This window comes from Gordonia sp. L191 (genome assembly GCF_030077625.1).
In the GTDB taxonomy this organism is placed as follows: Bacteria; Actinomycetota; Actinomycetes; order Mycobacteriales; family Mycobacteriaceae; genus Gordonia; species Gordonia polyisoprenivorans_A.
Genome location: NZ_CP125996.1, coordinates 1,608,957 through 1,666,627 on the forward strand (window position 1 = coordinate 1,608,957; position 57,671 = coordinate 1,666,627).

A 57,671-nucleotide genomic window follows, 5' to 3' on the forward strand; every position below is an offset into this window, starting at 1 on the left:
TGCGTAAGCTGGGGCTGCGCTCGATGCGGATTCCCGTCGCCGATCGGGCCAGCATCGAATCGTTTCGCGTCGACGAACCGTTCGTGCTCATCTGCCCGACCTACGGCGGCGGCAAGTCGTCGTCGACCGCGGTCGGCGGGGGATTCGTTCCCAAGCAGGTCATCAAGTTCCTCAACAACCCCGACAACCGATCGTGGATTCGCGCGGTGATCGCCGCGGGTAACACGAACTTCGGTGAGGAGTTCTGCCTCGCCGGGGACATCATCTCGCGTAAGTGTCGCGTGCCCTACCTGTATCGGTTCGAGCTGATGGGCACCGACCACGACGTCTCGCGGGTGCGGGAGGGTCTCGTCGAGTTCGCGGCGAGTCCCGCCTTCGACCGCCCGGACATGTCAGACCCTCTCACTACAGTGTCGCGGTAGTCGTTTCACTGTCGAATCCGCACCAGGCCGACCCATCCGGTTCAGTCCATTTCGCCAAGTCCACACACCCGAAAGCACAGGAGTTCTCGTGTCGCCCACCGCATCCGTCTCCGACGTGACCACCGACACCACCACCTCGGCCAGCAAGTCGGGTGTGCACGCCTCTCCGGCGGGTCATGATCCGGGCGAGCTCGACTATCACGCCCTCAACGCGATGCTCAACCTGTACGACCGCGACGGCAAGATCCAGTTCGAGAAGGACCGCGAGGCTGCGCACCAGTACTTCCTGCAGCACGTCAACCAGAACACCGTCTTCTTCCACGACCTCGACGAGAAGCTCGATTATCTCGTCGAGGAGAACTACTACGAGCCCGAGGTCCTCGCCCGGTACGACCGGGAGTTCGTCAAACTCCTCTTCGGGCACGCCTACGGCAAGAAGTTCCGCTTCCCGACCTTCCTCGGAGCGTTCAAGTACTACACGAGCTACACCCTCAAGACCTTCGACGGCAAGCGTTATCTCGAGCGGTTCGAGGATCGCGTCTGCATGGTCGCGCTGACGCTGGCCGACGGTGACACCGCACTGGCCCGCAATCTCGTCGACGAGATCATGGAGGGCCGCTTCCAGCCGGCCACGCCGACCTTCCTCAACTCCGGCAAGAAGCAGCGCGGCGAGCCGGTCAGTTGCTTCCTCCTTCGTATCGAAGACAACATGGAATCCATTGGGCGGTCCATCAATTCGGCTCTGCAGCTGTCCAAGCGCGGTGGTGGGGTGGCGTTGTTGCTGTCCAACATCCGTGAGCACGGTGCGCCGATCAAGAAGATCGAGAACCAGTCCTCGGGTGTCATCCCGATCATGAAGCTGCTCGAGGATTCGTTCTCCTACGCCAACCAGCTCGGTGCCCGTCAGGGGGCCGGCGCGGTGTACCTGCACGCCCACCACCCCGACATCTATCGCTTCCTCGACACCAAGCGGGAGAACGCGGATGAGAAGATCCGCATCAAGACGCTCAGCCTCGGCGTGGTGATCCCCGACATCACCTTCCAGCTCGCCAAGAACAACGACGACATGTACCTGTTCAGTCCGTATGACGTCGAGCGTGTCTACGGCGTGCCGTTCGCCGACGTCAACGTGACCGACAAGTACCACGAAATGGTCGAGGACAAGCGGATTCGCAAGACCAAGATCAAGGCGCGCGAGTTCTTCCAGACCCTCGCCGAGCTGCAGTTCGAGTCGGGTTACCCCTACATCATGTTCGAGGACACGGTGAACCGGGCCAATCCGATCGACGGCAAGATCACCCACTCCAACCTGTGCTCGGAGATCCTGCAGGTCTCGACGCCGTCGGCGTTCAACGATGATCTGTCCTATGCGCAGGTGGGCAAGGACATCTCGTGCAACCTCGGCTCGCTCAACATCGCCAAGACCATGGACTCGCCCGACATCGGGCAGACCATAGACACCGCGATCCGTGGGTTGACCGCCGTCAGCGATCAGACCTCGATCACCTCGGTGCCGTCGATCGAGCACGGCAACAACGAGTCCCACGCGATCGGTCTCGGGCAGATGAACCTGCACGGCTACCTTGCTCGTGAGCGCATCTTCTACGGCAGCGACGAGGGTATCGACTTCACCAACATCTACTTCTACACCGTGCTCTATCACGCGTTGCGTGCATCGAATGCCATTGCGCGCGAACGGGGTAAGGCGTTCGCCGGGTTCGAGCGCTCGAAGTACGCCAGCGGTGAGTTCTTCGACAAGTACACCGATCAGGAGTGGCTGCCGAAGACCGATCGGGTGGCGGAGTTGTTCGCGCAGGCCGAGATCACCATCCCGACCCGCGACGACTGGCGTGAGCTCAAGGTGGCGGTGCAGCGTGATGGCATCTACAACCAGAACCTGCAGGCGGTCCCGCCGACCGGCTCGATCAGCTACATCAATCACTCGACGAGTTCGATCCACCCGGTGGCGGCCAAGATCGAGATCCGCAAGGAAGGCAAGATCGGTCGCGTCTACTACCCGGCGCCCTACATGACCAACGACAATCTCGAGTACTACCAGGACGCCTATGAAATCGGCTACGAGAAGGTCATCGACACCTACGCCGCGGCGACCCAGCACGTCGACCAGGGCTTGAGCCTGACGCTGTTCTTCAAGGACACCGCGACCACTCGCGACGTCAACAAGGCGCAGATCTACGCGTGGCGCAAGGGAATCAAGACCCTGTACTACATCCGGTTGCGCCAGATGGCCCTCGAAGGGACTGAGGTGGAGGGTTGCGTCAGCTGCATGTTGTGAGCCTCGGGCGACGATGAGTCCGACTCCTGCGATGGGCTTCGAGCAATGGATGGCGGCGATCACCACCCACGGTGCGATGATCGCCGCCACCAGCACCGCCGATCTCGGTGTGCCGGTACCGAGTTGTCCCGAGTGGACGGCCGCCGACCTGATCTGCCATGTCGGCGCCGTGCACCGGTGGGCGACCGCTCGGATCGTCGGCGACGATTCGGTGCGGTCCTACGCCGACTTCCCGGCTCCTCCGGCCGACGAGCTGACCGACTGGTATCGAGCCGGGCTCCGCGGGCTCGTCGAGGCTCTCGGTACCCGGGATCCCGACACGGCGGCACCGACCTTCGTCGGCGAGCGCACCGTCGGGTGGTGGGCGCGTAGGCAGGCGCACGAACTCGCCGTTCACCGATGGGATCTGGAGTCCGCGATTCGACCCGGCATGCAGCAGGTGGTCGACGCCGAGTTCTCCGCCGACGGGATCGAGGAGTGGCTCGATGTCTTCGCTCCCCGATTCCTGTCCCGGTCCGGCGGCGTCCCGCAGCACCTGCATGGAGCGACACTGCATCTCCACACCCATGACGAGCCGGTCGGCGAATGGCTGGTCAAGCTGTCCGCGGACGGGCTGACGTGGTCGCGAGAGCATATGAAAGCCGATGTGGCGCTGCGTGGTTCGGCTTTCGACTTGTTGCTCACGCTCTGGCATCGCCGACCACTGTCGGCCGTCGACACGGTTGGGGACGCCGGCGTCGCCGCCGAACTGCTCGACCTCATCCACGTCACCTGACCGCCACCGCTACCGTAGAACCCGCATCCGCATCCATGAGGAGATGATCATCATGACCGCAGGCACCCACAGCCCGGCCGACGGCGCACCCATCAAGCTGGTGAGCCGCGTCTCTGCGATCAACTGGAACCGCGTCCCCGACGAGAAGGACGCCGAGGTGTGGGATCGCCTCACCGGCAACTTCTGGTTGCCGGAGAAGGTGCCGGTGTCCAACGACATCCCGTCGTGGAACACGCTCACCGAGTACGAGAAGCAGCTGACGATGCGGGTGTTCACCGGTCTGACGCTGCTCGACACCATTCAGGGCACTGTCGGCGCGGTCTCGCTCATCCCGGATGCGTCCACCCCGCACGAAGAGGCGGTGCTCACCAACATCGCGTTCATGGAGTCGGTGCACGCCAAGAGCTACAGCTCGATCTTCTCCACGCTGTGCTCGACCAAGGAGATCGATGAGGCGTTCCGCTGGTCGGAGGAGAACGAGCACCTGCAGCGCAAGGCCCAGATCGTCATGGATTACTACCGTGGCGAGGACCCGCTCAAGCGCAAGGTGGCCTCGACCCTGCTCGAGTCATTCCTCTTCTACTCCGGCTTCTACCTGCCGATGTACTGGTCCTCGCGCGCCAAGCTCACCAACACCGCCGACCTCATCCGCCTGATCATCCGCGACGAGGCGGTGCACGGCTACTACATCGGCTACAAGTACCAGCGGGGTCTGGAGGTGCAGACCGCCGAGCGTCGTCAGGAACTGAAGGACTACACGTTCGAGTTGCTCTTCGAGCTCTATGACAACGAGTCCGATTACACCGAGGCGCTCTACGACGAGGTCGGCCTGACCGAGGACGTCAAGAAGTTCTTGCGCTACAACGCGAACAAGGCGTTGATGAACCTCGGCTACGAGGCGATGTTCCCGAAGGACGAGACCGACGTGAACCCGGCGATCCTGTCGGCGCTCTCACCCAACGCCGACGAGAACCACGACTTCTTCTCCGGCTCCGGTAGCTCGTACGTCATCGGCAAGGCGGTCAACACCGAGGACGAGGACTGGGACTTCTAGCCCGGTTCGGCTCTCGGTCGCAGACCACGACAGTGGCCGCCTCACCAGGTGAGGCGGCCACTGTCATGCCCGGGAGTTCGCGAGTCGTCAGCGTGTTGCGGTCGCCGTGAGTTCCAGTTTCTGGTCGGGGTGAATCATCGACGAGACACCTATCCACGTGCTGGTCGGGGGATGCACGCCGACCCACTCGCGCAGAATCGGTGCGGAGTGCGCCAACTCGCCGACGTCGGTGGCGTAGATGGTCCACGCCACCAGATCGCAGCGATTCGCCCCCACCGATTGCAGCGAACGGTCGAGAATGTCCAGCACATATCGGAGTTGGGTCTCGAAGTCGCCCGCCACCACCTCGAGGGTTCCGGTGGCGTCGGTCAGCGGCGCGATTCCGGAGATGTAGATCGCGTCACCGGCGCATACGGTCTGAACGAACCCCATGTCGGTGAAGATGGACCGGTCGAGGTAGCCGATGTCGGGCACATCCCGCTTGATGAGGGTGGTGGTTTCTCGGGTCATGCTCGTGCCTCCGTTTTCCCGGTGACGTCGCTGTACTCTGCGACATCGATTTCATTTGTTGCACTTGCTACTTCGCGGACCGAACGGTGACCGGGAATCATCTCGGCCGGATCGAGCCGCCGGGGGTGACGCATCTGCAGATAGATCACCGCCGCGACGCCGGCGATCCACCACGCTCCGACGATGTAACCGGCGAGATTCATCGGGTAACTCAGTTCGCCGACGAAGGAGAACAACGGAATGCCGGCGCCCGCACAGAACGTCGGCAGCAGGAACGCCAATCCCAGCAGCGGGAGTAGGCCGTGCCGAATCACCCGGAACTCGGCCCGATGGAACCTCAGGTAGTACACCGGACACGCTATGCACACAGCCATGTAGATCGGCAACACCGCAACCGTGAGGACGGTTCCCATCATGGTGAACGCGTCTACCGGTCCGAAGGCGAGCCCCGCCACGATGGCTACGGCGAGCGCCACACTGAACACCACCGCGATGGCGATCACCGGCGACGCGAATCGCTGGTGCAACCGGGCGAGTCCGGCAGGCAGCGTGCGTGCACGGCCGAGAGCCCACGCGGTGCGAGTGGCGGCCATCCCCGCGCCGTTGGCCGACGCGAGACCGGAACTGAGCAGGGTGACCAGAAGGATGACCCAACCGGCACCCCAGAGATTGCGCGTCATCTCCATCCACGGGTCTCCATTGCCGTATTGCAGGAAACCAGAGTACTTTTCGGGCCCGAAGTAGACGGTGGACGCGTAGGTGGTGATCACGAAGAACGCTCCGACACCGATCACCGAGCCGACGACCGCACGGGCGATGGTCTTCTGCGGATCACGTGCCTCCTCGGCGAGGGGGACCGCGGCGTCGAATCCGATGAAAGCAAGGAAGGCGTAGATGGCACCGGCGATGATGCCGCTGAAGCCCTGAAAGCCATCGACGTTGGCGAATGCGGTGCCGAACACCGCCAGGCCGTTGCGGTCGCCCGCCTTGACGATCATCCAGACGGAGATCACCAGCAGCACGATGATCTCCAGTGCGCCGAGGGTCAGGCCGACCCGCGTACCGAACTGTGCGCCAAGAAAATTCAGGAGAGCGGCCACGCCAACGCAGAGGAGGCAACCGACGATCCACCAACCGGTGTACCCCAGGCCGAGTGCGCCGTCGAGTGCACCTCCGAGCATGCTGCCCACGAGTAGACCCAGGTAGGGGATGGCCGCGGCATAGACCAGCAGGGTCCCCCAACCGGCGAGAAAGCCTGCGGCGCCGTGGAATGCGACGGCAAGGTAGGAGGCCATGCCGCCGGCGGAAGCGATCTTCTTGGCCAATTGGCCGATCGCCAGGCCCACGAACAGACAACCCATCAACGCGAACACCACCGACGCCGAGAGCGCGCCGCCGGCGAACCCGGCGCCGGCGGCCACTGCGAATGCGGCGCCGACACCCGGGGCCATGGTGGCGATGGAGACGAAAGTCGCCTCGCTCAACGTCACACTGTCCTTGGCGAGCTCGCGCGTCACGGGGCGGCCTGCCCGGCTACGGTGGTGGCCTCGTCGCCGATCAGATTCATGAGCGTGTTCGACGAGTCGCCCCGAGCTATTGATGCGGCCATGTCGTCAATACTCCGGATGTCGGTGAGATCGTCCCTGATCACCGACAACGGATCCATGAGGTCGCCGACGTAACCCATGGCGAAACAACCCATTTGGTAGCCCATCAGCTTGAGCAGATCATCGTCGAGTGTGCGTGCGACCTCGAGTGGCGTCGACAGATACTGGTTCTCCTCCTGGCGGACCCAACCGACCGCGTAGGTGATGTTGAGCGCCTGACGTACCCTGTCGACCGTGGTGTTGGCACCGCCGGCGTGATAGATCTTGCCGCTGTAGATGAGCACCGATCCCCGTTCCATCTCTGCGGGAATGGCTTCCTCGTGGGTGAACTTCTCGTTGTCGCCCAGACGATGGCTTCCGGGAATGACTCGGGTCGCGCCCATGTCGGCGGTGTAGTCCGACATCGCCCACAGGGTGTTGCACTGGACTTCGTAATCGTCGGGGAACGGGAAGAAGTCCCAGGCGAGTTGGTCGCGGTGGATCGCCTGGCCGGTCGATCCCGGATCGATGGAGATCACCTGGGTCAGATGCAACTGGAATGTCGATGCGTGACTGAGGAATTCGCCGGCGACGTCGAGGATCGTGGGATTCCGGACGAGTTCGCGGGCGGCTTCTGATCGCGCGATCAGCGAACCCGTTCGCCGGGTTTTCTTGCCGACGAAGTTGTCGGATCCGTACGGCGTCGCTTCGATGTGGGGCCGTAGTTCCTGTTCGATCCGGTCCATGTGATCGGTTCCCGCGAGGTTGTCGACGATCACGTAGCCGTCCTCGCGTAGGTGCTGGACAACGGTGTCGACCGACGCAGTCGGTGGTAGGTGGGTCAGTTCGGTCATCGGAGCTCCTTCTGATGGGTGAAGCCGAAGGGAGGGGGTCCGTCCGGCCGGTGGGATCGGTCGCGGTACTGCGAACCAAAACGTGACTACAGTCTGGACTTCAGTTTGTTTCTGAGATGTGCCCATCGGTAACGCGTCGGTAAATTCGACTAGAGTCTGATTCATGGCGGAAACCATGCGTCGACTGCCGACGCAGCGGCGTAGTCGAGAGAAGGTCCAGCGCATCCTTGACGCCGCAGAGGAGCTCTTGGCATCGGTGGGTTATGAGAAGGCTGTCGAGTCCCCTCAACCGCTGCTGGCTGCTTCCGGAGTCAGTCGCGGCGCCTTCTACTCCTACTTCACGAGCCCCGAAATGGCGATGGAGACCGTTGCGCTCGGCTACATCGAGCGATCCACGGAAATGGCAGACGAGTTCGCCGCGGGCGACTATGCGGATTGGCGTGAACTCGTAGAACACACGATCGATGTCTACTCCGAGTACTACCGGACGCCGTCGGTTCGAGAGCTCTGGCTCAACGGCCATCTCTCGCCGGTGGCCGTCGCTGCGGATGAGCGCGGAAACCTCTACATCGGGACCATGCTGGTGGAATCCATGCGCCGAGTGGATCCCGCTGCGGGACGAAAACTGGAGGTCATGCACGGCGCGGTCGCGATCGAGATCTTGGATTACCTGCTGCGCTTTGCTTTTCGGCACCGGAGTGATGGCGATCCCGACCTCATCGTGGAGGCAAAGCGTGCGATGGTTGCCTACCTGGAGTCGGTCATCGCGAAATGAGGACGAGGACTGGAGCTCGAGTACATCTCAATCTCTCGACAGCTGGCAGGTCGTCAACGGACGCGCCACACGTGTCGCCGCGTGGGCGGATCCGAGTGGCCGGGCGAACGGTCACCTTTAGCGTGAGATCTGGGACACAACTGTCCCGATCTGGGCCGGTGCCACTGATCGCGCAGTCGCGGTCGTCGCGGTATCGGCTAGCATGGTCGCCATGTCGATCACCGAAAGGGGCGCTGCGCCTCACCTGAGTTGATGGCCGGCGTTCGCGTCCGCAGGGCGGACGAACTCCGACGTTCCCGACGATCCCGCTCCCATTCCTGTTGGGGCCACCTCATTTTGGCGCCTCTGTGGGCCCAGCACGGAGCCAACCTGGGCACCCTGCTGCGCACCTGTGATGCGGTGGGCGCCTGTATGGCGGTGCCACCGCACGACTGGGTGGGTCCGGCCCTGCGACGGGGCAACACCGTTCCGGGCCGCTCATGTATCCATCGCACCGGCAACCCGGTCCGGTGGCTCGAGCGTGAGCGCGATGCCGGCGCTCACCTCATCGGCGTCGAATTGGCCGAGGGCGCAACGCGTCTGGCCGACCTACCGATCGCAGGGCGACGTACCGTGGTGGTGCTCGGGCACGAACGCACGGGTATCCCCGAGTCCGTCCTCGATGTGCTCGACGACGTCGTCGAGATACCGATGGTGGGACGCGGAGCGAGCCTGAACGTCGCGGTGTCCGGGTCGCTCGTCGCCTACAAGCTCGCGGGATTGGTGTGAGACCGCCCTCAGGGTTCGACGATCCGGTCGTAGAGATCGCCCAACTCGTCGACGGCTTCGGCGATGTCGCCGGGGGCGACCCCAGAGGCCCGCAATGCCGTGCGCAGCGCGGTGCCGTCGAGGTCGGTCAGGGGATTCATCCGCGGCGGCGACGGGAGTGGGGGAGCGGTCGCGCCGGTGCCGTAGAAATCGATTCGCGGTGGCGCGGAGGCGTTCTCGTCGTCGATCCGCGATCCCTCACGCTGCGGGGTGGAGTCTCGGGCGGGTGCGAGTTCCTCGATCGCGTCGAGCAATTCCGGCAGCGATGTCCCCATCACGATCAACAGGGTGGTGGGGGTTCGGTCGATTTCTACGGCCACCTCGTACATCGTCGACAGGACGTGGATGCAGCGCCCGGAGTCGTCGGGGCACGTGCAGTCGCCGACGATATCGGCGCTCTCGGTGGGCAACACCAGTTCACCGACGGTTCGCGGTTGCTCGCCACGCGCGAGCGACATCACCTCGGTCACGCCGTCGGCGGCACGCAGCAACGTCGCCACCGTCGCGGTGTCGACGGTGCGGATCTCGATCGTCACCTCGAACGGTTCGAGCTGACTGCCGTCCACCGACGAGGTGACCCGCCCCGCGCCGATCGTCAACCGATGCACGTGTCGATCGCGAAAGTACCTGCGGGCCTTGGTGATCTTTCGGCTGTCGACTGCCGCGTCGGTGCCGTCGCCGGCGAATCGGCCTTCGGTCACGTCGACCAACGCCCGCGACCACGGAGTCAGCGCATATCCGCGCACCGGAACCGTGCCACGCCGTGCACTCATCGGCGTGCACTCATCTGGGCGCCGCTCATTCGCTCACCGCGTCCTCGCGCAACCGGAACAGTTCGAAGAGTTCGTCGTTGCCGAGGTCGCCCATCCAGTTCTCGCCCGCCGACACTGTCAACCGCGACAGTTCGCGCTTCTTCGCGATGAGGTCGTCGACGCGTTCCTCGAGCGTGCCGACGCACACGAAGCGTCGCACGTGCACGCGTTGCCGCTGCCCGATCCGGTATGCACGATCGGTCGCCTGGTCCTCGACGGCCGGATTCCACCAACGGTCCACGTGCACCACGTGATTGGCGGCGGTCAGGTTCAGGCCGGTGCCGCCGGCCTTGAGGGTGGCGATCAAGATCGGCGGTCGGGTCCCGGTGTCGCCGTGCTGGAACCGGTCGACGAGCCGGTCACGGTCGCCGCGTGCCAGACCTCCGTGCAGCAGCGGGATCTCGGTTCCCAACAACTCGGTGAGCCACGCCGACAGTAACTCGCCGAAGGCCGCGAACTGGGTGAACAGCAGGGCCTGATCGCCCTCGGCGACCAGTGTCGTCGCGATGTCGTCGAGCAGTTCGAGCTTCCCCGACCGGTGGACGCCCCGCCGGACCAGTGGTGTGCCGTCGGCCAGATAGTGCGCCGGGTGATTGCAGATCTGCTTGAGGCGCGTCAACGCCGCCAACACCGTTCGCCGGCGCAACGCGCGCTGCTGTTTGTCCTGCAGTGCCTCCATCAGGTCGTCGATGACCGCGCGATACAGCGCAGCCTGCTCGACGGTGAGGTTGGCGCGCACGGTGAACTCGGTCTTCTCCGGCAGGTCGGTGATGATCGACGGGTCGGTCTTCTCGCGCCGGAGGATGAATGGGCGGGTCAGTGCGGCCAGGCGGGCGAGCGCGTCGGGATCGCGGTCGCGTTCGATCGGCTCGGCGAAGCGATTGCGGAAGGTCGATGCTGACCCCAGCAGACCGGGATTGACCAGGTCGATCACCGCGCGTAAGTCCTCCAGCCGATTCTCGACGGGGGTTCCGGTCAGTGCGATCCGGTGATCGGCCGGAATCGCCCGGAGTGCTTTGGCCGCTGCGGTTCTCACGTTCTTGACGTGCTGGGCCTCGTCGACGACGAGATGCCGCCAGGGGTGCGCCGCCAGCAACTCGCGGTCCCGGGTGGCGATCGCGAATGTCGTCAGCACCACCTCGGCGCTGCCGTGGATCGCCGCGAACGCGGCGCCTCTCGCGCGATCGGGGCCGTGGTGGACCGCGACCGGCATGCTCGGCGCGAACCGGGCCAGTTCGGCAGACCAGTTGCCCACCAACGACATTGGGCACACGATCAGTGTGGGGGTGTGGGCGGCCGCGGTGTGTGCTTCGTGGGCGAGCAACGCGATCACCTGCACCGTCTTGCCCAGCCCCATGTCGTCGGCGAGGACGCCACCGATCCCGCGGTGCGCCAGATGCGCCAACCACTCCAGGCCGCGCTGCTGATACGGGCGCAGCGAGGCCGCCAACAGTTCGGGCGGTGGGATCGGTTGTGGGCGCAGGGCTCCGGTCTCGGCGATCTCGTCGAGCCAGTCCAATCCGCGTACCGCGCTCACCGGAACCGGCAGGGTCTCGGAGTCACCGGCGAGAAGCCCGAGCAACTCGCCCATGTCGGGTGCGGCGCCCGATCCGGCCAGCGCGCGCTGGGATTTCACATAGGCGGCCGCCCGGCTCAACCGGGCGCCCTCCGCGCGCACCCACACGCCGCGGATGCGGACGAGATCGCCTTTCTGCCTGGACAACTCGTCGAGATCGGCTTCGCCCAGCGTGATCGCATCCGGGCCGTCGCCGAGTGCCAGACGCCACTCGAACTCCCGGATCTCCCGCAGTCCGACCATGCGCGCCGGTGCGCCGCCACCCACCACCGGGCGGGCGCGCATGGTCAGACTCGGCCGAACCTCGGCGATGGTGCGCGGCAACAACACCGGGAACCCGGCATCGGCCAGCGCGGCGGCGCCGGTGATGAACAGCCGTTCGGCGAGCTCGGTGGAAAGGAGGTAGTCCAGACTCGTCCGGTCCGGATCCGCTTGGTGGAGTTCGGGAAACGCCCGGACCGCGGCGGCCAGCTCGGTGGTCACCTCGTCGAGGGCGGTGGCGTCGAGCCGACCCGGCAACACCGGCGCCACATGACCGTCGATCGAGCGTCGGCACACCGCGAGACGCCACCGCAACCGGTCGGGATCGGTGAGCACACGGTCGATGTCGTCGTCGGGGCCGACGTCGTCGATCGGCGAGTCCGGGTCGTCGGGTTCGTGCAGCCGGAAGACCAGGGTGGCCTCTTCCGCTGCGGCGCTCGTGCCCCAGCCCGCCCACGCCGACGTCGCCGCCGGGCGGGCGGCGGCCGTCGGCACCGCCCCGTCACCCACGAGCGCGGCGATCAGCGGCGTGGCAGGATCGGCCGCACCCAGTCGTGACGCGGAAGCATCTATCCGGCAACGGCATTCGTGATCGATGACCTCGGCTGCGAAGTCCATCAGAGCGGCGGCGCCGCCGTTGTCGGCGAGCGCGCCCGGCGCGCCACCGGTGATCACCGCACTCCACGCACGCCACGCCGAGGTCGGTAGCGGTGCCCAGCGGAACACCGTCTCTCCGGCGATGTCGACCAGGGTGGGGGCGACCGAGCCGGCCCCGACGAAGCGCCGGACCCCATCGACGAGATGCCGATACCAGGCGATGTCGCCGGTGACGGGCAGCGACCGGGTGGCATCGAGGAACGAGACGGCAGAAGCCGTGCCCAGGGTCATCGTGGCGACGAAGTCGCGGCGGCCGGCCTCGTCGATGATGTCGATCTGGCGGCGAAAACGCTTGCCCGCCAACAGTGATCGCAGAGGATCGGGGAGCTCACCGGTGTGCGTGGCGTCCTCCCAGACCGCCAGTCCCACACCCGGGCGCCACAGCGCATGCAATCCGGCCGCCGACCCACCCGGAGCCGACGGCTCGCCGGAACGCGTCGCGAGGGTCGATGCCATGGCCTTCAGGGTAGTTCGCGGCCCCGACACGATCGCGAAACGGCTGCCGGTGGTGCCGACCTGCGAGAGACTTCAGGGATGACCACCCACGATGCCCCGAAGACCCACGGTGAGGCGCTCGCCTCCGGCCCCACCGTCTATTCCGGCAAGGAACACTCGGTGGGCAAGGCCGCGCGCAAGATCGTGTCACGACGAGCCCTCGGTGATTGGGACCCGTCCCGGCGCGGCCACGATGCCCTGCAGACGATCCTCGCGCAGAACGAGACGCGCGATCAGCGGCTCGTGCCCATCCGCCATGGGCGGATGGCGGCGTCGCCGTGGACCTACTATCGGGGCGCCGCCGCGGTGATGGCGGCCGACCTCGGTTCCCGGCCGAACACCGGGATCACCGTCCAGCTCTGCGGCGACGCGCACGTCCTGAACTTCGGTTTGTGGAACACCCCGGAGCGGACGCTGGCCTTCGATCTGCGCGACTTCGACGAGACCCTGCCCGGCCCGTTCGAATGGGATGTGCTGCGCTTCCTGGCGAGCCTGGTGGTGCTGGCGCGGGACAACAAGGTCGCCGACGCGGCCGCCACCGAGGCGGTGCGCGCCGGATTCCGCGGCTACCGGACCTGGATGCGTACCTACTCGGGGTGGCCGATCCTCGATGTGTGGGCCGAGAAGTTCTCGGTCGACGAGCTCACCGGCTACATCGCCACCCCGGCGAACGGGGCGCGACTGGACAGCGTGATCGAGAAGCGGGCGCAGAAGCGGACCAGCCGGGGAGCCTCGAAGAAACTCACCCACCTCGTCGACGGGCGCCGGATGATCAAGGAGGCGCCGCCCTATCGCGTGCACGCGTTGGCCGACTACACCGACGTCCTCAACGACGTGATCGTCGCGTATTACGCGTCGGTGCCGGAGAACGTCGCGGCGCTACTGCGCCGCTTCGACCTCGTCGACGCCGTGCAGCAGGTCGTCGGGGTCGGCAGTGTCGGGATGCGGGTGTTCCTGAATCTCGCCGAGGAGCACGAGACCGGCGACCCGTTGTTCTTCCAGATCAAACAGGCCGCGCCGTCGGTGTACGAGAAGGTGGTCGCGCCCAGCGCCTACGACCATCACGGCCAGCGGGTCGTCAACGGTCAGCGCCTGATCCAGAGTGCCTCGGACATGTTCCTGGGTTGGACGACGATCGGCGACTGGGAGTTCTACGTCCGGCAGTTCCGCGACGGCAAGGTCATTCCGGACGGCCCGACCGTGTCGCGCGCGCTCACACAGTTCGCCGCCGCGTGCGGGCACGTACTCGCGCGGGCGCATGCGCGCAGCGGAGACGCCCGCGCGATCGCCGATTACCTGGGCACCTCCGACAAGGTCGAGGAATCGGTGGTGCGGTTCGCGCACGCCTACGCCGACCAGACCGCGCGTGATCACGCGCAACTGGCCGCCGCGGTCGCCGACGGGTCGATCCCGTCGGCGCCGGGCTGGCCCTGAGTACTCGGCGACGAGGCCGGGGTCGTCAGTCGGTGACCTCGTTGAGCGTGCCGGTGGCCACGTCGAAGACGAATCCGCGCAGCGAACTGGTCTTGGTGACGAACGGGCTGTTGCGGATGCGCGCCAACGACTGCCGCACGTCCTCCTCGACGTCGGGGAAGGACTCGGCGGCCCACGCCGGCTTCTGACCGATCTCGTTCTGGATGTCGCGCTTGAAGTCGTCGTCGGTGAATGTGAGCATGCCGCAATCGGTGTGGTGGATCAGGATGATCTCGGTGGTACCCAGCAGCCGCTGGCTGATGGCCAACGACCGGATCTCGTCGTCGGTGACCACGCCTCCGGCATTGCGGATGACATGCGCCTCACCCTCGTTGATGCCCAGCGCCCGATACACGTCGAGGCGGGCGTCCATGCAGGCGACGACCGCGACGTGACGGCTCGGCGGCAGGGGCAGGGGACCGGAGAAGGTCTTGGCGTACTCGGCGTTGTTGGCGAGGTACTCGTCGGTGACAGTCATGTGTCCACGGTGCGCGCCATCACGCCCGGGGCGCGAGGGTTGCGATCACGACGGGCCGAACACATCGGCGTCGGCGCATGTATTTCGCGCCCGGTCCGCTCCGTGCGCTCATTGCCAGCGGGCCAGCAGATCCTTCGAACGTGCGGCCAGATCGGCCTGCCAGAACGGCCCGAAGCTGATCCGTCCGACGCCGAGCTCGGCCAGGTGCGTGAGCGAATCCTCGGCAGGCACGGCTATCGCGTTGACCGGCAACGGCAACGACGAGGTCAGCTCGCGCTGCACCGCGTCGGTGTGACGGCCGACGGGGTAGAGGCTGCTCGCCCCGGCCTGCGCGCAGAGGACCAGTCGTTCGATCGCGCGAGCCACGCGGTCGGTCTCGGCGCCGTCGGCACGCAGGAACAGGTCGGTGCGTGCGTTGATGACCACCCCGACACCGGCGGCGTCGGCGGCCGCGCGCAACGCGCCCACCAGATCGGCATGCTCGTGCGCCGCGCGGAGGCGTCCGCCTTCGTCGTGCACGGTGTCCTCGATGTTCAGACCCACCGCTCCGGCGTCGAGCAGCCCGTCGATCAGTTCGGCCGGAGACCGGCCGTACCCCGACTCCACGTCCACCGACACCGGAAGGTCCACCGCTGCGGTGATCTGGCGGACGCGGGTCAGCAGTTCGTCGAAGGTCATGCCCTCGTGGTCGGCGCGACCGATCGAGTCGGCAACCGGATGGGAGCCGACGGTCAGCGCCGCGAACCCGGCGTCGGCGGCCAGGGTCGCCGACCACGCATCCCAGACGGTGGGCAGCACGACCGGGCTGCCGGGCACGTGCAGATCGAGCAGTGTCCGGGCGAGGGCCGCCGGGTCCGGGGTCGTGCCCGCCGAACCGGTCCCGTCAGGAATTGCCATTCAAGGAATCCTTCACGTCGTTGAGTACGAGCCACGCCGCAGCCAGACCTGTTCCGCTGTACCAGATCTCGTCGTTGACCGAGAGGACGCGCTTCCAGGTGGGCGCGCCCATGTCCAGCCAGCGATCGCTGAGCAGGACCTGTTTGCCGTGATCGAGGCCGCCGTCGCCGTCGAACGACACGTAGATGAGGTCGGCGTCGGCGTCGGTGAAGTTCTTGTCGGTGACGGTGAAGCTGTCGGTGCCGCGCTGCGGGGCGGGGCGCTGCACGCCGATCATCGTCAGGATCTGACCGGCGAAAGTGCCGGTGCCGGCGATGATCTCGGAGTCCTTGGTGAACCGGACGAGCGACACCTGGTTGTGGGCGGCGTCCATGCGTCGGCCGGTCCTGGTGGCCTCGTCGGTGAACTCCTGCAGCAGGCGGGTGCCGTCGGCGGTGCGGCCGAGGGCATCGGCCACCGCCTGGAAGCGCTCCTGCCAGGTGCCGTCGGTGATCGTCGCGGACTTGGTACCGGCGAAGGCCTGCGCCGATCCAGCGGTCGCCGGCGTGGTGAGCACGATGTCGGGAGCGGCGGTGCGCACCGCCGATGGATCGGGGGTGGTCCCGATCGCCGGAACGGAGGTCAGTTGTGGTCCGAGGTAGGCGGGGATCGTGCCGGGGGCAGCGGTCACGGCGGTCACCTTGGCACCGATGCCGAGGGCGCAGAGATCATCGAGCAGCGCCGGGTCGGTGACGACGATGCGCGCCGGGTCGGTGCGCGGGTCGGACGCGGTGGTCGGCGCCAGGCAGGTGCGCGAGTAGTCGCGGTCGGCGGAGACGACGTTGACCTCGGCGATACGCGTGGTCGAGGTGGAGATGGTCTTGCCGTCGGGGGTGGTCAGCAGCGGCTGATCGTCGGAGCAGGCACCGAGCACCACGGTTGCGACGCACACCAGCAATGCCGAGGCGACCACGCCACGCCTGCTCGACCGACTCCGAACACCGTCGCCGGATCCGCGTTCGACCCGGTCCTCACCGCCACCCTGCACCCGCCCAACCTAGCAGGGCCCGATCGGCACCCACCCGACCTTGCCGCCGGGGGACCGCGGGGCGTCGCGGGGTGGCCCCTCGAGCCCGGCGCGTCGGCTCCGGCGTCGCAGCTGACCTGCGCCGATGATGCTCCCGAAAAATCAAGTACGACGGATCGTAGGACCCACTCGGCCGGGGTGGGTGCAAGGGTTTAGGATCGGTAACCAGCGCTCGGTTTGTTCATGTGCCGACCGGCGGAAATCGCATCCCGACCGGTCGGGCAAGAGGAGGATCTGTGACCGCGGTAGACCAGCCCACCACGCAAGTGGCACCAGTACGTCCGTACCCGGAGCGCCATCAGCCCAAGGGTTCGTTCATCTACAAGCTGATCACCACGACCGATCACAAGTTGATCGGCATGATGTACATCGTCGCCTGTTTCGCGTTCTTCCTCATCGGCGGTCTGATGGCCCTGCTGATGCGTGCGGAGTTGGCGCATCCGGGTATGCAGTTCCTGTCGACCGAGCAGTTCAACCAACTGTTCACGATGCACGGCACGGTGATGCTGCTGATGTATGCGACCCCGATCGTCATCGGGTTCGCCAACTTCGTGCTGCCGCTGCAGATCGGTGCCCCCGACGTCGCCTTCCCGCGGCTCAACGCCTTCGGCTTCTGGCTGTTCGTGTTCGGTTCGACGGTCGCCATCGGTGGCTTCATCACCCCGGGCGGTGCGGCCGACTTCGGCTGGACCGCCTACACACCGCTCACCGACGCGATCCACTCGCCCGGCGTCGGCGCCGACCTGTGGATCATGGGCCTCGGCGTCTCCGGTCTGGGCACCATCCTCGGTGGCGTCAACATGGTGACCACCGTCGTGTGTCTGCGCGCCCCCGGTATGACGATGTTCCGGATGCCGATCTTCACCTGGAACATCCTGGTCACCACCATCCTGATCCTGCTGATCTTCCCGCTGCTGACCGCGGCCTTGCTCGGCCTCGAGGTCGACCGTCAGTTCGGCGCCCATCTCTACGACCCGGCCAACGGTGGTGTGATCCTCTGGCAGCACCTGTTCTGGTTCTTCGGTCACCCCGAGGTGTACGTCATCGCGCTGCCGTTCTTCGGCATCGTGTCGGAGATCTTCCCGGTCTTCTCCCGCAAGCCGCTGTTCGGCTACTCGGGCCTGGTGTACGCGACGCTGGCCATCGCCGCGCTGTCGGTGGCGGTGTGGGCACACCACATGTACGTCACCGGCGCGGTCCTGCTGCCGTTCTTCTCCTTCATGACCTTCCTGATCGCGGTACCGACCGGTGTGAAGTTCTTCAACTGGATAGGCACCATGTGGAAGGGCCACATGACGTTCGAGACGCCGATGCTCTTCTCCGTCGGCTTCATCGTGACCTTCCTCTTCGGTGGTCTGACCGGTGTGCTGCTCGCCAGCCCGCCGCTGGACTTCCACCTCTCCGACAGCTACTTCGTCGTCGCGCACTTCCACTACGTGCTCTTCGGCACCATCGTGTTCGCGACCTACGCCGGCATCTACTTCTGGTTCCCCAAGATGACCGGACGCATGCTCGACGAGCGCCTGGGCAAGTGGCACTTTTGGCTGACCTTCATCGGCTTCCACACCACCTTCCTGGTGCAGCACTGGCTGGGTAACGAGGGCATGCCGCGTCGCTACGCCGATTACCTGCCCTCGGACGGCTTCACCACCCTCAACGAGATCTCCACGGCCGGCGCGTTCATCCTCGGACTGTCGACGCTGCCGTTCCTGTGGAACGTCTTCAAGAGCTACCGCTACGGCGAGGTCGTGACCGTCGACGATCCGTGGGGCTTCGGTAACTCCCTCGAATGGGCGACGAGCTGCCCGCCGCCGCGACACAACTTCACCGAGCTGCCCCGCATCCGTTCGGAGCGTCCGGCGTTCGAGCTGCACTATCCGCACATGATCGACCGGATGCGTGCCGAGGCGCACGTCGGCCCGGGTCACGGGCATGACAGCGAAAGCGCCGAACATGCCCGGCGTGACCCGCTCACCGTCGGCGACCACGAGTCCTCCGCCGACTGACGCGGCGCAGCGCGGTGGGCGACTCCCCGGATTCACACACCACTTCCGCACCCGGATCGGTTCACACCGCTCCGGGTGCGGTCGTGAAGGCGACCCTCCTGATCACCGTCACCGGACCCGATAAACCCGGTGTCACCTCGGTGCTCATGGGTGCACTTGCCGGACAACAGGTTTCCCTGTTCGACGTCGAACAGGTCGTCATCCATGACCGCCTGACGCTCGGGGTGCTCGTCGCCTGCGACACCGACCCCGAGCAGGTGCAGGACGTCGTCGAGCAGGCGATGAGTTCGGTCGGGATGGACGTCCACGTCGAGGTCGGTGGGCAGTCCGGTGGTCATCAGCCCTCGACACACGCCGTGGTGTTGCTCGGCAGTCCGGTGACCGCACGCGCCTTTTCCGCGGTGGCGGCCGAACTCGCCGGGCAGGGCGGCAACATCGACTCGATCCGCGGGGTGGCCGACTATCCGCTCACCGGGCTGGAATTGATGGTCAGTGTGGGCGGACGCGACGACGTCGCGGCCGACGCCGCGCTGCGCAAGGGCCTCGCGGGGGTGGCCACCCGCCACGGCATCGACATCGCGGTCGAACGCGGGGGGCTCGCGCGACGGGCCAAGCGGCTCATCGTCTTCGATGTGGATTCGACCCTCATCCAGGGCGAGGTCATCGAGATGCTCGCCGCCCACGCCGGCCGGGAGGCCGAGGTCGCGGCGGTGACCGAGGCGGCGATGCGCGGTGAACTGGATTTCGCGCAGTCCCTGCATCAGCGGGTCGCGGCGCTCGCCGGTCTCGACGCGAGCGTGCTCGACGACGTCGCCGCGTCGCTCGAGCTGACGCCGGGGGCCCGCACCACGATTCGCACGCTCCACCGCCTGGGCTATCACTGCGGTGTGGTGTCCGGCGGGTTCCGGCAGGTCATCGACGGCCTCGCCCACGAGCTGGAACTCGACTTCGTGCGGGCCAACACCCTCGAGGTCGTCGACGGAGCACTCACCGGCCGGGTCGTCGGCGAGATCGTCGACCGGCCGGGCAAGGCCCGGGCGTTGCGGTCATTCGCCGATCAGGTCGGGGTGCCGATGGAACAGACCATCGCCGTGGGCGACGGCGCCAACGACATCGACATGCTGTCGGTGGCCGGTCTCGGTATCGCGTTCAACGCCAAGCCCGCACTCCGTGAGGTCGCCGACGCCGCGCTCAGTCACCCGTTCCTCGACGCGGTGCTGTTCATCCTCGGCGTCACCCGCGACGAGATCGAGGCCGCCGACGCCGCCGACGGGGTGCTGCGCCGGGTTCCGCTGGAATGACCGACACGTCGACCGACTCGGGTGCTGTCGTGCCCGATCCGTTCGAGGACGATCACCGACGGCTGACGGCCTATGTCGGCGGTCACGACGACCCGCCTGATCCCGCCGACGTGCTCGCCATGCAAATGGTGCTGCGCATCGAGAAGGCCGATCCGCCCGATCGCACCGAGTTGCTGGTGGCCGCCGCCCGTGCGGTCGCACTGCTGTGCCTCGATGACCGGTCCGGTGGCGACGGTCCGTGGTCGGCGCCGATGGACGCCTGGTGTGATGCGCGCATCCGCAAGATCGCGCGACGCGCACGCGGTGCGCAGTGGGTTGCCGCACAAGAGGTCTGGGGCCTCACCGCCACCGTAGGCGGCGCGCAGGCGCGGGCTCTGGTGCCCGGCCGGGTCGGCGATGTCGACAAGCGGATCTCCCGATTGCAGATCGGTGGCACCGAGGTCGATGGTGAACTGCCACCGGCGCCCGGCGGGCGTGGGGTATGCCTGTGGCTCGATCCACGACTGGAGATGACGGTCGGCAAGTCGGCGGCCCAGGTGGGTCACGGCGCGATGCTCGCTGTGCGACTGCTCGACGAGGCCACCGCCCGCGACTGGCGTGAAGCGGGATGTCCGCTGATGGTGTGCGCCGCCGACGAATCCACCTGGACGCGGCTGCTCGCCGCAGAACGTGCCGGCGAGGCGGTGGCCGTCCGGGATGCGGGTTTCACCGAGATCGCACCGGGCTCGGTGACCGTGATCGCGGAGGTGATCGTATGACGAAAGATCAAGCGGCATTACCGGAGTGGGCGCTACCGCTGAATCTGGGGCGACACCCGGAGGGCGGCTGGTATGCCGAGACGTGGCGTAGTGAGCTGACGCTGCCCGCCGCGTCGCTGCCCGGATACGACGGTGACCGTGCCGCGGGCACTGCGATCTACTTCGTGCTGCTGCCCGGCGAGGAATCGGCTTGGCACACCGTGCGCGGCGCGGAGATGTGGCTGTTCCACCGCGGTGCACCGGTGGAACTCGACCTCGGCGGTGACGGTGCTGTGCCCCTCAGCGTTGGGCCCCTCAGCGTTGGGCCCCTCGACGTTGGGCCCCTCGGCGTCGGGCCCACCGGCATCGAGCACACCGAGACGATCGTGGTCGGACCCGACATCGCTGCCGGCCACCGACCGCAGGCGCTCGTGCCGCCGGGGCACTGGCAGCGGGCGCGTGCCGTGGGAACAGAAGCGGCGCTGGTCAGCTGCATCGTCGTACCCGGATTCGATTTCGCCGACTTCCGGCTGGCCTGACGGCGCTCAGCTCGCCGGGACCCGCGCCGGCGCCAGGTGCTCCAGCGTCTGCAGCCACACCTGCCGGTCGGGGGCGATCGACGCGACGATCACCTCGTCGGCGTCGGCATGGCCGGCGAACCAGTCGAGATACTCGCGCACCTCGTCCGGGGTGCCGACACCGCAGTAGGTGAGCATCTCGTCGATCTGGCGTCCCTGCGGCATCGACAGGATGGCGTCGGCTTCCTCGTCGGTGAACTTTCGTCCGCCACGGCCGAACAGCGCGGAGACCCGATGCCGCTTGGCCTGGTGGAGTTGGTCGCGGGCGCGCTGCGGATCCTCGTCGGCGATGACGCAGGCCCCGGCGATCACATACGGCTCGGCGAGCTGCTCCGACGGCCGGAACTGCTCCCGGTAGATCTGCACCGCCTGGGTCAGGGCACCGGGCGCGAAATGCGAGGCGAACCCATAGGGCAGGCCGAGCGCCGCGGCGAGTTGCGCGCCGAAGAGCGACGAGCCGAGGATGTAGAGCGGCACGTCGGTACCGTTGCCCGGCGTCGCGCTCACCCCGGCCACACGCGAATGCCCGGTGAGATACCCCTGCAGTTCGAGAACGTCGTTCGGGAAACGATCGGCGGCGGCCATGTCACGGCGCAGGGCTGCAAACGTGTTCTGGTCACCGCCGGGCGCGCGGCCCAGCCCGAGATCGATACGACCGGGATAGAGCTCGCCGAGGGTCCCGAACTGCTCGGCGATCGTCAACGGCGCGTGGTTGGGCAACATCACCCCACCCGAGCCGAGCCGGATCGTGGAGGTGCGCGCCGCGATGTGGGAGATCAGCACCGCGGGCGCCGACGACGCGATCGACGACATGTTGTGGTGTTCGGCGTACCAGATGCGTTCGTAGCCCCACTTCTCGGCGCGGATGGCCATGTCGGTCGAGGCGGCCAACGATTGGCCGACGGTTTCGCCGGTGCCCACCTGGGCGAGGTCGAGGATCGAAAGAGGCACACTCATGCTCAGATCAAGGTCGTCGGGCACGTGGCTATTCCCTTGCCCGATCCCGACTTTGGTCCTCCCGCACACGGTTGTGCCGGCGGTGTCACGCCGGGGTCGGTGCACCCTCGGCGGACCCCGGCACCGGGCGGACACGCCTCGCGAGGATGGTGCCCACGGGCGCGGTGAGTAGGGCACGATGGAGTCCGTGACCGCCAGCGATCCCGTGCCCGACGAGCCCACCTCCGACCCCGACTTGTTGATCGATTTCCGCGACGTCGCGGTCGTTCGCGGCGGGAAGTCCCTGGTCGGTCCGGTCACCTGGCAGGTCGAACTCGACGAGCGCTGGGTCGTCCTCGGCCCCAACGGTGCCGGCAAGACCACCCTGCTGCGCATGGCCGCAGCCGAACTGCATCCGAGTTCCGGTATCGCCTTCGTGCTCGCCGAACAACTCGGCAAGGTCGAGGTCCGTGAACTGTCCACGCGGATCGGCGTGGCCAGTGCGGCACTGGCCGACCGCATCCCCGACGACGAGGTGGTCAGCGACGTCGTCATCTCCGCCGGCTATTCGGTTATCGGCCGGTGGCGGGAAACCTACGACGACGTCGATCGGGCACAGGCGCTCGAATCACTGGAGTCGATGGGTGCCGAACACCTCGCCGATCGTGCCTTCGGCACCCTGTCGGAGGGTGAACGCAAGAGGGTCCTCATCGCCCGGGCGCTGATGACCGACCCCGAACTGCTGTTGCTCGACGAACCGGCCGCCGGACTCGACCTCGGCGGGCGTGAAGAACTCGTCGGACGGCTCTCCGCGCTGGCCGCCGACCCCGATTCGCCGGCGATCGTGCTCATCACCCATCACGTCGAGGAGATCCCCGCCGGATTCACCCACGCCATGCTGCTGTCGGAGGGGGCGGTGGTGGCGCAGGGACTGCTGAACAAGGTGTTGACGAGCAGGAACCTGTCGACCGCGTTCCGCCAGCAGATCACCTTGTCGAAGGTCGACGGACGGTTGTTCGCCCGTCGGTCCCGGCGCGCCGGCGGACACCGCCGGTCCGCCGGCTGACTAGGGCGATCGGGGTCGGCCGCCCCTGGATGCGGTTGTGCCGCGGCCCGGCGATAGTGTCGACGGGTGTCCCGGCACACACTCCTCGTCCGGGACGGGTTGGAGGTCTTCGATGGCAGGGACGTCGGCACCGCAGGCCGCGCCGTTACGTGACGCGGCGACCGTGGTGCTCGTGCGCGACAGCGGCGAGAACAGTGGTGGCGACGACAGTGGTGGCGGGATCGAGGTGTTCCTGCAGCGCCGCGTCAAGCAGATGGCGTTCGCCGGTGGCATGACGGTGTTCCCGGGCGGCGGGGTCGATCCCCGCGACAGCGACGCCGACCTCGCCTGGACCGGACCCGCGCCGCAGTGGTGGGCCGAACAGTTCTCCACCACAACCGAACTCGCGCAAGCCCTGGTCTGCGCCGCGGTCCGCGAGACGTTCGAGGAATGCGGCGTTTTGCTCGCCTCGTCGGGGGAGGAGTTCCCCGACCCCGCGACCTTGCGTGACGACCGCGCCGCCCTCGTCGACAAATCCCTGTCGTTCGCCGGATTTCTCCGCTCCCACGGCCTCACGTTGCGCGCCGATCTGCTGCGGCCGCTGGCGCACTGGATCACCCCCGTCAACGAGAAGCGCCGCTACGACACCCGGTTCTTCCTCGCGGCCGTCCCGCCCGGTCAGGAACCGGACGGCTCGACCACCGAGGCCGACGTCACGCGGTGGGCGAACGCGCAGGAGGCGATCGACGCGTGGTCGGCGGGCAAGCACTTCCTGCTGCCACCCACGTGGGCACAGTTGACGGAGGTGGCCCGATACGCGACCGTGGCCGATCTCCTCGACGCCGAGCGCACCATCGAGCCGATCGAACCGGTGGTGAGCGCCGGAAAGGGCTTGTCGGGCTTGGCTTTCACCCGTTCCGACGACTATTTCGCCGGTCTCGGCGATCAGCTGCCACCCGACATCACCCTCTAGTCCCGATCGTCACGACCAGCCGGCCGGGCTCGGGGGAGTTCCACGCCTTCTCGACGTCGGCGAGCGCCGCGGTGCGGACATCGATCGGGAGCCCACCGGCGGCGGCGAGATCGAGCAGGGCGGGGAGTTCGGCGAACAACAGACGCGGGTCGATCGAGCCACCACCCGAGCCCCAGATCGAGATCGGGCGCGCGCGCAGGATGGCGGCGTCGAGGGTGATCGAACGTCCGGCCAGTGCCCCGATCTGGACGTAGTCCACGCTGCTGTGGCGTCCGGTGAGGCTGTGCGCCCGTAGGGCTTCCAGGGCCATCTCGGCGACCGGACCCCAGAGGTAGTCGAGGACCACGTCGATCCCCTCGGCGAACGCCGCCGCCAGTCGCCCGCCCGGATCATCATCGAGTAGCGACACCGTCTGCACCCGCGGGTCCTCGGCGAGACGGGCCAACACCGCGGCGTTGCGACCAACCGCGACGACGCGACCGGCGCCCAAATGCAGGGCGATCCGGACGGCGAGAGTGCCGGCGGTGCCGGTCGCCCCGAGAACTGCGACGGTGCCTCCTTGGGGGACACCGGATTTCACCAGCGGCATCCATGACGACATCGCGGGGTTGACCACGGCGGCGGCGGTCTCGCTCGACAACGCATCGGGGATCGGCACCGCGAATCCCGACGGCACCACCGTGCGTTCGGCGATGGTGCCGTAGGGGTCGGGACATCCGCCGGTGTAGACGCGATGCCCGTCGAGTACGGCCACCCCGTCGACGCCGACGACGAAGGGAAGTTCGTCTCCCGAGGAGTAGTGCGCTCCGCCTGCGATGGATCGCACGATCTGATGCACCCCGGCGGCGAGCATCTGCACCTCGACGTACCCGTCGGCGGCGACAGGAGCGTCGAGGTCGGCGTACACCGGTGGGCGGGTGAGGTCGGTGACGAGAGCTGCTTTCATGACTTCCTCCTTTGAACACTGTTCAAAACATGACTCTGTTAGGGTGGTTGAACATTGTTCAAGAGTCAAGGGGGATCTGTGGCACGGACGCCGCTGAGCCGGGATGCGATCGTCGACGCCGCCTTCGAGCAGCTCGCCGAGACCGGTCTGGACGGGATCACGGCGCGGGCACTGGCCGGCCGATTGGGTGTGCGCGCCGGTGCGCTCTACTACCACGTCCGCGACATGACCGAGCTGACCGACGAGATGGCCACGCGGATTCTGCGGCGACTGCTCGACCAGCCGATCCCCGACGAGGCCGCCGCCGACTGGCGAGAGTTGTTGCGGACCAGCGGACATCGCATCCGGACGACGCTGCTGTCCTACCGTGACGGGGCCACGTTGGTCTCGGGAACCACGCTGCTCGACGACGATGCCCTGCGCCGACTCGAAGAACCGGTCCGGGTGCTGGTCGCCGCGGGTATGACGCCGCTCGATGCCCAGCGAGCGCTGGTGGCGCTCAACGCGTTGGTGACCGGATACGTGATCGAAGAACAGCACCGGCATCCGGTACCGGGGGAGAACCGCATCACCGCCGAGGCGCGACGCGCGCGTCTCGATCCCGACGAGCAGCCCCTGCAATATGCGCTCAGCGAGGAGATGGCGACGTTACCGGTCGACACCTTCGAGTGGGTGCTGGAGGCGCTCATCGCCGGAATCGGTGTGCGCGTGGGACTCTGAGCGGTCTGCGGTGTCACGCTCTGTGGCGTCACTCTCTGCGGCGTCCCTACTCGTCGAGGTCGACGATGTCGGCGTCGTCGCTCTTCTCGCCCGCGGCGTCGTCGCGCTCGGCCCACTCGAGGAGGTGATCGATCCGGTGGGCGACGTCATCGATCTCGGCGTGCAGGTCACCGAGTTCGGCGAATCGTGCCGGCATCGTGGCGATGGTGAAGTCGTCGGGTTCGACGTCGGCGATCTCCGCCCAGGTCACCGGCGCCGACACCGTCGCGCGCGGGTTGCCGCGCACCGAGTACGCCGCGGCCATCGTGTGGTCGCGAGTATTCTGGTTGTAGTCGACGAACACCGCCGACGGGTCGCGGTCCTTGCGCCACCAGGTGGTCGTCACGTCCGCGGGACTGCGCCGCTCGACCTCTTTCGCGAATGCCAGTGCCGCACGACGAACCTGGGCAAACCCCCATTCCGGGACGATCCGGACGTAGATGTGCAGGCCGCGCCCGCCGGAGGTTTTCGGGAACCCGCGGATGCCGAGTTCGTCGAGGACCTCGTGGACGATGCCGGCGACCCGGCGGATTCGCGCGAAGTCGCAGTCGGGCATCGGGTCGAGGTCGATTCGCCACTCGTCCGGCGATTCGGGGTCGGCGCGACGGGAGTTCCACGGGTGGAACTCGACCGTCGACATCTGCACCGCCCAGATCACGCTGCCCAATTCGGTGACGCACAATTCGTCGGCGGTGCGCCCGAATCGGGGGAACCACAGCTCGGTCGTCTCCACCCAGTCGGGGGCTCCGGCCGGAATCCGCTTCTGGTGCACCTTCTTTCCGTCCACTCCCTTGGGAAAGCGGTGCAGCATGCACGGACGCTCGCGCAGGGCCCGCACGATGCCGTCACCGACGGAAAGGTAGTACTGCGCGAGATCGAATTTGGTCTCGCCGCGCTCGGAGAAATAGACGCGGTCGGGGCTCGACAGTCGGATGGTCCGGTCGCCGACGTCGAGCATCACCGGTTTCCCTGCGTCGCTCGCTGCAGCCGGGGCCATCGCCGCTCCTCTCGGGCCGTGCGTCAGCCGACGTCGCGCCCTGTTGTGCAGTCTGCCATCGCGGTGGCATGGGCGACGACAGCGGCGCGTCTGCTCGCGGCGTCGTCGGGGCGCACGGGCAGTGTCTGTACCAGGGCACTCAGTGTCCACCAGCCGACGACGAGGGAGATGACGCTGAAGAGCAATTGCTCGGCCCCGGCGCGGTCCAGGCCGGGCACTACGTCTTGAATTCCGGTGATGTTCTTTGCGCACAGCGGATTTCGCGCATCGACGCCGACTGCGGAGTCGAGTTCGAGACTCTCGTAGGCCAGTAGCCGGGGTAGGTGCGGGCGCTCGGCGCACCGATCGAACAGTGCTCCCGCGAAACGTCCGATCGCCTCGGGGCCGGCGTCATCACCCTCGAGATCGACGCCCTCGAGCAGGCTCGCCAACTCCCGGGTCAGTACCGCCGTGAACAGTCCGCGCTTGTCGCCGAAGTAGTGGTAGACCCGCTCCTTGTTCACCTCGGCGTCGCGTCCGATCGCGTCGAGGCGTGCCCCGGCAAAGCCGTGTGCCGCGAACTGACGGGTGCCGGCGTCGAGTAGTCGGCGTCGCGTCGTCTCGGTGTCCCAGGCCACGACCGAACCCTACCGAAAAATCCAAACGAATGGTTGGAAGTGGCGCGTCGCCGGGTTAGGCTGCAATCTCCAAACGGATGTTTGGAGATCGTTCTGTCGGGTGATGAGCGTCGGTTTTGATGAGGCTCGGTTTTGATGAGGAGAGTGCGATGCGAGCGTTGGTGATGGGTGCCCGTGGTGCGGTCGGTCGGGTGGTGGTCGAGGAACTGCGTTCGCGCGGGCACGCGGTGACGCGAGCCGGCAGGTGCGCCGGGAACGACCTGACTCGACTCGATCTGACTGCACCGGAAGGGCTCCGGACGTTGAGGCATCTGTCGGAGGTACACGACGTGGTGATCAACGCATCCGGGGTGGAGACGCCGGCGCTGGCGCGCTGCGGTGCTCCGGCCGTCGTCGAGATCTCGGCGACCTCGGCGTATCTGAACGCGCTGCGCCGGGCGGTGCGCGAGGCCGTCGGCGGGACCACGATGTCGGAGGCGCCGGCGGGCACAGTCGTGACCGGTGCGGGCCTCGTGCCCGGACTGAGCACCCTGTTGATCGCCGATCTCGACACGGGGCCGGGCGACGACGTCGACCTCGGAGTCGTGTTGGGCACCGGCGAACACCACGGTGCGGCCGCGGTCGAGTGGACCGCCGGGCTGCTCGGTACCCCGGTTCATCACCCACCCGAAGGACGCCGGATCGTCAATCTTCGGCAGTCCCGCCGGATCGCCGAACCCGGCGGTCGGCGCAGGCGCTACCTGCGTGCGGACTTCCCCGACCACGTCCTGCTTGCCGATCGGGGTGTACGAGTCCGTAGTCACCTCGCGTTGAGCAGTCGGAGTGCGACCGGAGCGCTCGCTCTGGCCGGTCGGGTCCCTGCCCTGCGGCCCTTGGTCGACCGCGCCCCGCATCTGGGCTCGGACGAATGGCTGGTGGTTGCGCAGAATCGTCGAACCGGGCGCAGCCGGGGCGCTCGCGGGCGGAGGCAGTCGAGGGCGACCGGTGTACTGACCGCGTTCGCCGCCGAACTCGTCGCCGACGGGGTGGTGCGCGGTGCGGTGACGATGGCCGACCTCACCGACGCCGCCGCGGCACAGGGACGGCTCGAACGGCCTGATCGTCAGACGGTAGCCTTCGACCATGGCTGAGTTCGTGACTCTCGAGACCTCCGACGACCATCCCGGTGTGGGCACCATCTTGCTCAACCGGCCACCGATGAATGCGCTGAACCGACAGGTCCAGTCCGAGCTGGCCGCCGCGGCCGCACAGGCCACCGACCGTGACGACATCAAGGCCGTCGTCGTCTACGGCGGCCCCAAGGTGCTCGCCGCGGGTGCCGACATCAAAGAGATGAACGACATGACCTACCCGGAGATGGCCAAGGTCGCCGGTCGACTGCAGAGTGCGCTGGGGTCGATCTCGGAGATCCCCAAGCCCACGGTCGCCGCGATCACCGGTTACGCGCTCGGTGGCGGTCTGGAGGTCGCGCTCGGCGCGGACCGTCGTATCGCCGGCGACAACGCGAAGCTCGGCGTGCCCGAGGTGTTGCTGGGTGTCATCCCCGGCGGCGGCGGTACGCAGCGTCTGGCCCGCCTCGTCGGACCGGCGAAGGCCAAGGACATGATCTTCACCGGCCGGTTCGTCGGCGCCGACGAGGCGCTGCGGATCGGGCTGGTCGACGAGGTCGTGGCACCCGATGAGGTCTACAACGCGGCCCTGGCGTGGGCCGACCAGTTCGCCAACGCGGCATCGGTGGCGTTGGCGGCCGGGAAGAAGGCCGTCGACCAGGGGCTGGGAGTGGACTTGGCGACCGGGCTGAAGATCGAGGAACAGTTGTTCGCGGCCCTCTTCGCCACCGAGGACCGCAAGATCGGAATGGAGTCGTTCGTGGAGAACGGCCCGGGGAAGGCCCGGTTCACGGGTAAGTGAGCCGGGAGAGGGAGGAGGAACACATGACGACGACCGAGAACGAGCCGGAGACGGACAACGAGACGGGTGGCGGGTCGCCGGTCGATCCGGCGCCCAACCCGCATGCCACCGCCGAGGAGGTCGCGGCTGCGCTGACGGACACCAAGCTCGCGCAGGTGCTCTATCACGACTGGGAGGCCGAGACCTACGACGAGAAGTGGTCGATCAGTTTCGACGAACGCTGCATCGACTATGCGCGCGGCCGGTTCGACGCCGTGCCGGCGGCGAGTGATGCTGCCGCCGGGAGCGCAGCGAGCGAGCTGCCCCATGGGCGGGCGATGGAACTCGGTTGCGGCACCGGCTTTTTCCTGCTGAACCTCATGCAGTCCGGGGTGGCCGAGAAGGGGTCGGTGACCGACCTGTCGCCGGGCATGGTGAAGGTGGCGCTGCGCAACGCCGAGAACCTCGGGCTCGAGGTCAACGGCCGGGTCGCCGATGCCGAGAAGATCCCCTACGACGACAACACCTTCGACCTCGTCGTCGGACACGCTGTACTGCACCACATTCCGGATGTCGAGCAGGCATTGCGCGAGGTGTTGCGGGTGCTCAAGCCGGGCGGTCGGTTCGTCTTCGCCGGTGAGCCGTCGACCATCGGCGACTTCTATGCCCGGTGGATGAGCCGGGCCACCTGGTATCTGACGACGAATCTCACCAAGCTCGGTCCGCTGCAGTCGTGGCGCCGTCCGCAGGAGGAACTCGACGAGTCCTCGCGTGCCGCCGCTCTCGAGGCCGTCGTCGACATCCACACCTTCGATCCCGACGAGTTGGCGGATATTGCCCGGTCGGCGGGAGCGTCGTCGGTGCAGACCGCGACAGAGGAGTTCGCCGCGGCGATGCTCGGCTGGCCGGTTCGTACCTTCGAGGCCGCGGTGCCGCCGGGCAAACTCGGTTGGGGCTGGGCCGGTTTCGCGTTCGGTTCGTGGAGGCGCCTGACCTGGCTCGACGAGAACGTGCTGCGCAAGGTGGTGCCGCCGAAGTTCTTCTACAACGTCGTGGTGAGCGGGTACAAGCCCAGTTAGCCCCAGTTAGCCCAGGTGTGACTGCTCTTCCCCAAGACTTTCACTCTTCCGCAAGAAATCTCCAGCGGAAGAACGAAAGTCTTGGGGAAGAACTGGTTTTCTGCCCTCACAACCCCGTGATCAGGTGCTCGGGCATCTGCCCGAGCACGGCGGCCATATTGTATTGGGCCATCGTCGATTTCCCCTCGACGTCACGCGTGTAGGTGGCGTGACCGGCCGATCCGACGCGCCGGACACCGGTGCGGTCGACGCCGGCGCGGGTGGCGAGGCGGATCAGCGACGGGCTCTCGACGGGGTCGCTGCCGAACAGTCCGAGGTCGGCGATCTGGTCGTCGTCGTTCTTCAGGACATACGCGGCACCGGACACGAGATTGAAGCTCTCCGGCGTGTAATCGAGGTCGAATCCGCGGTCGCCGCCGAGGCCGGGAGAGCCGTAGAAGATGACGTCGTCGATGAGGCCATGGGTCAGACGTAGGGCCTCGGCGGTGACCAGTGACCCGTACGAGTGGCCCAGGGCAACCAGGTGGGGTCGGCGATCCGACGCCGCGACGAGGCCGGCGAAGAATCGCGACAGGATCGGTGCGGTGTCGCGCGCCTTGCTCGACGTGGCGACATGTAGCGCGCCGCGGGCTGTGGACACGCGGCGGCCCGGTCCTTTGAAATTCGGTGTGTCATAACCGATCCAGGCGATCGCGGCGACGGTCTCGGTGGGGCGTCCGACGATGGCCAGCTGGCGCAGGGTCTCCTTGCGCAGCAGGCGCCCCTCACCGCCCATACCCTGGTAGGCCAGATCGCCGGTCAGGGACGGTTGAATGGTCGTTCCCAAACCTGGGGTGGTGACGCCGATGTGGTCGGCGGAGTCGGGATTGCCGACGGCCACCGCCGCGTGTCCGCGCTCACCGCTGTGCATGTCGAAGGAGATGAGCAGCCGCGGATGGGCCGGCTCGGAGCGGCGGAGCTCCCGTTCGATCGCCCCGATGTCGGCGATCTTCGCGTCGACGTACCACTTGCGCGAATCATCGGAGGTGAACGTACCGCCGAATCGGTTGTCGGCGAGCCGTTCTGCCAATGTGTGGCTCTGCTTCTCCAGATCGTCGCGGACCGTGGGCAGTAGCGCGCGATTCGCGAGATCGCGGTCCGCGGCCGGGAGTCCGTCGCTGTTGCCGATCCACTCCGGATGCTCGGTGTGTAACCGCTCTCGCTGCGCGACAGGCAGATCCGCCCACCACGCAGCACGTGTGGTGGGCGGACCCGAGAGTTCGGCCGGACGGTCGTCTGTCGATGCCACGACGTGAGACTAACGGCTGGCCTCGTCGAAGGTCATGACCGCTGCTCCCGGAGAGCGGCGTGTGCGGCCGGTCAGTCGGTGACCGGGGTGAACGTCGAGGTCGCGACCGGGATGCCGAGAACCGAGTTGATCGCCTTGTATCCGGTACCGGTCTTGACGAAGGTGATCCGGCTGACCGGCGGGATGTCGGCGTAGGCGCCCGAGGGCGTACTCACCAGGTCGAGGGTGCCCGCCGTCCCGATCAGCTTGTCGCCGTCGACGGTGTAGTCACCGCAGCGTTGCTCGACCGAGCTGCCGTACTGGGTTTGTACACACAGCCGGTACGCGCCGTCGGGGAGCGCGGCAGCGGCAGCACCGGTACCGGCCACGAGCCCGCCGGCGGCGGTGGCTGCGCCGGCGAGGGCGAGGACGACTGTTCTTCTCATTCTTCCCATGGCCGACATCATCACGGAGGGTTACCTAATAAGTCAAAGGGTGTCCTAACCTGAGCAAGGGTGATGGTCCGAGGGAGTATTGACGCGATGGGGTACCGGTTCGGGGTAGACGATGTGGCCTTTTTACGGTCGCGACACGGGGTGAAGGCCCTCGAGATGGTGTCGGCGTTGCCGCTGACCGATCGGTCGATGCTCGCCGACGTCACCGAGGCACGCAGCCGTTATGCCCCCCATGACGCGGCGCTGATCGAGACCGTGCGGTGCCGTCGGCGTGCGGCCGGAAAACTGCGCCACGCCGACGATCTCCTGCTCACCGACGACGCCCTGCAACAGGCGACCGCATCGTCGGTGGCCGGGTACCGGTCCGCCGAGATCGCCTCTCGCTTTCCGGGCGCGGTCGTTCACGACGTCACGTGCTCGATCGGCGGCGAGCTGATCGAGCTGGCCGCGACCCCGGGAATCGGCGGGGTGATCGGCAGTGATCTCGACCGCGTACGACTGGCCATGGCCCGGCACAACACGGTGGTCCAACAGAACACGGTGACCCAACGAGATACGGCGGACCCGAAGAGCGTGGCGATCGGCACCGGCCGGGCCCCGACGCTGCTCGTCGCCGACGCCCTCACGCCGACGTCGACCGCCGATGTGGTCATCGCCGACCCGGCTCGCCGTTCGGGCGCCGGCCGCGTCTTCCGTCTCGACGCGTTGACCCCACCGCTCCTCGACGTGCTGATGACCTATTCGGGTCGGCCACTGGTGGTGAAATGCGCTCCCGGACTGGACTATCAGGTATTGCGTGATCGATTCGGGTTCGCCGGGCAGGTACAGGTGACATCGCTGGATTCGTCGGTGCGGGAAGCGTGCCTGTGGTCGGGCCCGGGTATCGACGACGGCCGTCGGGCGACGGTGATGCGCACCGACGCCGACGGCGCGGTACAGGTGTGGGAGATCACCGACGCCGAGTCCGACGACGTGGCCGTGGGTGAACCCGGGACGTTCCTCCTCGATCCGGACGGGGCGGTGGTGCGCGCCGGTCTGGTGCGCCACTACGCGCACCGGCACGGGCTCTGGCAGATCGATCCGCACATCGCCTATCTCACCGGCGATTCGGTGCCCGACGGCGAACGCGGTTTCCGCATCATCGAGCGCGTGCCCTCGACAGGGGAGAAGGTGCTCCGCAAAGCGCTCGCCGCGTACGACTGCGGCTCACTCGAGATCCTTGTCCGCGGCCTCGACGTCGACCCGGATGCCCTTCGAAAGCGGCTCAAGCTCAAGGGTTCCCGTCCGCTGGCGCTGGTGCTCACCCGCATCGGTCGCAAGGGGGTCGGCTTCGTCTGCGAGCCCGGGCTGCGGGCGGGCTGAGAGCCGGATCGCCGCGCAGCATCCGGCGGCGATCACGCACAGGGCGGCGGCCACGTGGAAAGCGTTGTCGTAGGAGCCTTGTGCGTCGCGGATGTAGCCGGCGCCGAAGGCGGCGATCGCCGCCCCCACCTGATGGAAGGCGAAGACCCAGCCGAAGATCACCGGCGTGTCGGCGCCGAAGTAGTGGCGACAGATCGCAATCGTCGGCGGAACCGTTGCGACCCAGTCCAATCCGTAGAAGATGATGAACACCCACGTGCTCGGTTCGGCGTGGGGAGACAGCAGCAGTGGCAGCAGGAGTAGGGACACACCCCGTCCGAGGTAGTAGACGACGAGCAGGACGCGAGGATCGACACGATCGGTGAGCCAACCCGAGAACACCGTGCCAGCGACGTCGAAGATGCCGATCGTGGCCAGCAGTGAGGCCGCGACCGTCGTCGGCATGCCGTGGTCGTGTGCGGCCGGGATGAAATGCGTACCGATCAGTCCGTTGGTGGTGGCCCCGCAGATCGCGAAACTCACCGCCAGCAACCAGAAGGCGCGCACTCGCATGCCGTGGAGCAATCCGCTTGCGGCGGCACCGAATCCACGAGTGGGCAGTACCGAGTCCTCGCCACCGGGCCGAGCGCCGTAGGCGGTGGTACCGACGTCGGCGGGCCGGTCGCGGATGAACAGCAGGACCAACGGCACGACGGCCAAGGCGGCCACGGTGACGACGACCGACGCAACACGCCACCCGTGGGAGTCGGTGAGGTGGGCGACGATCGGCAAGAAGATGAGCTGGCCGGTCGCCGACGCGGCGGTGAGCACTCCGGTCACCAGGCCGCGGCGTTCGACGAACCACCGCGTGGACACGGTCGCGACGAAGCCCATCGAGATCGACCCGGTGCCGAGTCCGACGAGTACCCCCCACAACAACAGCAACTGCCAGCTCGCCGTCATGAAGACGCCCAGACCGGTGCCGGCGGCGATGAGGAGCAGCGCGATGGTCAGGATCGGCCGGACCCCGAAGCGATCCATGAGCGCCGCCGCGAACGGGGCGGTGACGCCGAACAGCACCATGTTGATCGACATCGCCATGCCGACCGTGGCGTGCGACCAGCCGAACTCCATGTGCAGCGGATCCATCATGACGCCGGGCACGGCGCGGAAACCGGCTGCGCCGAGAATCGCGACGAAGCTGACGCCGGCGACGATCCACGCCCAGTGCGGGCGGCGTCGCAGGCGTGCGGGTGGCCCGGCGCGGTGGGTATCGGTGGTCACCCGAACAAGCATCGGGGATGGCCGGGACCGTGTGCCACTGGCATGATTGCCAATATGTCGGAAAATCGTGCCACTACGGTGCCGCACCGAATCGCGGTACTCCTCGTTTCGCCCGTGGTCGGTTTCGACGCCACCATCCCGCCCCTGCTGTTCGGGCAGGCATGTGACGAGGACGGGCGGTCGTTGTACGAGGTGACCACGGTGTCGATCAGCCCGGGGCCGGTGGCGACCACCACCGCCTATCAGCTGATCGCGGCAGCCGGCCCGGAGGCGATCGCGACGGCCGACACGGTGATCGTCCCGGGCACCCGCGACGAGAACTGTCGCCGCCGGGCGTCGATGCCCGACGGCGTGGCCGCGGCGCTGGCACGGATCCGTCCCGATGCCCGCATCGTGTCGATCTGTACCGGGGCGTTCCTGCTCGCCGCCGCCGGCTTCCTCGACGGTCGCCGTGCCACCACCCACTGGCGCTACGCCGACGACTTCCGAAGGCTGTACCCCGATGTGGCACTGGATGAGTCGGTCCTCTACGTCGACGAAGGGCAAATCCTCAGCTCGGCGGGGCTGGCGGCGGGAATCGACCTGTGCCTGCACATCATCCGTCGCGATCACGGCGCCGCCGTCGCCAATCGGGTGGCGCGGCACTGCGTGGTTCCACCCTGGCGCGAGGGTGGGCAGGGACAATTCATCGAGCGCGGGATCCCCGGCGACACCGGTCACCTCACCCAGGCCACGCGGGAGTGGGCGCTGACCCATCTCGACGAGGCGCTGAGCGTGGAACGGCTTGCCGCACATGCGCATCTGAGTGTCCGGACCTTCATCCGGCGGTTCCGGGAGGAGACCGGAACGGCGCCGGGATCGTGGCTGCGAGACCGCCGCGTGGATCTGGCGCGCGAACTGCTCGAGACGACCGGCGCCTCGATTGACGAGATCGCCGAACGGTCAGGCCTCGGGTCGGCGGACAATCTGCGACACCATCTACGCAACGAGCTGGGCATGGCTCCGTCGGCCTACCGCAAGACCTTTCGCGGGGCGTGAACCGACCGCGCCCGCCGGCCCGGCATCACCGGGCGCGCAGGTCTACTGCCCGGCGATGTTGCGCTTGCTGTCGAAGAAATACACCTCGCCGATGTTGGTGGCGGTGGCGATCTGACCCGACGACGACACCGCGATCCCGGTGGCGAACCCGCCCGAATCCGGTAGCGGCACCGACTGTTTCGTCTTGCCGTCGGTGGTCGACACCTCGGTCAGCGACAACGTCTGCGCCCCCGCGTCGCGGACCACGGTCCACGCGGTACCGGCACTGGTCAGGGCCGAGAGGCTCACGGTGGCGAGATCATCACGCTGCCACACCTTTTCGGCGCGGTTTCCCTCGTCGCGCAGCAGGGTCAGCGGCGCCCCGATCACACCGGTGGGAATGATCAGGCCATCCGGCGAGACCGTCATGGTGGCAAAGCCGTAGCCGCCGTTGTCATAGGTCCAGCGGGTCCGGCCGGTGGCCGCGTCGAGCGCCACGATCTGACCGAGCCTGCTGAAGGCGTAGACGGTCGCGCCGTCCGCCGAGACCGTCGCCGGCCCGATGACCCCGCCGGGCACCTGGGCCTTCCACAGTTCGGTCACCGTGCGCTTGCCGTCGGTGGCGGCATAGGAGAAGCCGCGGATCTCGCTCGCGATCGCGCCGGTCGGCCAGACGTTGAGGAAGAAGCGTTGATGGGCGACGTCGACCGCTGGTGGTGCGGGGACCGTACAGCGCGGGCCGTTGGTGACGCAGTCACCGAAGCCATACAGCGGATCCCCCGGATCGGCCTCCGGGCGCAGACGCACCTCCGGGGCCACCGGGTTCGAGGTCTGGGTGTTGAGCAGCAGGATCTGACCCTGCGTGGTGACCACCAGGACCACCCCGCTGTCGGCGAACTTCGCCGAGAGCGGCACGCCGATGACCGGCATCCGCCAGCGGATCGCGCCACCGGCGTTGAAGGCGAGGAAGGTGGTCTCCTCGCCGATGTAGGGCTGATCGTATTGATCGGTGAGCATCGCGTTGGAGGCCACGCCATCGCGCATGTTCTTGCAGAAGTTCTTGCGGCCGTTGCGCTGATCGAGCACCAGCAGGTCGCACCCAGAGGAGTTCGACGTGACGCCCACATTGCCGGTCGCCGAGATGGTCACCGGCGCGGTCACCGTGCCGCCGGTCGGACGAGTCCAGCTCAACGCGAGGTCATCGGGGACGGTGGGGTAGACGAAGTTCGAATTGGCGGCGTTGCCGCCGAAACTCGACCATCCCGCGCCGTAGACGGAGCGGATGTCGATGTGTCCGTCCGAGCAGGATGACAGTGCCATCGCGGTCACCAGACCGAGTACCACGGCGACGAGCGCCGGAAACCGGCCTCGGGCACGTGACCGTCGGGCAACCGCCATCGGAGCTCCTCTTCGCCTGGCCGTCGGAACCTCGCACCGGCGGCGCCAACGGTAGAGCCTATCGTGTGGCCCGCCGACGACGGCCAGGCCGGGGGAGTCGATTATGGTGGCCATCCATGACGACGATGTGGAATGCCAGCTACCGGTCGAGGTGGCGGGCGGGGCGACGTCGGGATCCGGCGCAGGCGCGATTCGTCAGCCTCGACTCCCTGCGGTGGGTGCTGCGGAATCGGGCGTACACGCCCTGGTATCTGGTGCGCTACGTGCGGTTGGCGCGATTCCGGCTCGCGAATCCACACATCGTGTTGCGCGGCATGGTGTTCCTGGGCCGCAATGTGGAGATCCACGCGACCCCCGAGCTGAGCCGGATGGAGATCGGTCGCTGGGTGCACATCGGTGACGGCAATTCCATCCGCGCGCACGAGGGCAGCCTGCGGATCGGTGACAAGACGGTGTTCGGTTGCAACAACGTCGTCAACGCCTATCTGGATCTGGAGATCGGTGGCTCGACGCTGATCGCCGACTGGTGCTATATCTGCGATTTCGACCACCGCATGGACGACATCACGTTGCCGATCAAGGATCAGGGAATCGTGAAGGGGCCGGTGCGCATCGGGCCCGACACCTGGATTGCGACCAAGGTGTCGGTGCTGCGCAACACGATCGTCGGGCGTGGGTGCGTACTCGGCTCGCATGCGGTGGTGCGCGGGGAGATCCCCGACTACTCGATCGCCGTCGGTGCGCCGGCGCGGGTCGTCAAGAACCGCAAGGACGCCTGGGATGCCAACGCCGCCCAGCGTGCCGAACTCGAACGCGCACTTGCCGACATCGAGCGCAAGAAGGCGCAGGCCGACCTCGAGCGCAAGCAGGCGCAGTCGGAGAAGTAGGGCTCACTCCCGCTGCGGCTGCGCCGGGTCTCGTTCGGGCAGTGGGCGTTGCGCGATGATCGGGCGTCCCGACGGCTGGCGGACCCGGCGTTTGGCCGAGGCATAGACGGCCGCGGTTCGGGTCGCGACCTCTGTCCACGCGAACTGCTCCGACAACCGTGCCCGCGCCCGCCGGGCGCGCTGGGCCGACATTTCGGGATCGGTCAGGGTGGCACGTACCGCCGCGGCCAGTCCGGCGACGTCGGCGGGCTCGAACGACAGGCCGGTCACCCCGTCGTCGACCGCCTCGGCCAGTCCGCCCGCGGTGGAGGTCACCAGGGGAATCCCGGTCGCCGCGGCCTCGAGCGCCACGATCCCGAACGGCTCGTAGCGGCTCGGCAACACGATCGCGGCACACCGATGCATCAACTCCACGAGGCCCCGATGATCGACCGCGCCGAGGAAGGTCACCGCTCGCCCGACCCGATGCCCGCGGGCCTGCTCGGTCAGCCACTCCAGCTGTGTTCCGGTGCCGGCGATGGTCAGCGTCGTGCCCGGGTGGGTACGACGGATACGGGGTAGCGCGGCGAGGAGGTCCTGCACGCCCTTCTCGTATTCGAGACGGCCGGCGAAGAGCAACTCGGCGGGACCCGTCGGCGTCGGGCGCGGCGCGAACGGCCATGCACGGATGTCGATGCCGTTGTGGATCACCGTGATATCGGCGAGGCGGGGACCCGGAACGGGGCGCTCGGTGCCGGACGGGTCGGACCCCGATGGTCCGAACAGTCGGGTCACCTCGTCGCGCATCGACTCCGAGCACGTGATCAGGGCGTCGGAGTCGGTCGCCAGCCACCATTCCACCGAGTGGACCTGCCGGTTGATGCGGCCGCTGACCCACCCGCTGTGGCGTCCCGCCTCGGTCGCATGGATGGTGGAGATCAGTGGTACATCGAAGATCTCGGCGAGTGCGATGGCCGGGTGCGCCACGATCCAGTCGTGCGCGTGGACGACCTCCGGGGTCCAGCTCGTCGCCCGTGATCCCCGCTCGCCGGCGAGGATCGTCAGCCCCGCGCGGATGAATGCGTGTCCCATCGCCAGCGTCCAGGCCATCATGTCGGTACCGAAGGAGAACTCCGGCGGGTCCTCGGCCACCGCGATCACCCGCACCCCGTCGACGACGCGATCGGTCGTCGGATGCGACACCGCATCGGTACCCGACGGACGACGGGTCAGGACGACGACGTCGTGGCCGAGTCCGGCCAACTCGGTGGCCAGGTGGTGCACGTGACGACCCAGCCCGCCGACGACGACCGGTGGGTACTCCCACGAGACCAGCAGGACCCGCATCACCGGCACCGCCCGGTGGTGTGGTCGGTGGCCTCGAGGAGGCGGCGCGCATCGAGGTCGGCGAACAGGTTGTCGGCGCGAGACCAGTTGCGTCGCAACCTCTCCGCTGTCGCGGCGCGGCCACGGAGGGCGGCGTCGACGATCTCGCGGGTGGCGTGGGCGTGGGTGTGGGCCCGGCCGATCGCGTAATCGGCGGCGGTGTCCTTGGACACCATGAACGGCCAGTCCGAGGAGACCGTCAGCAGTGCTTCACGGACGATCTGGTCGGCGACGCGGTTGCGGCCCGCCCGCGGGTCGACGATCTTGTCGATGGCGTCGAGCGCGGTCCGGCTCACCTCGGCGTTGAGCTGCACGAGATGCGACACCTGTGGCCCCTCCCAGACCCGCCAGTCCTTGCCCGATCCCCACGACGACGGCGGAAGATTCACGGGCGCACCGACATAGCCGTGTGCGGCGGCGCCGGCGAGGGTGCCCACCCGCACGCCCGCCTCGGGCAGCCTGCGCAGCACGCGCTCGAGCCAGATCGGCCCCTCGTGCCACCAATGACCGAACAACTCGGTGTCGAAGGCCGCGACCACCAGCGCCGGCCGCCCGATGCGCTGCGACTCGGAGATCAGACGTCGGCGGACATGGCCGATGAAGTCGTCGACATGACGGTCGATCACGGCATCGGCCCGCTGCGGGTCGTAGGGCTTCTTATCTTGGGCGGCAACGGTTTTCCCGGTCACCCGAGACGGTTTGAGGCCGGTCGCGTGATCGTAGGTGTGGAAGTCGCGGTAGGCGGCATGGCCGGGATATCCCGATTTCGGGGACCATACCCGGTAGCTGACGGTCAGGTCGCGCCCGAAGGCCACGACGTCGCTGGTGCCGACGGGCCGCCCGAGCGCGGTATCACCGTGCAGTGTCGGTCCGTCGACCATGAAGTGGCCGACGCCCGCGGCGGCGTACTCGGCTTCCATTCCCGGGGCGAAGGCGCATTCGGGGGCCCAGATCCCGTGTGGCCTTGTGCCCCAGCGCAAGCGGGCATCGGCGAGGCCTTCGCCCAGGGAGAATCGCCGCAACCGGGCGTCGAGCAACGGTGCGAACGGATGGGCCAGGGGCCCGCCGAGGATCTCGGCGACCCCGCCCTCGGCCACCGCACGGATCGTCGCAGCACCCCCGTGGCGCCAATGACGCTCGAACTCGGCCAACGCCTGTGTCGCGCTGCGATGTTCACGCACGCCCAGGGCGCGGCGGTCCGGGTCGGCGTCGACGGCCGCCTCCATCGCCCGCAACCGCCAGTCGGCCAGCCACTCATACATCGACGTCGTGCAGTGCGGGTCGTCGAGCTGTGCGGCGAGCACCGGGGTGATCCCGAGCGAGACCATGTCGGAGAAACCGTCGGCGGCCAGTCGTCGCAGCATCGCGAAGACCGGCAGGTACGAGGCGGCCCACGACTGATACAGCCATTCCTCGCCGACGGGCCATCTGCCGTGATTGGCCAACCACGGCAGATGCGAGTGCAGGACCAGGGTGAACTGGCCCGGGACCGGGGACGGTGGGGTCCGCTGAGAGGTGGGCACGCGCTACGACCGCATCGCGATCGCGAGCAGATCCAGACTGGCGTCGATGTCGGCGTCCTCGGCGTCACGGATGTCGAAGTCCTCCGCGCCGATCCCGGCGACGTCGGCCACCAACTCCTCGGGCCAGGGTCGGCCGGCCAGGGCCCGCTCGATCTGTGCGTCGATGAGTGAACCGCCCCACCTGCGATCGAGATGTGCGAGCCGTTCGCCGTGGTGGACGCCGAGCATCGAGGTGAGCGAGAACCCGGCGTCGGCGAGCAATTCACTCAATTCGGCGGCGTCGAGCTCGCGGGTGTGGAACGGATTGAGCGGGGTGTCGCGGCCGGGGGAGAAGGTGATCCGGTTGGGGGTGGAGATGAGTAGTTCGCCGCCCGGTCGTAGGACGCGCGCGCATTCGGCGAGGAAGGCCGGTTGATCCCACAGGTGTTCGATCACCTGGAAGTTGACCACCACGTCCACCGAGTCGTCGGGCAGCGGCAGGTCGATCAGATTGCCCTGCACGATCTCCACCTGCGGATACCGACGCCGCGTGTGGGCGACGGCCGACTCGTCGTAGTCGACGCAGGTGACCTGCGCACCGGCGTCGGCGAGCATTGCCGCCCCGTACCCCTCACCCGAACCGGCCTCGAGGACCCGGCGTGCGGCACACCGGCCGACGACGTGGGCGTAGGCGACCTCGTGCCGACGGAACCAGTAGTTCTCCGCGGGGATGCCGGGGACCGTGCGCTCCCCGGTGAGGGCGAGCTGTTCGTCCGTTGTCAGGGCCCGCGGCGTGCCGGGTGTTACATCCCGGTGTACGTCGGTCATCCGCACGACAATAGTCTCCCGTCCATTTTGTGAGCTAGTCGATGTTCTGCCCGATAATAGGACGGGCTAAAGTGGGGAAGACCGATGGCCTTACCCGCCGGTAAGTTGCCGAACCCGACGCAGGAGGTCGACGAAGACCCATGACAAATATTGTCGTTCTGATCAAGCAGGTCCCTGACACCTGGTCCGAGCGCAAGCTCTCCGACGGCGATTACACCCTCGATCGTGAGGCCGCCGACGCGGTTCTCGATGAGATCAATGAGCGTGCGGTCGAAGAAGCGCTGCAGATCAAGGAAGCCAACGGCGGCGAGGTGACCGTGTTGACGGCCGGTCCGGAGCGGGCGACCGAGGCGATCCGCAAGGCGCTGTCGATGGGTGCCGACAAGGCCATTCACATCAAGGACGACGCGCTGCACGGCTCGGATGCGGTGCAGACCGCCTACGTGCTCGCCCGTGCGCTGGGCACCGTCGAGGGTGTCGAACTCGTCATCGCCGGTAACGAGGCCACCGACGGTCGTGTCGGGGCGATCCCGGCGATGATCGCCGAATACCTCGAGCTCCCGCACCTGACGCATCTGCGCAAGCTCACGCTGGAGGGCGAGACCCTGACCGGCGAGCGCGAGACCGACGACGGTATCTACCACATCACCGCGGAGCTGCCGGCGATCGTCAGCGTCAACGAGAAGATCAACGAGCCGCGCTTTCCGTCCTTCAAGGGCATCATGGCCGCGAAGAAGAAAGAGGTCCAGGTCGTCGGCCTGGCCGAGATCGACGTCGAGGCCGACGAGGTGGGTCTGGCCAACGCGGGCTCGGAGGTCACCAGCTCCACCCCGAAGCCGCCGAAGACCGCCGGTGAGCGTGTCACCGACGAGGGTGACGGTGGCGTGAAGGTGGCCGAGTACCTGGTCGCGCAGAAGATCATCTAGCACCGGCCCGCAGACCACCACCGTGCCCGCGGGCTTGCGCTCCGGTGTCATCCGAGTGCGAATTCCGCAGGGCCCCACATACATCCAGGAGTAAACGAAAATGGCAGAAGTTCTCGTTCTGGTCGAGCAGGACGCCGAGGGCGCCCTGAAGAAGGTGACCAGCGAACTCATCACCGCCGCCCGCGCGTTGGGCGCTCCGTCGGCCGTCGTGGTCGGCGCGCCCGGCAAGGCCGACGGCATCATCGACGGTCTCAAGGAGGCCGGTGCGGAGAAGATCTACGTCGCCGAGTCCGAGGACGCCGCGACCTACCTGATCAGCCCGCAGGTCGACGTGCTCGCCTCGATCGCCGAGTCGGCGTCGCCGGCCGGGATCCTCGTGGCGGCGACCGCCGACGGCAAGGAGATCGCCGGACGCCTCGCCGTGCGGCTGGGCTCGGGAGTCCTCGCCGACGTCATCGACGTCAAGGAGGGCGGCATCGGTATTCACTCGATCTTCGGTGGCGCGTTCACCGTGGAGGCCCAGGCCAAGGGTGATGTGCCGGTGTTCTCGGTCCGTCCGGGTGGTGTCGAGGCGGCTCCGCAGGCCGGTGCCGGCGAGCGCGTTGACGTCGAGGTTCCCGCACAGGCGGAGAACGCGGTGAAGATCACCAAGGTCGAGGCGAACGTCGGTGGCGATCGTCCGGAACTGACCGAGGCCTCGATCGTGGTTTCCGGTGGCCGCGGTGTCGGCAGTGCCGACAAGTTCTCGGTGGTCGAGGAACTCGCCGACTCGCTCGGTGCTGCTGTGGGTGCCTCGCGTGCCGCCGTCGACTCCGGTTACTACCCGGGCCAGTTCCAGGTCGGTCAGACCGGTAAGACGGTCTCGCCGCAGCTCTATGTCGCCCTGGGCATCTCCGGTGCCATCCAGCACCGTGCGGGTATGCAGACCTCGAAGACCATCGTCGCGGTCAACAAGGACGAAGAGGCCCCGATCTTCGAGATCTCGGACTTCGGCATCGTCGGCGACCTGTTCAACGTTGCCCCGCAGCTGACCGAAGAGGTCAAGAAGCGCAAGTAGTCGCCTCGGCGATTCACCGAGAGCGCCCCCGGGATGTCTGATCCCCCCGGGGGCGCTCTCGGTGTTTGCGCAGCGTTCACACTGCCGTCGGCCGCGCGGGACGTGTTCACCCGACCAGCACCGACACGACCACCCGCCGTCGCACGCGCGATGCCCGGTCTGGCTTTCATCTCAGGTATGACATCTGGACCTGTTACCGCTCTGACCTGCACCGACCGTGGCTTGTCCCGTCGCACCCTGGTGCACGCGGGGCCGTTGCGGATCGTGCTCACCGACGACCCGGCCGACATCGCGGCCGCCCAGCGCTTCCGGTTCGAGGTCTTCGCGGCCGAACCGGGATTCTCCGATGACATCGGCGACGCCGAATCCCGCCGCGACGCCGACCATTTCGACGACCACTGTGAGCATTTGCTGGCTCGGCACGATGAGCACGGCATCATCGGCTGCGCCCGGTTGCTGCCGCCGCCACGCGCCATCGCCGCCGGCGGCTGGTACAGCTCCACCGAATTCGATCTGACCGGGCTCGACGAGATCGCCTCGATGACCGTCGAGATGGGCCGGGCCTGTGTGGCGACCGGACACCGGGACGGGTCGGTCACCGCGTTGATGTGGGCCTCGATCCTGCGCTACCTGCAGGAGTCGGGGTACCGCTACCTGATGGGGTCGGTGTCGATGCCGCTCGGGGGTCCGGCGATCGACGGTGCGGCTCGTGGCAGCGCGCTGCGCGGCGCGCGCGACGAACTCAACGAGCGCTACCCGGCCCGGTGGCGGGTGCAGCCGCACGAGAGCCCCCGGGTCGACGGCGTGGCGCTCGACGACATCGCTGCGCCGGCCCGGGTGCAACTGCCGCCGCTCATGCGCGCCTACCTGCGCCTCGGTGCGCGGGTGTGTGGCGACCCGGCGGTCGACCCGGCCTTCGACGTCGGCGATTTCCCGACCGTGCTGGACCTCGAGTGTGCCAACCTCCGCTATCTCGACCGGCTCCGCGACACGGTCCTTCGACTCGGCGGTGCGGCGTGACCGCGGCGGTCAGTGTTCGGGTCCCGTTCGCGGACCCGCGGATCGAACCGGGCACCGCGGACTCACACCCCGCCGCATCGCCCGAACTCGACCGGTCGGCCGGTACGGTGAGCGCCCCGGGCCGTACCGAGGTTGAGGTGAGGCACGCGTGGTATCCGACGAGCCCCTGCGGGTCGCACTGTCTCGACGACGCTGGGCCGCGGGTCGGGCGGATCGTGGTGGTCCTGCGAATCGCCCGTCTGCTGACGACGGCCGTGATGATCGGACTCGTGGGGCTGATGGCCACCGTGTCGCCCCGGCTGATGCGCCGTGTCTACCTGCGATGGGCGGCACGAGAACTTCTGCGCGCCATCGGAATCCGCGTCGTCATCGACGATCGTCGCCCGTTTCCGTCGCGCGCCCGCGGACTGATCGTCGCCAACCACATCTCCTATCTGGACATCCTGGCGATCGCGGTGGTGCAGCCCGCGCACTTCGTCGCGAAGTCCGATGTCGCCGCGATGCCGGGAATCGCGACGCTGGCACGGCGACTGGGCGTCATCTGCATCGACCGCGGCTCGTTGCGGACACTGCCGACGGTGATCACCGAGGCCGTCGCCGGGCTCGAGCGGGATTCGTCGGTGGCGGTCTTTCCAGAGGGCACCACGTGGTGCGGCCGCGCGCAGGGCGGGTTCCGGCCGGCCTTCTTCCAATCGGCCCTCGACGCAGGGGTTCCCGTCCTGCCCATCGGTATCGCCTTCAGTGCCGCCGGAATACCCACGGCCGAACCGGGTTTCATCGGCGACGACGGTCCGGTGGACACCCTTTCGCGGGTATTGCGGATGCGGGCCGTCACGGTCCACGTCATCCTGCACGAACCGCAGTTGCCCACGGGCGACCGACGGACGCTGGCCGCGCGCTGCGAACAGTTGATCCGATCGACGCCACAGGTGCACGGGATGCCTCGCCGACACCGGGAATCAAACAACATATATGATGTCAGAACGCCTGTGCGTGGCGTGACACCGTTGTTTCCCGGGCCGGAAGGGGCCGCTGCATGTCCGACACACTCTCATCCTCGACGAAGCTGACCGTCGATCAGGCGCGTGCCCGATTCGCCGACCTCCGCGCGGCCGACGGTACCGTCGACGACGCCGACCTCGACGCGATCTGGGCGGCGTTGCCGACCCTGCGCCCCGAGGAGATGCTGGGACGTTGGCGCGGTGGCGAATTCACGACCGGACACAAGGTCAACGGGATGCTCCCGCGGGTCGGTTGGTACGGCAAGACCTTCATCTCGCGCTCCGAGGTGCAGCCCCTGGTGTGTCGCAACGCCGATGGCGATCTGTACTCCAATACCGAACTCGGCAAGGGCGAGGCCAGCCTCTGGATGATCGAATTCCGCGGTGCGGTCACCGCGTCGATGGTCTACGACGGCCAGCCGGTGATCGACCACTTCAAGAAGGTCGACGACACCACCGTCATGGGGATCATGAACGGCAAGGGCGGAGTGGTCGACGGCCGGCATCTGTACTTCTACCTCGACCGGGACTGAATCGAGACCGATCGGCCGGGTGGCCAAGCGGTCGGCAAGGGGTTTCCAAGCGGGTGAGGCGACAGTCGGGTTGACAACATCGACCCGACGAGAGGCCCTGACGTGTCCCCGCAGTCCGAGCGACCTGAGACAGACCATCCTGGAACAGACCATCCTGGGAGTGACCGTCGCACAGCGCGATTCACCGCGACCCAACGAGTAACCCTGCTCGTGGCGTGTGCCGCCACGGCGATGCTGATGCTCGACATCGCCGTGGTGAACACCGCTCTGCCGTCCATCGCACGCGACTTCGATGCCGATTTCACGAGCATCAAATGGATCGTCGACGGCTACACCCTCGCGTTGGCCACCGTCGTCCTGTCGGCCGGCGCCTGGGCCGACCGCATCGGCCGGCGGTTGGTCTTCGTCATCGGCGCGGTCATCTTCACCGTCGCCTCGGTGCTCTGTGCGGTGTCGGCGGACATGGTGATGCTCAACCTCTCCAGGGTCGTGCAGGGGCTGGGTGCGGCATTGCTGTTCGCGACGTCCCTGGCGCTGCTGGCGCACGCCTTTCCCGAGCCCGCGCAGCGAACCCGCTCGTTGGCTGCCTATGGCGCGACGATCGGTGGATCGTTCGCGATCGGCCCGTTGCTGGGCGGAGTGTTCACCGATCTGCTCGACTGGCGGGCGATCTTCGTGCTCAACGTCCCGGTCGGTGTCGCGATGCTCCTCGGCGCCCGCTGGGTCGCCGAATCACGCAGCGTCGCACCGCGTCGCGGGGACTGGGCCGGTTCGGTCAGCGTGGTGATCGGGCTCGCGTCGCTGACCTACGGGCTGATCGAAGCCAACACACGCGGCTGGACCGACCAGGTCACGCTGGCCGCACTGGGGATCTCGCTGCTCGCCCTGGTTGCCTTCGTCGTCATCGAAAGCCTTGTGCGCCAACCGATGGTGCCATTGGTGATGTTCGCCAATGCCGCGTTCGCCGGTGCCCAGGCGGCGACCTTTGCCATCTCGGCGTCGATGTTCGCGGTGTTCGTCTACGTCACGATCTACCTGCAGGGTGTGGTTGGGATGTCGGCGATCGAGGCGGGCCTGGTGTACCTGCCGGGCACGCTGGCGATGTTCGTCGTCGCCGGACTCACCGATCGCATCGTGGGCCGGGTGGCGCCCCGATGGCTGATCGCCGCCGGATTGACTTTCGTCGCAGGCGGTCTCGCATGGATGACCGTCGCCGGTAGCGCCGGTTCCGGGTGGGAGATGGTGGGCGGATTCGTCCTCGCCTCGATCGGTGCGGGGATCGTCAATCCCGTAATGAGCGGTGTCGTCCTGGCCGAGAGCCGCCACGACGACGCCGGGCTGGCCGCGGGCATCAACGATGTGTTCCGGCAGTCCGGGATTGCGCTCGGTGTCGCCGCGCTCGGCGCGTTCTTCCCCAGCCGGTCGGTCCTGCACGGCGGCTCCCCGCAAGATTTCGTCTCCGGTCTGCACGCCGCGCTCTGGGTGGCGAGCGCGGTGGCATTGGCCGGCGCGACCATGCGTCGAGCCCGGGCGGCAGGCGGGGAGTCGCAGGCCGACCCCGCGCCCACCGATCGCTGCGGACTGCAATCGGCGGAATCGGGCAGAGACGGCGAGTCGGTCGCGGCGCGATGACCGTACCGAGGGCCGCCGTGGCGCATACACTCCCGGAGGAAGACGGCGGGAGCGAGGAATTCGGCGTGCGCGAGTATCGGGTGCTCGGTCCCCTCGAGATGCGTCGTGGCCGCGTCCCCGTCGACCTCGGCCCGCCCAAACAACGTGCCGTGCTCGGGGCGCTGTTGCTCGCACGGGGCCGGGTCGTCACGGTGGACCGGCTCGCCGACACCCTGTGGGGCGAGCAGCCCCCCGTCGCCGCCACGACCAGTCTGCAGGCCTACATCTCGAATCTGCGGCGGGCGCTGCGCAACAGCGGTGAGGCGTCGCCCATCGAGCGTGTGGGGGCGGGTTACCGGATCGACCTCGGCACCGATGTCCTCGACGTCGCCGAGTTCGCCGAGCTGGCCCGCAGCGCGCGCATCGCTCGTGACGAGGGGCGGTGGGCGGACGCGCTCGCCGACTCGGCCGCCGCCCTGGATCGCTGGCGTGGTGACCTCCTCGGCGGTGAACTCGACGACGTCGACTGGGTCGCCGCCGAATCAGCCGCCCTCGACGAGAACCTGATGGCGACCCAGGAGATCCACATCAGCGCGCTGATGGCGGAGGGGGACATCGGTGGCGCCCTCGGCGCGATCGTCACCTTGAGATCGCGAGAACCGTTGCGTGACAGGGGTGTCTGGCTGCACATGGCCGCGCTCTACCGCGCCGGGCGGGCGACCGAGGCGCTGGAGGTCTACGCGGAGCACCAACGCGTCCTCGACATCGAGCTGGGGTTGGTCCCCGGATCCGAGCTCGTCGACCTGCACGGCGCAATCCTGCGACACGATCCGGTGATTGCCGCGTGGCCGCGGCCACCGCACTGGTCGGGGGCGGTGACGGTGACCGGTCCGGCCGGCCTCGAGGAATCGGTGTCGGGACAGTCGGTGCTCGGGACCGGTGGTGAGGAGGGCGCCGCATCGAATGCACCGATGTCGGGATCGATCGCCCGTGAGGTTCCGCTGGTCGGTCGGTCAGCGGAGATCGAGCGTATCCGAACGGTTTTCGGCGCGCCGGGGTCACCGACCCGATGGCTGCTTCTCGGTGGGCCGCCGGGGATCGGCAAGACGCGGCTGGCCGAGGAAGCCGCGCGCATCGGCGCCGAGACCGGCTCGGAGGTGGTGTGGGTCCGGTGCCCCGACGCCGAGGGGGTGCCGGCCTGGTGGCCCATGCGGCAGCTGTGCCGGGCGCTGGGCGTCGATCCGGCCGGTGTGCTGTCGGTGCCCGACGGGGTCGACGCCGACACCGCACGATTCGCGGTCTACGACCGCGTCCAGACCATGCTCGAACAGGCCGCGAGCAACCAAGGCCTGACCGTCGTCGTCGACGACGCCCAGTGGGCGGACGCGATGACGTTGGGTCTGCTCACGTACCTGACGACCGTCCTGCGAGACGTGCCGATCGCGCTGATCGTGACAGCGCGCGACGGTGAGGGCGGCCACGATCTGCAGCGGTTGCGCACCGCGGTGGCGCGGGTCGGGGGAGTCGGGATCGACATCCCGACACTCGGTCGGTCCGGGGTCGCCGACCTCGTGCGCGCGGTCGCCGCCCAGGACGCCGACGCCGGGGAGCTCGACGCCGACGCGCTCGACACGCTGATGCGTCGTACCGGCGGCAACCCGCTGTTCGTCACCGAGTTCTCGCGTCTGCCCGCCGCTCAGCGCCGCAGTGAGGCGGTGCCGGCGGCGATCCGGTCGGTCCTCGACCGTCGTCTGGCCACCCTGGACCCGGCGGTCCTCGACGTCCTCGGTCACGCGGCGGTGCTCGGCGAGACCATCGACGCCGGATTGCTCGCGACCGTGATGGACCGCGACGTCGGTGACCTCGCCGACCGGATCGACGAGGCGATCGACGAACGCATCCTCGTCGCAGCGGGCGGCTCGGCACGATTCGCCCACGCCTTGCTACGGGAACAAGCACTCGCCGGTATCCGACCGCTGCGCCGGGCACGACTCCACCTGCGGGTCGCCGAGATCCTGTCGCGGCGGCACACCGCGGGCTCGACATCGCGTCGAGCCGCACACCTGCTCGAGGCGCTACCCGTGGCCGATCCCGCCGACGTCGTCGCCGCATGCCGTGCGGCCGCCGACGAGGCCACCGCACAGTGGGATTCGGAGAGCGCGGCGCACTGGCTCGGCGCCGCCCTGCGCACCCATGAGTCGGCCGGGTTGGCCGACCGCGAGGAGCGCGACGACCTGTTGATCGGGATGCTCGCCGCCCAAGCCCGAGCCGGCCACGTCGAGACGGTCCTCGACGGTGTCGGGCAGCGGATGCAGCAGGCCATCACCGAGGGCGCCACCGCCACCGTCGGGCGACTCGCGAGCGCTCTGATCCGCGCCGGCGGGTCGTGGCCGTGGGTGGGCCCACACGTCGACAACGAGACCCTGCAGACGCTCCTCGATCGCGCCGAGATCGCGGTCGCGGCCGATCCTTCCGCGTCGGCGCGGGTGGTCGCGGCGTCGGCGATCGGGCAGTGCTACCACAAGGACGCGTCGGTTCCGGCCGGGTTGCTCGCCCGGGCCGATGCCCTCGCCACGGACCTCGGTGACGACGACATCACCGCCGATGTCTGGATGGCCCGGCTGATCACCTACTCGGGGGTGGCCGAGTACGCGGAGTCCTCACTCGCGCTCGCCGAGCGCCTGCGGGCGCTGCCGCACACCGATCAGGCCGTCGACGAGGTCATCATCGACACCGCGCTGACCATGGCCACCATGACCCTCGGCGACGTCGACGGGACCGCGGCCCTGGTGCGCACGGCCATCGTCGGCAGCGAGCGCCTCCGATTACCGATCCTGCGCGCCCAATTGCGATGGATGGAAGCATCATTGGCGGTGTGGCACGGCGACTTCGCCACCGCCACCCACCACTTCCGCACGGCGGTGACCGTCCATCAGATGACCGAGCTGTACGTCGCGGGGACCGGCACCATTGCGCTGCTGGCGCTGGCCGCCGAACGCGGCATGCTCGACGACCTCGCCGACACCGGGGACCGTACGCCGATGGAGTGGGCGCGGATGATCGCCGCCGACTTCACCGACGACCAGGTTGCGATCCTGCTCGCGGCCGGGATCGCGATGATCGCCGGCGCCGAGGGCGACCGCGAACTCGCCGAGCAGATGATCGTGTCCTGGCTCGCCGACGACCGGCCGATGATCTGGACCTCGCTGTGCCAGGCGGTCCTGCTCGCCCATGTGGTGGTTGATCTCGAACTCGTCGAGCACGCGGCACGATTCGCCGACTACCTGACGCCGTACCGCTGGTGTATCGCGACGCTGGGCCAGCTCGGCTGTATCGGTCCGGTCGGTCTGGCATTGGCGCGTGTGTGTTTTCTCCTCGGTCGGGTTGAGGAGGGGGAGGCGGCGCTCGCCGCGGCACGGGAACTCTCGGAGCGCGAGGGTGGGGTGCCGTCGGTGTTGCGGTGCCGACTGCTGGCCGCGCAGCGCAGCCCGCGTTCGGCTCGCCGTGACGCCGAACTCGCCGAGATCGCCGAGACCGCGAGCCGGCTCGAGGTCACGCAGGTGGAGGCCGCGGCCCGGGAACTGCTCGGCGAGTCGGATTCGCCACGCTGATCGGGGCTCGTCGCTCCCGGGTTGCATTCCTGCCGGTCTCCGACAGTGCGCCAAGCCCACTCCAAGAGGTGCCCAAGCGGTGCCGAACACCATCGTGAGGCGACAGCAACGCCGTCGCCCCGGCACCGATCGGTCCGGGCCAACCGTTCCCACACCCAGGAGATCCCCGATGACATCGACCCGCAGCGTCGATCAGGCCGACATCGCCGCCCTGCGACGCGCCGTGCGCGGCAGCGTGCACCGCCCCACCGATCCCGGATATGCCACCGTCGGTTTCAACGTCGCCGTCGCCCAACGCCCCTGGGCGGTCGTGGATGTCGCCGACGCCGCCGACGTGGCCGCCGTCGTCGGCTTTGCCGCCGCCAACTCGATGACCGTGTCGGTGTGGGCCACCGGGCACGGCGCCACCGGAGTCGATGGGCGTTCGATCCTGGTGCGCACCACCGGATTGGACGTCTGCGAGGTCGATCCGGCCACCCGCACCGCGCGGGTCGGAGCCGGGGTGCGGTGGCAGCAGGTGCTCGACGCGGCCACACCGCTGGGGTTGGCGCCACTGTGCGGTTCCGCGCCCGCGGTCGGGGTGGCGGGTTTTCTCAGCGGCGGCGGCATCGGCCCGCTGGTGCACACGGTCGGCGCGTCGTCGGATCACGTCCGGTCGATCACCGTGGTCACCGGCAACGGCGCACTGATCCGGGCGACACCGGAGTGCAATCCGGAATTGTTCTGGGGTCTGCGCGGTGGCAAGGCCACCCTCGGGCTCATCGTCGAGGTGGTCATCGACCTGCTGCCGATTCCCGAGATACTCGGTGGCGCATTATATTTCGACGTCGAGCAGGCAGAGGCCGTGGTGCGGGGCTGGCGACGCTGGGCGACGGAGCTGCCCCGCGAGATCACCTCGTCGTTGGCCCTGATGCGGCTTCCCGCCATGCCGGGGATTCCCGAACCGCTCGGTGGACGCCTCACCGTGGCCGTCCGGGTCGCCGCCGTCGGCGACCCTGGGCGCGCCGCCGAACTCTGTTCCGGGCTGTCCGCACTCGGCACGCCGGTGCTCGGCGGGCTCGGCGTGATGCCGTATGCGCGTATCGGGGAGATCCACGCGGACCCGACCACACCCATGCCGGTCGTCGAGGCCGGCGTACTGCTCGGTGAGCTGGACGAACCCGCCGTGGATGCCTTGCTCGCGGCGGCCGGACCCGCGTCGAGCACGGGCCCGGTGATCGTCGAGGTCCGCATGCTCGGCGGGGCGTTCGCCGACGAGCCGCCGGTGCGCAGCGCACTCTGTCATCGTCATGCGACGGCGCATCTGTACACGATCGGGCTCGCGGGCGGGCCCGAGGCGACACCCGGCGCCGGGGTCCTCGACGCGATGGCGCCCTGGGCGACCGGCGGCGAGCTCCCGAACTTCGCGGCGTCCGCCGATGCCGTGCGCATCCGACGGTGCTACGACGAGGACACCTTCGCCTGGCTCGCCGCACTCGCCGCCCAACACGATCCGCACGGGGTCTTCCACGTCGGGCAGGTGGTGCGCTGAGCGCATCCGCGTATCCGCGGGGGGACGCGGCGCGTCGAGAATCTCGGGCCGTCGAGAATTTCGGGCCGATGTGGAATTGGTTGGGACCCCGCGCGCGTTTATCCTTGGCAACGACATGTCCATGCCCACCCGAGCCCCCGTCTACCTCGATCACGCCGCCTCGACCGCGATGCTCCCCGAGGCCATCGAGGCGATGAACGCCGTCTACGCCCAGCCCGGCAACGCCTCGTCGCTGCACGGGGCGGGCCGGTGGGCGCGGCGTCTGCTCGAGGAGGCCAGGGAGACGATCGCGGCCTCGCTCGGTGCGCGGCCGTCGGAGGTGATCTTCACCAGCGGGGGTACTGAGGCCGACAACCTCGCGGTCAAGGGGATCTACTGGGCACGACGCCAGGCCGACGACCGACGCCGTCGGGTCGTGATCTCGTCCATCGAGCACCATGCGATCGTCGACTCGGCGCAATGGCTGGCCACGCAGGGCGCCGAACTGGTGATCCTGCCGGTCGACGACGCCGGGTTCGTCTCGCCTGCGGCGCTGCGCGCCGAACTCGCCGCGCACGCCGACGAGACCGCCCTGGTATCGATCATGTGGGCCAACAACGAGGTCGGGACGATCGAACCGATCGCCGACCTGGTCGCGATCGCCACCGAGTTCGGGATTCCCATGCACTCCGACGCGGTGCAGGCCGTCGGCCACATCCCCGTCGACTTCGGGGCGAGCGGATTGTCGGCGCTGAGCGTGGCCGCCCACAAGTTCGGCGGTCCGCAGGGCGTCGGCGCGCTGCTGCTCCGCCGCGACGTGGCGTGTGTCCCGCTGGCCCATGGCGGAGGCCACGAGCGCGATGTCCGCTCGGGCACCCAGCCGGTCGCGGCGGCCGTCGGTATGGCGACCGCCCTGCGGATCGCCACCGCCGAGCTGGCCGACTCGATGGTCACGGTGGCCGCGCTGCGCGACGAATTGTTCGCCACCATCCTCGACATCCCCGGTACGAGCGCCAACGGACCACGCGACGAGCGTCGGCTCCCGGGCAACGTCCACGTGTCCTTCGAAGGGTGCGAAGGGGATTCGTTGCTGATGCTGCTCGACGCCAACGGCGTCGAGTGTTCGACCGGATCGGCCTGCACGGCCGGCGTCGCGCAGGCCAGCCACGTCCTGCTGGCGATGGGTCTCGACATGGCGGAGGCCCGCGGCTCCCTGCGGTTCTCGTTGGCCCCGAGCACGACCCGTTCGGACATCGAGACCGTCGCCGACGTCATCGGCGAGGTGGTCGAGCGTGCCCGCGTCGCCGGACTGGTGTCGGCACCCGGCGGAAGGACGCAGTGATGCGGGTCCTGGCAGCCATGAGCGGAGGTGTCGACTCGGCGGTCGCCGCCGCCCGCGCCGTCGACGCCGGTCATGACGTCGTCGGCGTGCATCTGGCGTTGTCGACCGCTCCGGGTGCCCTGCGCACCGGCTCGCGGGGATGTTGCTCGCGCGAGGACGCCGACGATGCCCGCCGCGCCGCCGACGTCCTGGGTATCCCGTTCTACGTGTGGGACTTCGCCGATCGCTTCAAGGACGACGTGATCGACGAGTTCGTCGCCGCCTACGCCGCCGGTCAGACCCCGAATCCGTGTCTGACCTGCAACGAGAAGATCAAGTTCGCGGCGCTGGCCGACAAGGCGATGGCCCTGGGTTTCGATGCGTTGGCCACCGGCCACTACGCGCGCCTGTCCGGAGGACAGCTGCGTCGGGCCGTCGATCCGGACAAGGACCAGTCCTACGTCCTGGCCGTGCTCACCAAGGACCAGCTCGACCGCGCGATGTTCCCGGTCGGCGACACGCCCAAACCCGCGATCCGTGCCGAGGCCGAGCAACGGGGATTGTCGGTGGCCACCAAGCCGGATTCGCATGACATCTGCTTCATCCCCACCGGCGACACCCGCGCATTTCTCGGCGCACGCATCGGCGTGCGGTCGGGTGCGGTCGTCGACGCCGGGACCGGCGAGCGGTTGGCCGATCACGACGGGGTGCACGGCTTCACGATCGGCCAACGCAAGGGCCTCGGCATCGAGGCGCCCGCAGCCGACGGTCGTCCGCGCTATGTCACCGACATCGATCCCGAGACCGGGACCGTCGCCGTGGGCTCCGAGGAGCATCTGCAGGTGTATTCGATCCGTACCCGCAACGCGGTGTGGACCTCCGGAGAGGCGCCCGATGGGCCCGTCGAGGTGACCGTTCAGGTTCGCGCGCACGGCGGCCTGGCGCCCGCGGTGGCCACCCCGGTCGACGGCCCCGACGGCCCGTTCATCGAGATCGCGCTGGGCGAGCCGTTGACCGGTGTCGCGCGTGGGCAGGCCGCGGTGCTGTATCTCCCCGATCCCGACAACGGTGATCTCGTACTCGGTTCGGGCCGAATCGCTTCCACGTCGTCGCGCCCGGGATCTGCGGCCCGACCGGTGTCGGCGTCGCTCGCCGAGTAGACCGATGACCGATCTGCCCACCGGGGTGGGAACGGGTGTCGGTTCGATGCCGGGCACCGATCCGCGCGAGGCGGCGGCGATCATCAACGGCGAACTCGACTTCGCCCATCTCGCCGAGTTGCCGGCTCGCGGAATCGGTGCGGACATGATCGGGCGGATGGCCGCGGTGCTCGTCGACCTCCCGATCGACTCGGCCACCTGGGGTTACCGGCTCGGCGCCCGTGGCTCCTCGGTGGCGCGACGTGCCCGTGGGTTCCTTGCCGCGGATCTCGACGCGATCGAGGAGATCTGGGATGCTGCCGGTTTCATCGGCACCGGACGGCCGGTGAAGGTCGCGGTCGCCGGGCCGTTCACGTTGGCCGCCTCCATCGAACTCGTCAACGGGCACAAAGCCATTCGCGATCGGGGCGCGCTGCGCGATCTCGTCGAGTCCGGTGCCGAGGGGCTCGCCGGGTTGGTCGGCGAGGTCCGTCGCCGGCTGGGTGCCTCGGTGATCGTGCAGCTCGACGAGCCGATGGTGGGGACCGTGATCGACGGTCGGGTGCCGCCACTGACCCGGCTCGACGTCATCCCGCCGGTCCCGGTCGCCGACGTCGCCGAGGCCTTGCGCTCGGTGCGTGAGCGCCTCGACGTACCGGTGATCGTGCACAACTGTGGGGCGCCGAGATGGGATCTCGTGCACGCACTCCCGGGTGTGGCGTACGGCATCGACGTCACGGGCATCGGATCTGCGGACACCGCGGCACTCGATGAGATCGGCGGCCTGATCGACCGCGGCGATGTTCTCGTCGCCGGGGTCCTGCCGGGCGGCCACGCAGATCCCGCCATCCATGCCGAGACGGTCGCGACCGCCCTCGCCGAGTTGGTCGACCGCATCGGCCTGGGCCGAAAAGTGCTGTCGGACAACGTGATCGTCACCCCGACTTGTGGTCTGGCCGGAGCGTCCCCGGACTGGGCGCGCACCGCGCTGAGCATCTGCGCACGCGCCGGGGAGTTGCTGTCCGCCGACCCGGACGCGCTCTGAGGCCGTCGCCTCAGGCGACTTCTTCGACGCTGGCCTGCTCACTGCCGAACTGCACGCCCTTGCGCTCCCGACCGAACGCGGTCAGCACGATGACCGCGATCAGGACCGGGACGATCGTCACGGTCAGCGCGAACGGATAGCCGTGACTGCCGGCCACCGCTTCCTGGATCGGAAGATTGAAGGCGGCCAAGCAGTTTCCGAGCTGATAGGTGACACCCGGGTAGAAGCCGCGGATCTCGTCGGGGGACAGTTCGGTCAGGTGTGCCGGGATCACGCCCCATGCGCCCTGCACCATCACCTGCATGAGGAAGGCGCCGAGTGCGAGGTAGCCGGCCGTCGAGGAGTAGGCGAACAACGGCACGATCGGTAGCGCGAGGACCGCGCATGCGATGATCAGTATCTTGCGGCCGTACCGTTCCGACAGTGCGCCGGCGATCAGGCCGCCGATGATGGCCCCGACGTTGTAGATCACCGCGATCCAGGTTGCGGTACTCGCGGCCAGACCGGCTCCGGAATCGTTGTGGGCCTTGAGGAACGTCGGATAGACATCCTGGGTGCCGTGACTCATCCAGTTGAACGCCGTCATCAGCAGGACCAGGAAGACGAAGCGTCGCCAGATGACGGGGTTCGACCAGATCTCGCGCGCGGTGGTCTGGGTCTGACGCACCCGGTCACGTGTGGCCTTCCACGCCTCGGACTCTTCCACGCGCGCCCGGATGAGCAGGCTGATCAAAGCCGGGATGATCGACAGCGCGAACATCCACCGCCAGTTCAGGCCGAGCCACGTGTTGAGAACCAGGAATGCCAGTGCGGCGCAGAGATAACCCATCGAATAGCCGCTCTGTAGAAAGCCGGAGAAGAAGCCTCGGCGGGAGGCAGGGATCTTCTCCATGGC

At 67.9% G+C, this 57,671-nt stretch carries 50 protein-coding genes and 1 pseudogene (2 of these 51 cut by a window edge); 31 read left to right on the forward strand and 20 right to left on the reverse strand.

The genetic code is table 11. The annotated features are described in order from the left end of the window. From nrdI to nrdF, 4 genes are all read left to right on the forward strand, one after another. Positions 1–422, forward strand: the 3' portion of a protein-coding gene (gene nrdI / locus QNM97_RS07200; protein ID WP_283822173.1) for a class Ib ribonucleoside-diphosphate reductase assembly flavoprotein NrdI. Its footprint begins 64 nt before the window's first position; the window shows 422 of its 486 coding nt (coding positions 65–486); the start codon falls outside the window, past its left edge; its stop codon occupies positions 420–422. An 88-nt stretch (positions 423–510) separates the two neighbouring features. After that, entirely contained in the window at positions 511–2,718 is a 2,208-nt protein-coding gene (gene nrdE, locus QNM97_RS07205) for a class 1b ribonucleoside-diphosphate reductase subunit alpha (protein ID WP_283822174.1), read from the forward strand. Positions 2,719–2,731: 13 nt separating this feature from the next. Further along, positions 2,732–3,493: a maleylpyruvate isomerase family mycothiol-dependent enzyme gene (locus QNM97_RS07210; protein WP_283822175.1), complete on the forward strand. Its 762-nt coding sequence runs from the start codon at positions 2,732–2,734 to the stop codon at positions 3,491–3,493. Between the two features lie 52 nt (positions 3,494–3,545). Continuing rightward, entirely contained in the window at positions 3,546–4,547 is a 1,002-nt protein-coding gene (gene nrdF / locus QNM97_RS07215) for a class 1b ribonucleoside-diphosphate reductase subunit beta (protein WP_006367603.1), read from the forward strand. Between the two features lie 87 nt (positions 4,548–4,634). On the opposite strand, the gene QNM97_RS07220 is transcribed toward nrdF, so the two are convergent. Genes QNM97_RS07220 through QNM97_RS07230 form a run of 3 tightly spaced genes read right to left on the reverse strand, consistent with a single transcriptional unit; the run spans position 4,635 to position 7,497 of the window. Beyond that, positions 4,635–5,057: a RidA family protein gene (locus QNM97_RS07220; RefSeq protein ID WP_283822176.1), complete on the reverse strand. Its 423-nt coding sequence runs from the start codon at positions 5,055–5,057 to the stop codon at positions 4,635–4,637. Further along, positions 5,054–6,574: an APC family permease gene (locus QNM97_RS07225; protein ID WP_283822177.1), complete on the reverse strand. Its 1,521-nt coding sequence runs from the start codon at positions 6,572–6,574 to the stop codon at positions 5,054–5,056. Before QNM97_RS07225 ends, QNM97_RS07220 begins: the two co-directional genes overlap by 4 nt. Beyond that, on the reverse strand, positions 6,571–7,497 hold the full coding sequence (locus QNM97_RS07230) for a phytanoyl-CoA dioxygenase family protein (protein WP_283822178.1): 927 nt from the start codon (positions 7,495–7,497) through the stop codon (positions 6,571–6,573). The genes QNM97_RS07225 and QNM97_RS07230 overlap by 4 nt, the downstream gene beginning before the upstream one ends. Positions 7,498–7,660: 163 nt before the next feature. Between QNM97_RS07230 and QNM97_RS07235 the strand changes: the two genes are divergently transcribed. Next, complete coding sequence (locus tag QNM97_RS07235; protein WP_283822179.1) at positions 7,661–8,272, forward strand: TetR/AcrR family transcriptional regulator; 612 nt, start codon at positions 7,661–7,663, stop codon at positions 8,270–8,272. Positions 8,273–8,683: 411 nt separating this feature from the next. Further along, positions 8,684–9,040 carry a TrmH family RNA methyltransferase gene (locus tag QNM97_RS07240; RefSeq protein WP_283822180.1) on the forward strand — a complete coding sequence of 119 codons (357 nt, stop codon included), beginning with the start codon at positions 8,684–8,686 and terminating at the stop codon, positions 9,038–9,040. A gap of 8 nt (positions 9,041–9,048) precedes the next feature. Here the strand turns inward: QNM97_RS07240 and QNM97_RS07245 are convergent, their stop codons facing one another. Together QNM97_RS07245 and QNM97_RS07250 are read right to left on the reverse strand one after the other, a co-directional pair. Further along, a complete protein-coding gene (locus QNM97_RS07245) occupies positions 9,049–9,852 on the reverse strand; it encodes a hypothetical protein (protein ID WP_283822181.1) in 804 nt (267 codons plus the stop codon). 25 nt (positions 9,853–9,877) lie between these two features. After that, entirely contained in the window at positions 9,878–12,841 is a 2,964-nt protein-coding gene (locus tag QNM97_RS07250; RefSeq protein ID WP_283822182.1) for a DEAD/DEAH box helicase, read from the reverse strand. 78 nt (positions 12,842–12,919) lie between these two features. Here QNM97_RS07250 and QNM97_RS07255 point away from each other — a divergent pair, with 78 nt between their 5' ends. Continuing rightward, the gene (locus QNM97_RS07255; protein ID WP_283822183.1) at positions 12,920–14,314 is read left to right on the forward strand and encodes a DUF2252 domain-containing protein; all 1,395 of its coding nucleotides are present in this window, start codon (positions 12,920–12,922) and stop codon (positions 14,312–14,314) included. Positions 14,315–14,339: 25 nt separating this feature from the next. On the opposite strand, the gene QNM97_RS07260 is transcribed toward QNM97_RS07255, so the two are convergent. From QNM97_RS07260 to QNM97_RS07270, 3 genes are all read right to left on the reverse strand, one after another. Further along, positions 14,340–14,831 (reverse strand): beta-class carbonic anhydrase, encoded by a 492-nt coding sequence (locus QNM97_RS07260; RefSeq protein ID WP_283822184.1) that lies wholly within the window; start codon positions 14,829–14,831, stop codon positions 14,340–14,342. Positions 14,832–14,939: 108 nt separating this feature from the next. Then, a complete protein-coding gene (locus QNM97_RS07265; RefSeq protein ID WP_283822185.1) occupies positions 14,940–15,728 on the reverse strand; it encodes an isocitrate lyase/PEP mutase family protein in 789 nt (262 codons plus the stop codon). Then, a complete protein-coding gene (locus QNM97_RS07270) occupies positions 15,715–16,755 on the reverse strand; it encodes an ABC transporter substrate-binding protein (protein ID WP_502875000.1) in 1,041 nt (346 codons plus the stop codon). Before QNM97_RS07270 ends, QNM97_RS07265 begins: the two co-directional genes overlap by 14 nt. Before the next feature lie 275 nt (positions 16,756–17,030). Here QNM97_RS07270 and ctaD point away from each other — a divergent pair, with 275 nt between their 5' ends. The 4 genes from ctaD to QNM97_RS07290 all read left to right on the forward strand — a co-directional run bounded on the left by ctaD (position 17,031) and on the right by QNM97_RS07290 (position 21,377). Beyond that, complete coding sequence (ctaD, locus tag QNM97_RS07275) at positions 17,031–18,800, forward strand: aa3-type cytochrome oxidase subunit I (protein ID WP_079930316.1); 1,770 nt, start codon at positions 17,031–17,033, stop codon at positions 18,798–18,800. Positions 18,801–18,883: 83 nt separating this feature from the next. After that, the gene (serB, locus tag QNM97_RS07280) at positions 18,884–20,101 is read left to right on the forward strand and encodes a phosphoserine phosphatase SerB (protein WP_283822187.1); all 1,218 of its coding nucleotides are present in this window, start codon (positions 18,884–18,886) and stop codon (positions 20,099–20,101) included. Beyond that, positions 20,098–20,859 (forward strand): peptidyl-tRNA hydrolase, encoded by a 762-nt coding sequence (locus QNM97_RS07285; protein WP_208791839.1) that lies wholly within the window; start codon positions 20,098–20,100, stop codon positions 20,857–20,859. The genes serB and QNM97_RS07285 overlap by 4 nt, the downstream gene beginning before the upstream one ends. After that, positions 20,856–21,377, forward strand: a complete 522-nt coding sequence (locus QNM97_RS07290) for a cupin domain-containing protein (protein ID WP_283822188.1) — start codon at positions 20,856–20,858, stop codon at positions 21,375–21,377. The genes QNM97_RS07285 and QNM97_RS07290 overlap by 4 nt, the downstream gene beginning before the upstream one ends. A gap of 6 nt (positions 21,378–21,383) precedes the next feature. On the opposite strand, the gene QNM97_RS07295 is transcribed toward QNM97_RS07290, so the two are convergent. Continuing rightward, positions 21,384–22,373, reverse strand: a complete 990-nt coding sequence (locus tag QNM97_RS07295; protein WP_208791837.1) for an LLM class flavin-dependent oxidoreductase — start codon at positions 22,371–22,373, stop codon at positions 21,384–21,386. Between the two features lie 178 nt (positions 22,374–22,551). Between QNM97_RS07295 and QNM97_RS07300 the strand changes: the two genes are divergently transcribed. Together QNM97_RS07300 and QNM97_RS07305 are read left to right on the forward strand one after the other, a co-directional pair. Further along, complete coding sequence (locus tag QNM97_RS07300) at positions 22,552–23,418, forward strand: ABC transporter ATP-binding protein (RefSeq protein ID WP_283822189.1); 867 nt, start codon at positions 22,552–22,554, stop codon at positions 23,416–23,418. A gap of 112 nt (positions 23,419–23,530) precedes the next feature. Further along, positions 23,531–24,370, forward strand: a complete 840-nt coding sequence (locus QNM97_RS07305; protein WP_283822190.1) for an NUDIX hydrolase — start codon at positions 23,531–23,533, stop codon at positions 24,368–24,370. Here the strand turns inward: QNM97_RS07305 and QNM97_RS07310 are convergent. Further along, positions 24,360–25,316: a quinone oxidoreductase family protein gene (locus QNM97_RS07310; RefSeq protein ID WP_283822191.1), complete on the reverse strand. Its 957-nt coding sequence runs from the start codon at positions 25,314–25,316 to the stop codon at positions 24,360–24,362. The genes QNM97_RS07305 and QNM97_RS07310 overlap by 11 nt on opposite strands. A gap of 78 nt (positions 25,317–25,394) precedes the next feature. On the opposite strand from QNM97_RS07310, the gene QNM97_RS07315 reads away from it, so the two are divergent. Next, positions 25,395–26,036, forward strand: a complete 642-nt coding sequence (locus QNM97_RS07315; RefSeq protein ID WP_283822192.1) for a TetR/AcrR family transcriptional regulator C-terminal domain-containing protein — start codon at positions 25,395–25,397, stop codon at positions 26,034–26,036. Between the two features lie 46 nt (positions 26,037–26,082). Here QNM97_RS07315 and ligD read toward each other — a convergent pair whose 3' ends face one another. Together ligD and QNM97_RS07325 are read right to left on the reverse strand one after the other, a co-directional pair. Further along, positions 26,083–27,072: a non-homologous end-joining DNA ligase gene (gene ligD / locus QNM97_RS07320; protein ID WP_283822193.1), complete on the reverse strand. Its 990-nt coding sequence runs from the start codon at positions 27,070–27,072 to the stop codon at positions 26,083–26,085. Positions 27,073–27,095: 23 nt separating this feature from the next. Next, positions 27,096–27,689 carry a TetR/AcrR family transcriptional regulator gene (locus tag QNM97_RS07325; protein ID WP_283822194.1) on the reverse strand — a complete coding sequence of 198 codons (594 nt, stop codon included), beginning with the start codon at positions 27,687–27,689 and terminating at the stop codon, positions 27,096–27,098. 149 nt (positions 27,690–27,838) lie between these two features. Here QNM97_RS07325 and QNM97_RS07330 point away from each other — a divergent pair, with 149 nt between their 5' ends. From QNM97_RS07330 to QNM97_RS07340, 3 genes are read left to right on the forward strand one after another with little or no spacing between them, the layout of a single operon-like run. Further along, positions 27,839–28,819, forward strand: a complete 981-nt coding sequence (locus tag QNM97_RS07330) for a Rossmann-fold NAD(P)-binding domain-containing protein (protein WP_283822195.1) — start codon at positions 27,839–27,841, stop codon at positions 28,817–28,819. Further along, complete coding sequence (locus QNM97_RS07335) at positions 28,812–29,600, forward strand: enoyl-CoA hydratase/isomerase family protein (RefSeq protein ID WP_208791829.1); 789 nt, start codon at positions 28,812–28,814, stop codon at positions 29,598–29,600. The genes QNM97_RS07330 and QNM97_RS07335 overlap by 8 nt, the downstream gene beginning before the upstream one ends. A gap of 23 nt (positions 29,601–29,623) precedes the next feature. After that, positions 29,624–30,658 (forward strand): class I SAM-dependent methyltransferase, encoded by a 1,035-nt coding sequence (locus tag QNM97_RS07340; RefSeq protein WP_283822196.1) that lies wholly within the window; start codon positions 29,624–29,626, stop codon positions 30,656–30,658. Between the two features lie 106 nt (positions 30,659–30,764). On the opposite strand, the gene QNM97_RS07345 is transcribed toward QNM97_RS07340, so the two are convergent. Together QNM97_RS07345 and QNM97_RS07350 are read right to left on the reverse strand one after the other, a co-directional pair. After that, positions 30,765–31,946 (reverse strand): alpha/beta hydrolase, encoded by a 1,182-nt coding sequence (locus QNM97_RS07345; protein WP_283822197.1) that lies wholly within the window; start codon positions 31,944–31,946, stop codon positions 30,765–30,767. Positions 31,947–32,017: 71 nt separating this feature from the next. Further along, entirely contained in the window at positions 32,018–32,371 is a 354-nt protein-coding gene (locus QNM97_RS07350; protein WP_283822198.1) for a hypothetical protein, read from the reverse strand. A gap of 96 nt (positions 32,372–32,467) precedes the next feature. Here QNM97_RS07350 and QNM97_RS26615 point away from each other — a divergent pair, with 96 nt between their 5' ends. Then, positions 32,468–33,742 (forward strand): THUMP-like domain-containing protein, encoded by a 1,275-nt coding sequence (locus tag QNM97_RS26615; RefSeq protein WP_502875001.1) that lies wholly within the window; start codon positions 32,468–32,470, stop codon positions 33,740–33,742. 234 nt (positions 33,743–33,976) lie between these two features. Here the strand turns inward: QNM97_RS26615 and QNM97_RS07360 are convergent. Continuing rightward, a pseudogene (locus tag QNM97_RS07360) lies at positions 33,977–35,017 on the reverse strand (MFS transporter); the annotation flags it as partial. Between the two features lie 42 nt (positions 35,018–35,059). On the opposite strand from QNM97_RS07360, the gene QNM97_RS07365 reads away from it, so the two are divergent. Next, positions 35,060–36,043, forward strand: a complete 984-nt coding sequence (locus tag QNM97_RS07365) for a GlxA family transcriptional regulator (RefSeq protein WP_283822200.1) — start codon at positions 35,060–35,062, stop codon at positions 36,041–36,043. Between the two features lie 42 nt (positions 36,044–36,085). Here the strand turns inward: QNM97_RS07365 and QNM97_RS07370 are convergent, their stop codons facing one another. Continuing rightward, positions 36,086–37,420, reverse strand: a complete 1,335-nt coding sequence (locus tag QNM97_RS07370) for an outer membrane protein assembly factor BamB family protein (protein WP_283822201.1) — start codon at positions 37,418–37,420, stop codon at positions 36,086–36,088. A 116-nt stretch (positions 37,421–37,536) separates the two neighbouring features. Here QNM97_RS07370 and QNM97_RS07375 point away from each other — a divergent pair, with 116 nt between their 5' ends. Beyond that, positions 37,537–38,307 carry an acyltransferase gene (locus QNM97_RS07375; protein WP_283822202.1) on the forward strand — a complete coding sequence of 257 codons (771 nt, stop codon included), beginning with the start codon at positions 37,537–37,539 and terminating at the stop codon, positions 38,305–38,307. 3 nt (positions 38,308–38,310) lie between these two features. On the opposite strand, the gene QNM97_RS07380 is transcribed toward QNM97_RS07375, so the two are convergent. From QNM97_RS07380 to QNM97_RS07390, 3 genes are read right to left on the reverse strand one after another with little or no spacing between them, the layout of a single operon-like run. Beyond that, positions 38,311–39,633: a glycosyltransferase family 4 protein gene (locus QNM97_RS07380; protein WP_283822203.1), complete on the reverse strand. Its 1,323-nt coding sequence runs from the start codon at positions 39,631–39,633 to the stop codon at positions 38,311–38,313. After that, positions 39,633–41,195, reverse strand: coding sequence for a 1,4-alpha-glucan branching protein domain-containing protein (locus QNM97_RS07385; protein ID WP_283822204.1), 1,563 nt, complete (start codon positions 41,193–41,195; stop codon positions 39,633–39,635). Before QNM97_RS07385 ends, QNM97_RS07380 begins: the two co-directional genes overlap by 1 nt. 3 nt (positions 41,196–41,198) lie before the next feature. After that, positions 41,199–42,002: a class I SAM-dependent methyltransferase gene (locus tag QNM97_RS07390; RefSeq protein WP_283822205.1), complete on the reverse strand. Its 804-nt coding sequence runs from the start codon at positions 42,000–42,002 to the stop codon at positions 41,199–41,201. Positions 42,003–42,142: 140 nt separating this feature from the next. Here QNM97_RS07390 and QNM97_RS07395 point away from each other — a divergent pair, with 140 nt between their 5' ends. The 11 genes from QNM97_RS07395 to QNM97_RS07445 all read left to right on the forward strand — a co-directional run bounded on the left by QNM97_RS07395 (position 42,143) and on the right by QNM97_RS07445 (position 56,776). Beyond that, positions 42,143–42,928 carry an electron transfer flavoprotein subunit beta/FixA family protein gene (locus tag QNM97_RS07395; protein WP_006371767.1) on the forward strand — a complete coding sequence of 262 codons (786 nt, stop codon included), beginning with the start codon at positions 42,143–42,145 and terminating at the stop codon, positions 42,926–42,928. A 100-nt stretch (positions 42,929–43,028) separates the two neighbouring features. Continuing rightward, positions 43,029–43,985, forward strand: a complete 957-nt coding sequence (locus QNM97_RS07400) for an electron transfer flavoprotein subunit alpha/FixB family protein (protein WP_014360556.1) — start codon at positions 43,029–43,031, stop codon at positions 43,983–43,985. A 102-nt stretch (positions 43,986–44,087) separates the two neighbouring features. Continuing rightward, positions 44,088–45,005, forward strand: coding sequence for a GNAT family N-acetyltransferase (locus tag QNM97_RS07405; RefSeq protein ID WP_283823128.1), 918 nt, complete (start codon positions 44,088–44,090; stop codon positions 45,003–45,005). After that, positions 45,002–46,075: a lysophospholipid acyltransferase family protein gene (locus QNM97_RS07410; protein ID WP_283822206.1), complete on the forward strand. Its 1,074-nt coding sequence runs from the start codon at positions 45,002–45,004 to the stop codon at positions 46,073–46,075. Before QNM97_RS07405 ends, QNM97_RS07410 begins: the two co-directional genes overlap by 4 nt. Continuing rightward, on the forward strand, positions 46,042–46,539 hold the full coding sequence (locus QNM97_RS07415) for a DUF4334 domain-containing protein (protein ID WP_283822207.1): 498 nt from the start codon (positions 46,042–46,044) through the stop codon (positions 46,537–46,539). The genes QNM97_RS07410 and QNM97_RS07415 overlap by 34 nt, the downstream gene beginning before the upstream one ends. Before the next feature lie 102 nt (positions 46,540–46,641). Next, complete coding sequence (locus QNM97_RS07420; protein WP_283822208.1) at positions 46,642–48,171, forward strand: MFS transporter; 1,530 nt, start codon at positions 46,642–46,644, stop codon at positions 48,169–48,171. Next, complete coding sequence (locus QNM97_RS07425) at positions 48,168–51,761, forward strand: ATP-binding protein (RefSeq protein ID WP_283822209.1); 3,594 nt, start codon at positions 48,168–48,170, stop codon at positions 51,759–51,761. The genes QNM97_RS07420 and QNM97_RS07425 overlap by 4 nt, the downstream gene beginning before the upstream one ends. A gap of 169 nt (positions 51,762–51,930) precedes the next feature. Beyond that, a complete protein-coding gene (locus QNM97_RS07430; RefSeq protein ID WP_283822210.1) occupies positions 51,931–53,292 on the forward strand; it encodes an FAD-binding oxidoreductase in 1,362 nt (453 codons plus the stop codon). 121 nt (positions 53,293–53,413) lie between these two features. Continuing rightward, positions 53,414–54,613 (forward strand): cysteine desulfurase family protein, encoded by a 1,200-nt coding sequence (locus tag QNM97_RS07435; protein WP_283822211.1) that lies wholly within the window; start codon positions 53,414–53,416, stop codon positions 54,611–54,613. Beyond that, positions 54,613–55,752: a tRNA 2-thiouridine(34) synthase MnmA gene (gene mnmA / locus QNM97_RS07440; RefSeq protein ID WP_283822212.1), complete on the forward strand. Its 1,140-nt coding sequence runs from the start codon at positions 54,613–54,615 to the stop codon at positions 55,750–55,752. Before QNM97_RS07435 ends, mnmA begins: the two co-directional genes overlap by 1 nt. Before the next feature lie 4 nt (positions 55,753–55,756). Further along, positions 55,757–56,776, forward strand: a complete 1,020-nt coding sequence (locus QNM97_RS07445; RefSeq protein ID WP_283822213.1) for a uroporphyrinogen decarboxylase/cobalamine-independent methonine synthase family protein — start codon at positions 55,757–55,759, stop codon at positions 56,774–56,776. Between the two features lie 10 nt (positions 56,777–56,786). On the opposite strand, the gene QNM97_RS07450 is transcribed toward QNM97_RS07445, so the two are convergent. Continuing rightward, positions 56,787–57,671: the 3' portion of an MFS transporter gene (locus tag QNM97_RS07450; RefSeq protein WP_283822214.1), read on the reverse strand. 387 nt of this gene lie beyond the right edge of the window; only the last 885 of its 1,272 coding nucleotides appear in the window; its start codon lies beyond the right edge, outside the window — the gene reads right to left on this strand; the stop codon is at positions 56,787–56,789.

Bases quoted from the DNA above. Each gene is read 5' to 3' on its own strand.
- QNM97_RS07210 (WP_283822175.1), top strand. From the start codon at position 2,732: ATGAGTCCGACTCCTGCGATGGGCTTCGAGCAATGGATGGCGGCGATC.
- nrdF (WP_006367603.1), top strand. From the start codon at position 3,546: ATGACCGCAGGCACCCACAGCCCGGCCGACGGCGCACCCATCAAGCTG.
- QNM97_RS07220 (WP_283822176.1), bottom strand. From the start codon at position 5,057: ATGACCCGAGAAACCACCACCCTCATCAAGCGGGATGTGCCCGACATC.
- QNM97_RS07230 (WP_283822178.1), bottom strand. From the start codon at position 7,497: ATGACCGAACTGACCCACCTACCACCGACTGCGTCGGTCGACACCGTT.
- QNM97_RS07235 (WP_283822179.1), top strand. From the start codon at position 7,661: ATGGCGGAAACCATGCGTCGACTGCCGACGCAGCGGCGTAGTCGAGAG.
- QNM97_RS07240 (WP_283822180.1), top strand. From the start codon at position 8,684: ATGGCGGTGCCACCGCACGACTGGGTGGGTCCGGCCCTGCGACGGGGC.
- QNM97_RS07245 (WP_283822181.1), bottom strand. From the start codon at position 9,852: ATGAGTGCACGGCGTGGCACGGTTCCGGTGCGCGGATATGCGCTGACT.
- QNM97_RS07250 (WP_283822182.1), bottom strand. From the start codon at position 12,841: ATGGCATCGACCCTCGCGACGCGTTCCGGCGAGCCGTCGGCTCCGGGT.
- QNM97_RS07255 (WP_283822183.1), top strand. From the start codon at position 12,920: ATGACCACCCACGATGCCCCGAAGACCCACGGTGAGGCGCTCGCCTCC.
- QNM97_RS07260 (WP_283822184.1), bottom strand. From the start codon at position 14,831: ATGACTGTCACCGACGAGTACCTCGCCAACAACGCCGAGTACGCCAAG.
- QNM97_RS07265 (WP_283822185.1), bottom strand. From the start codon at position 15,728: ATGGCAATTCCTGACGGGACCGGTTCGGCGGGCACGACCCCGGACCCG.
- QNM97_RS07285 (WP_208791839.1), top strand. From the start codon at position 20,098: ATGACCGACACGTCGACCGACTCGGGTGCTGTCGTGCCCGATCCGTTC.
- QNM97_RS07290 (WP_283822188.1), top strand. From the start codon at position 20,856: ATGACGAAAGATCAAGCGGCATTACCGGAGTGGGCGCTACCGCTGAAT.
- QNM97_RS07295 (WP_208791837.1), bottom strand. From the start codon at position 22,373: ATGAGTGTGCCTCTTTCGATCCTCGACCTCGCCCAGGTGGGCACCGGC.
- QNM97_RS07300 (WP_283822189.1), top strand. From the start codon at position 22,552: ATGGAGTCCGTGACCGCCAGCGATCCCGTGCCCGACGAGCCCACCTCC.
- QNM97_RS07305 (WP_283822190.1), top strand. From the start codon at position 23,531: ATGGCAGGGACGTCGGCACCGCAGGCCGCGCCGTTACGTGACGCGGCG.
- QNM97_RS07310 (WP_283822191.1), bottom strand. From the start codon at position 25,316: ATGAAAGCAGCTCTCGTCACCGACCTCACCCGCCCACCGGTGTACGCC.
- ligD (WP_283822193.1), bottom strand. From the start codon at position 27,072: ATGGCCCCGGCTGCAGCGAGCGACGCAGGGAAACCGGTGATGCTCGAC.
- QNM97_RS07330 (WP_283822195.1), top strand. From the start codon at position 27,839: ATGCGAGCGTTGGTGATGGGTGCCCGTGGTGCGGTCGGTCGGGTGGTG.
- QNM97_RS07335 (WP_208791829.1), top strand. From the start codon at position 28,812: ATGGCTGAGTTCGTGACTCTCGAGACCTCCGACGACCATCCCGGTGTG.
- QNM97_RS07340 (WP_283822196.1), top strand. From the start codon at position 29,624: ATGACGACGACCGAGAACGAGCCGGAGACGGACAACGAGACGGGTGGC.
- QNM97_RS07350 (WP_283822198.1), bottom strand. From the start codon at position 32,371: ATGAGAAGAACAGTCGTCCTCGCCCTCGCCGGCGCAGCCACCGCCGCC.
- QNM97_RS26615 (WP_502875001.1), top strand. From the start codon at position 32,468: ATGGGGTACCGGTTCGGGGTAGACGATGTGGCCTTTTTACGGTCGCGA.
- QNM97_RS07365 (WP_283822200.1), top strand. From the start codon at position 35,060: ATGTCGGAAAATCGTGCCACTACGGTGCCGCACCGAATCGCGGTACTC.
- QNM97_RS07370 (WP_283822201.1), bottom strand. From the start codon at position 37,420: ATGGCGGTTGCCCGACGGTCACGTGCCCGAGGCCGGTTTCCGGCGCTC.
- QNM97_RS07375 (WP_283822202.1), top strand. From the start codon at position 37,537: ATGACGACGATGTGGAATGCCAGCTACCGGTCGAGGTGGCGGGCGGGG.
- QNM97_RS07380 (WP_283822203.1), bottom strand. From the start codon at position 39,633: ATGCGGGTCCTGCTGGTCTCGTGGGAGTACCCACCGGTCGTCGTCGGC.
- QNM97_RS07390 (WP_283822205.1), bottom strand. From the start codon at position 42,002: ATGACCGACGTACACCGGGATGTAACACCCGGCACGCCGCGGGCCCTG.
- QNM97_RS07395 (WP_006371767.1), top strand. From the start codon at position 42,143: ATGACAAATATTGTCGTTCTGATCAAGCAGGTCCCTGACACCTGGTCC.
- QNM97_RS07400 (WP_014360556.1), top strand. From the start codon at position 43,029: ATGGCAGAAGTTCTCGTTCTGGTCGAGCAGGACGCCGAGGGCGCCCTG.
- QNM97_RS07415 (WP_283822207.1), top strand. From the start codon at position 46,042: ATGTCCGACACACTCTCATCCTCGACGAAGCTGACCGTCGATCAGGCG.
- QNM97_RS07425 (WP_283822209.1), top strand. From the start codon at position 48,168: ATGACCGTACCGAGGGCCGCCGTGGCGCATACACTCCCGGAGGAAGAC.
- QNM97_RS07430 (WP_283822210.1), top strand. From the start codon at position 51,931: ATGACATCGACCCGCAGCGTCGATCAGGCCGACATCGCCGCCCTGCGA.
- QNM97_RS07435 (WP_283822211.1), top strand. From the start codon at position 53,414: ATGCCCACCCGAGCCCCCGTCTACCTCGATCACGCCGCCTCGACCGCG.
- mnmA (WP_283822212.1), top strand. From the start codon at position 54,613: ATGCGGGTCCTGGCAGCCATGAGCGGAGGTGTCGACTCGGCGGTCGCC.
- QNM97_RS07445 (WP_283822213.1), top strand. From the start codon at position 55,757: ATGACCGATCTGCCCACCGGGGTGGGAACGGGTGTCGGTTCGATGCCG.